The 57,671-nt window shown below is 72.4% G+C and carries 44 protein-coding genes, 3 pseudogenes and 1 riboswitch (1 of these 48 running past the window's edge); of the genes and pseudogenes, 14 read left to right on the forward strand and 33 right to left on the reverse strand.

Annotated features, from left to right (window positions below; all coding sequences use genetic code 11):
• From argF to ACFY8O_RS28950, 16 genes are all read right to left on the reverse strand, one after another.
• A protein-coding gene (gene argF, locus ACFY8O_RS28875) for an ornithine carbamoyltransferase (protein ID WP_145808464.1) crosses the window boundary here: on the reverse strand, nt 1-574 show its 5' portion. It extends 443 nt beyond the left edge of the window; 574 of the gene's 1,017 nt are visible here — the first part of the coding sequence; its start codon is at nt 572-574; its stop codon lies off the left edge, out of view.
• Between the two features lie 237 nt (nt 575-811).
• The gene (locus tag ACFY8O_RS28880; RefSeq protein ID WP_145808466.1) at nt 812-2,044 is read right to left on the reverse strand and encodes an arginine deiminase; all 1,233 of its coding nucleotides are present in this window, start codon (nt 2,042-2,044) and stop codon (nt 812-814) included.
• Between the two features lie 66 nt (nt 2,045-2,110).
• Complete coding sequence (locus ACFY8O_RS28885) at nt 2,111-4,654, reverse strand: polynucleotide kinase-phosphatase (RefSeq protein WP_387907442.1); 2,544 nt, start codon at nt 4,652-4,654, stop codon at nt 2,111-2,113.
• Nucleotides 4,651-6,126, reverse strand: coding sequence for a 3' terminal RNA ribose 2'-O-methyltransferase Hen1 (locus tag ACFY8O_RS28890; RefSeq protein WP_387907444.1), 1,476 nt, complete (start codon nt 6,124-6,126; stop codon nt 4,651-4,653). The genes ACFY8O_RS28885 and ACFY8O_RS28890 overlap by 4 nt, the downstream gene beginning before the upstream one ends.
• Nucleotides 6,127-6,434: 308 nt before the next feature.
• Nucleotides 6,435-7,373: a homocysteine S-methyltransferase gene (gene mmuM, locus ACFY8O_RS28895; RefSeq protein ID WP_387907447.1), complete on the reverse strand. Its 939-nt coding sequence runs from the start codon at nt 7,371-7,373 to the stop codon at nt 6,435-6,437.
• 338 nt (nt 7,374-7,711) lie between these two features.
• Nucleotides 7,712-8,635, reverse strand: a complete 924-nt coding sequence (locus ACFY8O_RS28900; protein WP_387907449.1) for an LLM class F420-dependent oxidoreductase — start codon at nt 8,633-8,635, stop codon at nt 7,712-7,714.
• Between the two features lie 88 nt (nt 8,636-8,723).
• Nucleotides 8,724-9,248 (reverse strand): DUF6099 family protein, encoded by a 525-nt coding sequence (locus ACFY8O_RS28905; protein WP_387907802.1) that lies wholly within the window; start codon nt 9,246-9,248, stop codon nt 8,724-8,726.
• A gap of 135 nt (nt 9,249-9,383) precedes the next feature.
• Nucleotides 9,384-9,743: a nucleotide pyrophosphohydrolase gene (locus ACFY8O_RS28910; RefSeq protein WP_387907450.1), complete on the reverse strand. Its 360-nt coding sequence runs from the start codon at nt 9,741-9,743 to the stop codon at nt 9,384-9,386.
• A complete protein-coding gene (locus ACFY8O_RS28915; RefSeq protein WP_387907453.1) occupies nt 9,740-10,978 on the reverse strand; it encodes an AAA family ATPase in 1,239 nt (412 codons plus the stop codon). Before ACFY8O_RS28915 ends, ACFY8O_RS28910 begins: the two co-directional genes overlap by 4 nt.
• A 7-nt stretch (nt 10,979-10,985) precedes the next feature.
• Nucleotides 10,986-11,393 (reverse strand): cell division protein SepF, encoded by a 408-nt coding sequence (locus tag ACFY8O_RS28920; RefSeq protein WP_145808481.1) that lies wholly within the window; start codon nt 11,391-11,393, stop codon nt 10,986-10,988.
• 75 nt (nt 11,394-11,468) lie between these two features.
• The gene (locus tag ACFY8O_RS28925; RefSeq protein ID WP_387907455.1) at nt 11,469-12,776 is read right to left on the reverse strand and encodes a cytochrome P450; all 1,308 of its coding nucleotides are present in this window, start codon (nt 12,774-12,776) and stop codon (nt 11,469-11,471) included.
• Nucleotides 12,773-13,387: a GTP-binding protein gene (locus tag ACFY8O_RS28930; protein WP_387907457.1), complete on the reverse strand. Its 615-nt coding sequence runs from the start codon at nt 13,385-13,387 to the stop codon at nt 12,773-12,775. The genes ACFY8O_RS28925 and ACFY8O_RS28930 overlap by 4 nt, the downstream gene beginning before the upstream one ends.
• Nucleotides 13,365-13,718, reverse strand: coding sequence for a DUF742 domain-containing protein (locus ACFY8O_RS28935; protein WP_387907460.1), 354 nt, complete (start codon nt 13,716-13,718; stop codon nt 13,365-13,367). The genes ACFY8O_RS28930 and ACFY8O_RS28935 overlap by 23 nt, the downstream gene beginning before the upstream one ends.
• A complete protein-coding gene (locus ACFY8O_RS28940) occupies nt 13,715-14,137 on the reverse strand; it encodes a roadblock/LC7 domain-containing protein (protein ID WP_145808489.1) in 423 nt (140 codons plus the stop codon). Before ACFY8O_RS28940 ends, ACFY8O_RS28935 begins: the two co-directional genes overlap by 4 nt.
• Nucleotides 14,134-15,609, reverse strand: a complete 1,476-nt coding sequence (locus ACFY8O_RS28945) for an ATP-binding protein (RefSeq protein ID WP_387907464.1) — start codon at nt 15,607-15,609, stop codon at nt 14,134-14,136. The genes ACFY8O_RS28940 and ACFY8O_RS28945 overlap by 4 nt, the downstream gene beginning before the upstream one ends.
• A 78-nt stretch (nt 15,610-15,687) precedes the next feature.
• Complete coding sequence (locus ACFY8O_RS28950) at nt 15,688-16,680, reverse strand: MBL fold metallo-hydrolase (RefSeq protein WP_387907467.1); 993 nt, start codon at nt 16,678-16,680, stop codon at nt 15,688-15,690.
• A gap of 402 nt (nt 16,681-17,082) precedes the next feature.
• Between ACFY8O_RS28950 and ACFY8O_RS28955 the strand changes: the two genes are divergently transcribed.
• Nucleotides 17,083-17,976 (forward strand): SIS domain-containing protein, encoded by an 894-nt coding sequence (locus ACFY8O_RS28955; protein ID WP_387907469.1) that lies wholly within the window; start codon nt 17,083-17,085, stop codon nt 17,974-17,976.
• A gap of 67 nt (nt 17,977-18,043) precedes the next feature.
• Here the strand turns inward: ACFY8O_RS28955 and ACFY8O_RS28960 are convergent, their stop codons facing one another.
• Together ACFY8O_RS28960 and ACFY8O_RS28965 are read right to left on the reverse strand one after the other, a co-directional pair.
• On the reverse strand, nt 18,044-18,607 hold the full coding sequence (locus tag ACFY8O_RS28960) for a hypothetical protein (RefSeq protein WP_387907470.1): 564 nt from the start codon (nt 18,605-18,607) through the stop codon (nt 18,044-18,046).
• A gap of 218 nt (nt 18,608-18,825) precedes the next feature.
• Nucleotides 18,826-19,674 carry a transglycosylase SLT domain-containing protein gene (locus ACFY8O_RS28965; RefSeq protein ID WP_387907472.1) on the reverse strand — a complete coding sequence of 283 codons (849 nt, stop codon included), beginning with the start codon at nt 19,672-19,674 and terminating at the stop codon, nt 18,826-18,828.
• 3 nt (nt 19,675-19,677) lie between these two features.
• Nucleotides 19,678-19,837, reverse strand: a riboswitch (cyclic di-AMP (ydaO/yuaA leader).
• A gap of 385 nt (nt 19,838-20,222) precedes the next feature.
• Between ACFY8O_RS28965 and ACFY8O_RS28970 the strand changes: the two genes are divergently transcribed.
• Nucleotides 20,223-20,453 carry a hypothetical protein gene (locus ACFY8O_RS28970; protein ID WP_145808501.1) on the forward strand — a complete coding sequence of 77 codons (231 nt, stop codon included), beginning with the start codon at nt 20,223-20,225 and terminating at the stop codon, nt 20,451-20,453.
• A gap of 39 nt (nt 20,454-20,492) precedes the next feature.
• On the opposite strand, the pseudogene ACFY8O_RS28975 reads toward ACFY8O_RS28970, so the two are convergent.
• Together ACFY8O_RS28975 and ACFY8O_RS28980 are read right to left on the reverse strand one after the other, a co-directional pair.
• A pseudogene (locus tag ACFY8O_RS28975) lies at nt 20,493-20,696 on the reverse strand (oxidoreductase C-terminal domain-containing protein); the annotation flags it as partial.
• 328 nt (nt 20,697-21,024) lie between these two features.
• Nucleotides 21,025-21,672, reverse strand: coding sequence for a TetR/AcrR family transcriptional regulator (locus ACFY8O_RS28980; protein WP_387907475.1), 648 nt, complete (start codon nt 21,670-21,672; stop codon nt 21,025-21,027).
• A 439-nt stretch (nt 21,673-22,111) separates the two neighbouring features.
• On the opposite strand from ACFY8O_RS28980, the gene ACFY8O_RS28985 reads away from it, so the two are divergent.
• The 3 genes from ACFY8O_RS28985 to ACFY8O_RS28995 all read left to right on the forward strand — a co-directional run bounded on the left by ACFY8O_RS28985 (nt 22,112) and on the right by ACFY8O_RS28995 (nt 25,324).
• The gene (locus ACFY8O_RS28985) at nt 22,112-22,507 is read left to right on the forward strand and encodes a TOBE domain-containing protein (protein WP_387907477.1); all 396 of its coding nucleotides are present in this window, start codon (nt 22,112-22,114) and stop codon (nt 22,505-22,507) included.
• Nucleotides 22,508-22,573: 66 nt separating this feature from the next.
• Nucleotides 22,574-23,353 (forward strand): molybdate ABC transporter substrate-binding protein, encoded by a 780-nt coding sequence (gene modA, locus ACFY8O_RS28990; RefSeq protein WP_387907479.1) that lies wholly within the window; start codon nt 22,574-22,576, stop codon nt 23,351-23,353.
• Nucleotides 23,354-23,377: 24 nt separating this feature from the next.
• Nucleotides 23,378-25,324 (forward strand): ABC transporter permease, encoded by a 1,947-nt coding sequence (locus ACFY8O_RS28995; RefSeq protein WP_387907482.1) that lies wholly within the window; start codon nt 23,378-23,380, stop codon nt 25,322-25,324.
• 30 nt (nt 25,325-25,354) lie between these two features.
• Here ACFY8O_RS28995 and ACFY8O_RS29000 read toward each other — a convergent pair whose 3' ends face one another.
• Nucleotides 25,355-25,807: a flavodoxin family protein gene (locus ACFY8O_RS29000; RefSeq protein WP_145808511.1), complete on the reverse strand. Its 453-nt coding sequence runs from the start codon at nt 25,805-25,807 to the stop codon at nt 25,355-25,357.
• A gap of 74 nt (nt 25,808-25,881) precedes the next feature.
• Nucleotides 25,882-28,140: a heavy metal translocating P-type ATPase gene (locus ACFY8O_RS29005; protein ID WP_387907485.1), complete on the reverse strand. Its 2,259-nt coding sequence runs from the start codon at nt 28,138-28,140 to the stop codon at nt 25,882-25,884.
• Between the two features lie 183 nt (nt 28,141-28,323).
• On the opposite strand from ACFY8O_RS29005, the gene ACFY8O_RS29010 reads away from it, so the two are divergent.
• A complete protein-coding gene (locus ACFY8O_RS29010) occupies nt 28,324-29,313 on the forward strand; it encodes a hypothetical protein (protein WP_387907487.1) in 990 nt (329 codons plus the stop codon).
• 80 nt (nt 29,314-29,393) lie between these two features.
• Here the strand turns inward: ACFY8O_RS29010 and ACFY8O_RS29015 are convergent, their stop codons facing one another.
• The 3 genes from ACFY8O_RS29015 to ACFY8O_RS29025 all read right to left on the reverse strand — a co-directional run bounded on the left by ACFY8O_RS29015 (nt 29,394) and on the right by ACFY8O_RS29025 (nt 33,183).
• Nucleotides 29,394-30,722 (reverse strand): enolase C-terminal domain-like protein, encoded by a 1,329-nt coding sequence (locus tag ACFY8O_RS29015; RefSeq protein WP_387907490.1) that lies wholly within the window; start codon nt 30,720-30,722, stop codon nt 29,394-29,396.
• Nucleotides 30,723-30,767: 45 nt separating this feature from the next.
• Nucleotides 30,768-32,105 carry a gluconate:H+ symporter gene (locus ACFY8O_RS29020; protein ID WP_387907491.1) on the reverse strand — a complete coding sequence of 446 codons (1,338 nt, stop codon included), beginning with the start codon at nt 32,103-32,105 and terminating at the stop codon, nt 30,768-30,770.
• Between the two features lie 115 nt (nt 32,106-32,220).
• A complete protein-coding gene (locus ACFY8O_RS29025) occupies nt 32,221-33,183 on the reverse strand; it encodes a 5-dehydro-4-deoxyglucarate dehydratase (protein ID WP_387907493.1) in 963 nt (320 codons plus the stop codon).
• 128 nt (nt 33,184-33,311) lie between these two features.
• On the opposite strand from ACFY8O_RS29025, the gene ACFY8O_RS29030 reads away from it, so the two are divergent.
• Entirely contained in the window at nt 33,312-34,100 is a 789-nt protein-coding gene (locus ACFY8O_RS29030; protein WP_387907495.1) for an IclR family transcriptional regulator, read from the forward strand.
• 520 nt (nt 34,101-34,620) lie between these two features.
• Here ACFY8O_RS29030 and ACFY8O_RS29035 read toward each other — a convergent pair.
• Complete coding sequence (locus tag ACFY8O_RS29035; protein ID WP_145808527.1) at nt 34,621-36,180, reverse strand: pectate lyase family protein; 1,560 nt, start codon at nt 36,178-36,180, stop codon at nt 34,621-34,623.
• A gap of 500 nt (nt 36,181-36,680) precedes the next feature.
• A complete protein-coding gene (locus tag ACFY8O_RS29040; protein ID WP_387907497.1) occupies nt 36,681-37,193 on the reverse strand; it encodes an acyl-CoA dehydrogenase family protein in 513 nt (170 codons plus the stop codon).
• A 364-nt stretch (nt 37,194-37,557) separates the two neighbouring features.
• Between ACFY8O_RS29040 and ACFY8O_RS29045 the strand changes: the two genes are divergently transcribed.
• Entirely contained in the window at nt 37,558-38,628 is a 1,071-nt protein-coding gene (locus tag ACFY8O_RS29045; RefSeq protein ID WP_387907499.1) for a glycoside hydrolase family 43 protein, read from the forward strand.
• A gap of 80 nt (nt 38,629-38,708) precedes the next feature.
• Here the strand turns inward: ACFY8O_RS29045 and helR are convergent, their stop codons facing one another.
• The 3 genes from helR to ACFY8O_RS29060 all read right to left on the reverse strand — a co-directional run bounded on the left by helR (nt 38,709) and on the right by ACFY8O_RS29060 (nt 43,323).
• Nucleotides 38,709-40,886: an RNA polymerase recycling motor ATPase HelR gene (gene helR, locus ACFY8O_RS29050; protein WP_387907501.1), complete on the reverse strand. Its 2,178-nt coding sequence runs from the start codon at nt 40,884-40,886 to the stop codon at nt 38,709-38,711.
• A 245-nt stretch (nt 40,887-41,131) separates the two neighbouring features.
• Nucleotides 41,132-42,379, reverse strand: a complete 1,248-nt coding sequence (locus ACFY8O_RS29055; RefSeq protein ID WP_387907504.1) for a glycosyltransferase — start codon at nt 42,377-42,379, stop codon at nt 41,132-41,134.
• A gap of 206 nt (nt 42,380-42,585) precedes the next feature.
• On the reverse strand, nt 42,586-43,323 hold the full coding sequence (locus tag ACFY8O_RS29060) for an SDR family oxidoreductase (protein ID WP_387907507.1): 738 nt from the start codon (nt 43,321-43,323) through the stop codon (nt 42,586-42,588).
• A gap of 325 nt (nt 43,324-43,648) precedes the next feature.
• On the opposite strand from ACFY8O_RS29060, the gene ACFY8O_RS29065 reads away from it, so the two are divergent.
• The 3 genes from ACFY8O_RS29065 (at nt 43,649) to ACFY8O_RS29075 (ending at nt 47,894) form a co-directional block, all read left to right on the forward strand.
• A complete protein-coding gene (locus ACFY8O_RS29065) occupies nt 43,649-45,073 on the forward strand; it encodes a hypothetical protein (protein WP_387907510.1) in 1,425 nt (474 codons plus the stop codon).
• A 128-nt stretch (nt 45,074-45,201) separates the two neighbouring features.
• The gene (locus tag ACFY8O_RS29070; protein WP_387907513.1) at nt 45,202-46,569 is read left to right on the forward strand and encodes an AAA family ATPase; all 1,368 of its coding nucleotides are present in this window, start codon (nt 45,202-45,204) and stop codon (nt 46,567-46,569) included.
• Nucleotides 46,566-47,894 (forward strand): vWA domain-containing protein, encoded by a 1,329-nt coding sequence (locus ACFY8O_RS29075; RefSeq protein WP_387907516.1) that lies wholly within the window; start codon nt 46,566-46,568, stop codon nt 47,892-47,894. Before ACFY8O_RS29070 ends, ACFY8O_RS29075 begins: the two co-directional genes overlap by 4 nt.
• A gap of 95 nt (nt 47,895-47,989) precedes the next feature.
• On the opposite strand, the pseudogene ACFY8O_RS29080 reads toward ACFY8O_RS29075, so the two are convergent.
• The 3 genes and pseudogenes from ACFY8O_RS29080 to ACFY8O_RS29090 all read right to left on the reverse strand — a co-directional run.
• Nucleotides 47,990-48,555, reverse strand: a pseudogene (locus ACFY8O_RS29080) (GNAT family N-acetyltransferase).
• A gap of 337 nt (nt 48,556-48,892) precedes the next feature.
• On the reverse strand, nt 48,893-49,300 hold the full coding sequence (locus ACFY8O_RS29085; RefSeq protein WP_387907518.1) for an Imm10 family immunity protein: 408 nt from the start codon (nt 49,298-49,300) through the stop codon (nt 48,893-48,895).
• A gap of 91 nt (nt 49,301-49,391) precedes the next feature.
• Nucleotides 49,392-49,517, reverse strand: a pseudogene (locus tag ACFY8O_RS29090) (IS5/IS1182 family transposase); the annotation flags it as partial.
• Nucleotides 49,518-49,807: 290 nt separating this feature from the next.
• On the opposite strand from ACFY8O_RS29090, the gene fxsT reads away from it, so the two are divergent.
• The 3 genes from fxsT to ACFY8O_RS29105 are packed head-to-tail and all read left to right on the forward strand — an operon-like array spanning nt 49,808 to nt 57,650.
• Nucleotides 49,808-55,339 (forward strand): FxSxx-COOH system tetratricopeptide repeat protein, encoded by a 5,532-nt coding sequence (gene fxsT, locus ACFY8O_RS29095; RefSeq protein WP_387907520.1) that lies wholly within the window; start codon nt 49,808-49,810, stop codon nt 55,337-55,339.
• Nucleotides 55,340-55,344: 5 nt separating this feature from the next.
• Nucleotides 55,345-56,616 carry a CHAT domain-containing protein gene (locus ACFY8O_RS29100; protein WP_387907522.1) on the forward strand — a complete coding sequence of 424 codons (1,272 nt, stop codon included), beginning with the start codon at nt 55,345-55,347 and terminating at the stop codon, nt 56,614-56,616.
• Nucleotides 56,613-57,650: a hypothetical protein gene (locus ACFY8O_RS29105; protein WP_387907525.1), complete on the forward strand. Its 1,038-nt coding sequence runs from the start codon at nt 56,613-56,615 to the stop codon at nt 57,648-57,650. The genes ACFY8O_RS29100 and ACFY8O_RS29105 overlap by 4 nt, the downstream gene beginning before the upstream one ends.
• Nucleotides 57,651-57,671 lie beyond the last annotated feature (21 nt).

The raw sequence follows: 57,671 nt of genomic DNA on the forward strand, positions 1-57,671 counted from the left end.
ACGCGGCGGGGGCGACGATCCGGACGTCCATGCCGAGCAGGGCTCCGGTGATCAGGTAGCTGTTGCCCATGTTGAAGCGGGCGTCGCCGAGGTAGGCGAACGAGATCCGCTCCAGAGGCTTCTCGCTGTGCTCGGTCATCGTCAGGACGTCGGCAAGCATCTGGGTGGGGTGCCAGTCGTCGGTGAGGCCGTTGAAGACCGGCACACCCGCGTACGCGGCCAGCTCCTCGACGGCCTGCTGGCTGTCACCCCGGTACTCGATGCCGTCGAACATCCGGCCGAGCACCCGGGCCGTGTCCTTCACCGACTCCTTGTGCCCCATCTGGGAACCGGAGGGATCGAGATACGTCGTCGAGGCACCCTGATCGGCCGCGGCGACCTCGAAGGCGCAGCGGGTGCGCGTCGACGTCTTCTCGAAGATCAGCGCGATGTTCCTGCCGCGCAGCCGCTGCACCTCCTCGCCGGCCTTCTTCGCCGCCTTGAGCTCGGCGGCCAGGGCGATCAGGCCGCGGAACTCCTCGGCCGTGAAGTCCAGCTCCTTGAGGAAAGGGCGGCCTGCGAGGTCTATGGCCATGGTGACTGCTCCTGGGACGGGCTGAGGCGTACGGAAAGACTTTCTGGAAGTCTATACGATGCCCCGTATTGCTATACAGGGCCACAGCGGCTCTGGCCCCCGCCCAACCCCGCCCGGCAGGGCCGCCGAACGCCCGCCCACCACCGGCCCCGCTCGACAGGACTTCGGCGCCCCCGGCCACCACCGACCCGCTCGACAGGACGGCGACCCACCCGGCCACCGGCCGCCCGTCCGCGGTCACACGGGGTCGCGGACCACCGGGCAGCTCATGCAGCGCGGGCCTCCACGACCCCGGCCCAGCTCGCTGCCCCGGATCTCGATGACCTCGATGCCCTGCTTGCGCAGATAGGTGTTCGTGGTCGCGTTGCGCTCGTAGGCGACGACGACCCCGGGCTCCACGGCCAGCACGTTGCAGCCGTCGTCCCACTGCTCACGCTCGGCGGCGTGCACGTCCTGGGTGGCGGTGAGCACCCGGATCGTGTCGAGGCCGAGCGCCGCGGCGATCGCCCGGTGCATGTGCTCGGGCGGATGGTCGGTGACCTTCAGTTCCCGGGGCCCGCTGCCGGGTTCGATCGTGTAGGAGCGGAGCATCCCGAGCCCGGCGTACTTGGTGAAGGTGTCTCCGTCGATCATCGTCATCACCGTGTCGAGGTGCATGAAGGCCCGGCTCTTGGGCATGTCGAGCGCCACGATCGTCCGGGCCGACCCGGCGTCGAAGAGCCCTCTGGCCAGCATCTCCACGGCCTGCGGGGTGGTCCGCTCACTCATCCCGATCAGTACGGCGCCACGGCCGATGACCAGGACGTCGCCGCCCTCGATGGTCGACGGGTAGTCGTCCTGCCCCTCCGACCAGTGGTGGAAGACACCCGCCTCGGGGCCGGTGAACAGCGGGTGATGCCGGTAGATCGCCTCGAAGTGCACGGTCTCGCGCTGCCGGGCCGGCCAGCGCATCGCGTTGATGGACACACCGTCGTAGATCCAGGCCGAGGTGTCGCGGGTGAAGAGATGGTTGGGCAACGGGCTGAGCAGGAAGTCGTCCAGATCCATGACGTGGAAGCGGACGGAGGTCGGTTCGGGGTGCCGGTCCAGGAACTCCCGCTTCGTCATCCCGCCGACCAGGGCCTCGGCCAGCTCCGCCGCGGGCAGCTCCTCGTAGACGGCGCGCAGATGCTCGGTGGCGAGCGGGCCGTACTCCTTCTCCGCGAAGACCCGGTCGAGGACGAGGCGGCGCGCCACCGGGATGTCGAGTGCCTCACGGAGCAGGTCGCCGAAGAGGTGGACCTCCACACCCCGGTCGCGCAGCACGTCGGCGAACCCGTCGTGCTCCTCCCTGGCACGGCGCACCCACAGCACGTCGTCGAACAGCAGCGCGTCCTTGTTGCTGGGGGTGAGCCGCTTCAGCTCCAGATCGGGGCGGTGCAGGATGACGCGGCGCAGCCGCCCGGCCTCGGAATCGACATGGAATCCCATGTCTCCATCCTCACCGCGCGGAGCACCCTTCACCCCGCGAACCGCCAGCCGATTACGGTCGGCGGTTCACAGCCGGGGGTCCACCGGCTCCGACTCCAGGGCCAGGATCGCGAAGACCGCCTCGTGGATCCGCCACAGCGGCTCCCCCTCGGCCAGCCGGTCGAGGGCCTCCAGACCGAGGGCGTACTCCCGCAGGGCCAGCGACCGCTTGTGGCCGAGGAACCGCGAGCGCAGCCGTTCGAGGTTCGCCGGCCGCGTGTACTCGGGGCCGTAGATGATCCGCAGGTACTCCCTCCCGCGCACCTTGATGCCGGGCTGGACCAGCTTGCCCCCCGCGTCCCGCACGAGGGCGCCGAGCGGCTTGACGACCATGCCCTCCCCGCCCCGGCCCGTCATCTCCAGCCACCAGTCGACGCCGGACCGCACGGAGGCCTCGTCCCCCGTGTCCACGACGAGGCGCCGGGTGACCTGGAGCAGGCCCGTGGGGTCGTGCTCGACGAGCCGGTCCAGCCAGGCCAGCTGCTCGTCGTGCGGTACGGAGGCGAGCGAGCGGCCCTGCACAGCGAGGATCTGGAACGGTGCGAGCCGGACCCCGTCGAGCCCTTCGGTGCTCCAGCAGTAGCGCCGGTAGGCGTCGGTGAAGGCGGCGGCGTCCACGGCCCGCTCCCGCTGACGGCCGGCCAGCTCACCTACGTCGACACCACGTGCGGTCGCCGCGGACAGCGCGTTCCCGGCCGCGGGCAGGACGGCACCGGCCGCGGCGCCCACCGAGGCGTACTGGGAGCGCAGCAGACCGGCAGCCTTGAGGGACCAGGGCATCAGCTCGGCGTCCAGCAGCACCCAGTCGGTGTCCCACTCCTCCCAGAGCCCCGCGGCGGTGAGGGCGGTGCGGAGCCTGCCGAGGACGACCTCCGTCAGCGCCGTGTCGTCGAGGAACGGGCGGCCCGTCCGGGTGTGCAGGGCGCCGGTGGGGCCGTCCGCGCCGAAGCGCTCGCGGGCGGTCGCGGCGTCACGGCAGACCAGCGCCACGGCGCGCGATCCCATGTGCTTCTCCTCGCAGACGACCTTGGCGACGCCGTCCGCGCGGTACTGCGCGAAGGCCTCGGCCGGGTGCTCGAGGAAGCCGTCCTCGTGGGACGTGGCGGTCGGCGCCATGGTCGGCGGGAGGTAGGCCAGCAGCCTCGGGTCGACGGCGAACCTGCTCATGACTTCGAGCGCCGCCGCGGCGTTCTCCTCGCGCACCGCGACCCGGCCCATGTGCCGGGTCTCCACGACACGGCGCCCCTGCACGTCGGCGAGGTCGAGCGGGCGGCCCTCACGGCCCCCGGGTGCCTCGGTGACCAGCGGCTTCGCGGGCTCGTACCAGACGCGCTCGGCGGGTACGTCGACGATCTCGCGCTCCGGCCAGCGCAGCGCCGTCATCTTCCCGCCGAAGACCGCACCGGTGTCCAGGCAGAGGGTGTTGTTCACCCAGGACGTGGTGGGCACGGGTGTGTGTCCGTAGACGACCGCGGCACGGCCCCGGTAGTCCTCCGCCCACGGGTAGCGCACGGGCAGGCCGAACTCGTCGGTCTCACCGGTGGTGTCGCCGTACAGCGCGTGCGAACGGACCCGCCCGGAGGTGCGTCCGTGGTACTTCTCGGGCAGCCCCGCGTGACAGACGACCAGTCTGCCCTCGTCCAGGACGTAGTGACTGACCAGCCCGTCGATGAACTCCGCGACCTGCGTGCGGAACTCGGGGTGCGCGGCGTCCTCCCGCTCCAGCTGCTCGATGGTCTCGGCCAGGCCGTGGGTGTGCTGGACCTTGCGGCCCTTGAGATAACGGCCGAGCTTGTTCTCGTGGTTGCCGGGGACGCACAGGGCGTTGCCCTCTGCCACCATGGACATGACGCGGCGCAGCACGCCCGGGCTGTCGGGTCCCCGGTCGACGAGGTCGCCGACGAACACGGCGGTGCGGCCCTCGGGGTGCGCCCCGTCCTTGTACCCCAGCTTGCGGAGCAGCGTGTCGAGTTCGGAGCTGCAGCCGTGGATGTCGCCGATGATGTCGAAGGGGCCGGTGAGGTGCCGCAGGTCGTTGTAACGGCGCTCCAGGACGACTTCTGCGGTGTCCGCCTCCTCCTCGGTGCGCAGGACGTGGACCTTGCGGAAGCCCTCGCGCTCCAGGCCGCGCAGGGAGCGGCGCAGCTCGCGGCGGTGGCGCTGGACGACATGGCGCGGCATGCCGGCGCGGTCGGGCCGGGCGGCGTTGCGGGCCTGGCAGAGCTCTTCCGGCATGTCCAGCACGATGGCGATCGGGAGCACGTCGTACTGCCGGGCCAGCTGGACGAGCTGCTTGCGGCTCTCGGACTGCACGTTGGTGGCGTCCACGACGGTGAGCCGGCCCGCCTCGAGGCGCTTGCCCGCGATGTAGTGGAGCACGTCGAAGGCGTCCTTGCTGACGCTCTGATCGTTCTCGTCGTCGGCGACCAGGCCGCGGCAGACGTCCGAGGAGATGACCTCGGTCGGCTTGAAGTTCTTGCGGGCGAAGGTGGACTTGCCCGATCCGCTGGCGCCGATGAGCACGACGAGCGACAGGTCGGTCACCGGCAGCGAGCGAGAGGTACTGGTCATGCGGCCTTCGCCTCCTTCGTCGTCTCCTGGGTCGTGGTCATCGTGAACACGGCCATCTGTGTGGGAGGACCCACCTCGGGGTCCTCCGGACCCACGGGCACGAACTCCACGGCGTACCCGTGACGCCGGGAGACCTGCTCCGCCCAGTCCCGGAACTCGGCCCTGGTCCACTCGAAGCGGTGGTCGCCGTGGCGTACGTGCCCGGCGGGAAGCGTCTCCCACCGGACGTTGTACTCGACGTTGGGCGTGGTCACGAGCACGGTGCGCGGTCGCGCGGAGCCGAACACGGCGTACTCCAGCGCGGGGAGCCGCGGCAGGTCGAGGTGCTCGATCACCTCGCTGAGCACGGCCGCGTCGTACCCCTTCAGCTGCTTGTCGGTGTAGGTGAGGGCGCCCTGGCGAAGGGTGACCCGCCCGGCCTGCCTCTCCCCCATGCGGTCCAGCTTCAGCCGGCGGGCGGCGACGGTGAGGGCGCGCATCGACACGTCGACGCCGACGATCTCCGTGAAGCGCACGTCCTTGAGCAGCGCCTGCACCAACTGGCCCTGGCCGCAGCCGAGGTCGAGCACCCGGTTCGCTCCGGCGGCGCGCAGCGCCTCCAGGATCGCGGCGCGGCGCCGCTCGGCCAGCGGTACCGGCTTCTCCTCCGTGTCGGTGGTCTCGTCGACGGCGTTGTCCACGCTCTCCACCTCCAGGTCGTCGGTCTCGGCGAGCCGGACCAGCTCCAGCCGCTCCATGGCCTGGCGGGTCAGCCCCCAGCGGCGGGAGAGATAGCGGCTGGTGATCAGCTTCTGCTCGGGGTGGCCGGCCAGCCAGCCCTCGCCCGCTCGCAGCAGCTTGTCCACCTCGTCGGGTGCGACCCAGTAGTGCTTGGCGTCGTCGAGCACGGGCAGCAGCACATACAGCTGGCGCAGCGCGTCCGCGAGCCTCAGCTCGCCCTCCAGCACCACCCGTACGTAGCGCGAGTCGCCCCACTCGGGGAACCGCTCGTCCAGCGGCACGGCCACGGCGTCCACCGTGGTCCAGCCGAGCGGTGCGAAGAGCTTGTCGACCAGCTCCGCACCGCCGCGCGCGGGAAGCGCGGGCACCTCGATCCGCAGCGGCAGGGGAGCTTCCGCGCGCTCGGGCATCGCGCGGCAGGCCCCGTTCAGTGCGGACTTGAACACGGTGCTCATCGCGACCGAGAGCAGGGACGAGGCCGCGTACGGCCGGTCGTTGACGTACTGTGCGAGCGCCGCGTCGGGGGCACCGCCCCGGCCCTTGCCCTTGCCGCGCCGGACCAGCGCCACGGGATCGACCTCCAGCAGGAGGGCGGCCGTGCAGCGCTCCGCGGATGCCTCGGGATAGAAGACATGGGCGGTTCCGTGCGAGGTGGAGAACGTCTGCGCCTTGTCGGGGTGCTTGTGCAGCAGAAAGCCCAGGTCGGTGGCGGGACGTTCAGGGGTGCCGGTGGTGCTGATAGTCAGGAACACCCGTCCGATTATGGGCGCCGACGCACCCGCGGCGGTAGCGGATTAGCGGGACACGGGGGCGAGCCGCACCGGGCGGGCCCGGCCGGTGCGGCTCGCCTCCGGCCCGGCTCGTCTCCGACAGTCGGATGTCGTGGGCCCTCGTGGTGACAGTCCCGGACCAGCAGCGGCCATCGGGGCCGTCGCTCATCGGTTCTGACGGGCCGTCGCTCCTTGGGCCCGACGGGCCGTCGTTCTTGGATCCGACGGGTCCTTCGGTTCGCCGGGCCATCGGCCGTCGGTCGACGTCCGTCGGGCCCGCCGATGCATGTTCACCGTCCGGGCGGTGGCGCGAGCTGGTCGGCGAGAGCCGCGATCGTGGACGGGCCGACCCGGCAGCATCCGCCGACCAGCCGGGCGCCCGCCCGCTGCCATGCGCGGACCCTGGACGGCTCGAAGCTGCCGTCGCCGGTCCAGGTGCGGCCCTCCGCGTCCCACTCCTCCCCGCTGTTGGGGTAGACGACGACCGGTTTGGCGGTCGTCGCGCTCGCCACCTCCACCGCACGGTCCGCATCGGCGGGGTCGCAGCAGTTGACCCCCACCGCGACCACCTGGTCCACGCCCGCGACCAGCCCGAAGGCCTCCGCCAGGGGCTGGCCGGCCCTGGTCAGGCCGTCGGCCACGCTGAACGACAGCCAGACGGGGACCTGGAAGTCCTCGACGGCCCGCAGCAGGGCTTCCGCCTCCTCGATGTCCGGCACCGTCTCCAGGGCCAGGACGTCAGGGCCCGCCGAGGCCAGCACCTCCACCCGGGGCCGGTGGAAACGCTCCAGCTCCCGGACCGTCGGCCCGTACCGGCCCCGGTATTCGCTGCCGTCCGCGAGCATCGCCCCGTACGGTCCGATCGAGGCCGCGACCCAGAACTCCCGCCCGGCCGCCGCGCCCGCCCGTCGTGCCGCCGCCACACTGCCGGCCATCAGCTCCGCTGCCCTCGCGCGCCCGATCCCGCGCCGCCCGAACCCCTCGAAGGTCGCCTGATAGCTGGCGGTGATGAGCACCTGCGCTCCCGCCCGCGCATAGGCCGCGTGCGCTGCCTCGATCTGCTGAGGAGCGTCGGCCAGCAGACGGGCCGACCACAGGGCGTCCGACAGGTCGCAGCCCTGGGCCTCCAACTGGTTGGAGAGACCGCCGTCCAGCAGAACGGTGCCCTCGGCGAGCGCGTCGCCGAGCGTACGGCCGGGCGGGACCTCCTGGGTACGGGCGGGGTGCACGGCTGCTCCTTGCTGCTCGGCTTCTGCTCTCGGGTTGCTGCTGACTACATGGTTACGCGGCCGTCCGCGCTCTCGGCCCGGTTCTCCGCACGGCCCCCCGCAGGCTCACGCACGGCCCCGCCTCGGCTCCGGATCCGGCTCCCTGCGTACCCCTGCCGGTCCCGGCCCCGCAGGCCAGGCCCGTACGTGAACCGTGCCCGCGCGTGAGTCGGGCCGAAAGGCGCCGTGCCCGAAGTCCTCCCCGCCCCCGGAAAGGCGCTCCGGGCCGCCCCCACCGGAAAGTGCGCACCGTGGGAGGCGGCCCGGAGCCCGGCAGGGGCACCGACGAGAGGGATCCGTCAGCTCAGCTGCGACTGCACCCGCGACGAGATCAGCTCCAGGTGCTCCAGGTCGTGGAGGTCCAGCACCTGGAGATAGATCCGGGAGGAGCCGATGGTCGCGTAGCGGCCGATCTTCTCGACGACCTCGTCGGGAGAGCCCGCGAGGCCGTTCGCCTTGATCTCCTCGACCTCGCGTCCGATGGCGGACGCGCGCCGCGCCACCTCGGCGTCGTTCTTCCCGACGCAGACCACCAGGGCATTGGAGTAGACGAGGTCGTCGGCTCCCCGCCCGGCCGCCACGGCGGCGTCCCTGACACGGCCGAACTGCTTCTCGCTGTCCTCGATCGACGCGAACGGGATGTTGAACTCGTCCGCGTAGCGCGCGGCCAGCCGCGGGGTGCGGACCGCGCCATGGCCTCCGATCAGCACCGGCACCTTGGCCTGCGCGGGCTTCGGCAGCGCAGGCGAGTCGCTGAGCTGGTAATACGTGCCGTCGTAGCTGAAGGTCTTGCCCGTCTCCGTCTCCCACAGGCCGGTGATGATCGCCAGCTGCTCCTCCAGCCTGCCGAACTTCTCCTTGGGGAACGGAATGCCGTAGGCCTTGTGCTCCTCCTCGAACCAGCCCGCCCCCAGGCCGAGTTCGACCCGGCCTCCGGACATCTGGTCGACCTGGGCCACCTGGATGGCGAGGACGCCGGGCAGACGGAAGGTGCCGGCCGTCATCAGCGTGCCGAGGCGAATCCTGTTCGTCTCCCGGGCCAGACCGGCCAGGGTGATCCATGCGTCGGTCGGCCCGGGCAGTCCGTCCCCGGAACCCATGCGCAGGTAGTGGTCGGACCGGTAGAAGGCATCGAAGCCGAGGTCCTCGGTGGCCTTGGCGACGGTGAGCAGGGTGTCGTAGCTCGCCCCTTGCTGGGGCTCGGTGAAGATTCGAAGATCCATGCATCCATCCTGCACCTTCGAAACCGTCGCACCCCGCCTGCCCCGGCCCCGCGCCGGACGTCGGGATATCCCACCCCGCCCGCCGGGCTCAGGGCTGACCGGCGACGAAGCCCGCAGGTCCACGGATCACCCCGTACGGACCGTCGCCCTCCTGGTCCCCCTCCTGCTCCCGCTCCATCTCCGCGAGCCGTCTCACCATCCCGTGGATCCGGTCCACCGACTCGTCCACGGCGTCTATCGCCTCGATGCACTGCCAGTACAGCCCCTCCTCCTCCGTGCCGCAGGCGACGCCCACGAGCGCGATGCCCGCCTCGCCCAGGAGCTGCGCGAGTGCGTCCAGAGCCCCGGGCACATCGGACACCTCCGTGAGCTGCGAGGCCCGCACAGATCCGGCCGGGACCATCGGATGGTCGAACACCGCGCTGCCCAGGGCACAGATCTCACTGAGCCCGCGCGCGTCCGTGCGTAACTCCGCCGGGCCGGACCGCGCCAGCTGTCCGCCGACCGCACGGGCGAGTGCCTGCGCCTGCCAGGCTTCCGCCATGACGGCCGGCACCCCCCTGCTGTCCGCCAGGGCGCTGCGGCCCGCCTCGATCAACCGCTCCGCTTCCATGCGCCGTCCCCCGTCGTCGAAACCGCCCTGACGAAACCTGCTCACCTCTTCATTACCCACAGTGAGGTGTGCGGCACACGAAAGCCAGAGGAAATCGGAAATCTGTGGACAGGAGTCCGGTTGTGCATAAATCGATCACTCCGAAGAGTGACGACCCATGGGCCCGTTGCTGTCGGCGGCCGGGAAACGCGCCTCGTTCCGCTCGATCTTCGCCGCGAGGGCGGCCAGGGGATCGACCCCCAGGACCTCGCAGAACTGCAGCAGATAGGCCAGGACGTCCGCCACCTCGTCCTCCACGCGGAACGCCGTGTCAGGGTCCTCCATGACCCTCGCCGACTGCTCCGGCGTCAACCACTGGAAGATCTCCAGCAGTTCGGACGCCTCGACGCTCAGCGCCGCGCAGAGGTTCTTGGGGGTGTGGTACGGCGCCCAGGCCCGGGTGGCAGCGAAGTCGGCGAGCCGCCGCTGCAGTTGCTTCACATCCAGTTCCGTCACGGTGCCAGGTCTACCACCGTGACGCCCGCCGTGCCCCGGGCGGCCAGGGCGGTCGCCTCACCGACCGTCCCGAGCAGACGCATGTGCCCGTCGGCGCAGATCGAGGCCGCCAGCGCCAGCAGTTCCGCGGTCTGCCGTCCGTCCAGGCTCCGGTCCAGCCCGTCGGCGAGCACCGTGAGCGCCTGCATGGCCGAGGGGACCTCCGCCGCCGGGTCCACGACCAGGACGTGCGGGCCGGTCAGCAGCACCAGGGCGAAGGCGAGGTACCGCAGTTCGCCGTCGCCGAGGCGGGCGAGCGGGGTGGCATCCCCCTCCCCCCGCTCCGCCAGGGCCCGTACGGTCCCGTCCTCCAGTCGCTCGGCGGTCAGGCCGGTCACCCGTCCCGCACACCCCCTGTCCGCCGCGGCGACGAGCCGGGCATGCCGCTGCGCGCACTGGCTGCGGGTGCGGTGCAGGACGTCGGCGAGGTTGTCGCAGGACGAGGTCAGCCGCCCCTCCCCGAGCGGGACCGGTACACGCATCCTGCGTGGCTGCGGATCGCACGCGAAGGCGGAGCGCAGCGCCACGACCACCTGCTCGGCGGCGGCCAGCACCCTCAGCTGGCCGTCCGTGGTCCCCGCGACCCGTAACGGCAGCAGCGCCGTGCCGAGCCGGTCGTCGGGAAAAGGAGCACGCGTCACCGCCACCGTCCCCGCCGTGTGCCACGCCGCCTGCACCACGGAGCGCCGCGGATCGAGCAGGGCCGTGCTCAGCAAGGTCTCGTCACGGTCCCGCAGCCGTTCGCCGACGATGCGCAGCGTCGGCTCGGCCTGCACGGCGACGTCCAGCCCGACGGGACCGAGAGGCCCCTCCACCGTGCAGCCGAGCCTGAACCCTCGTCGTCCCTGCGCGTCGGTGCCCGCTCCTTCCGGCACCCAGGCCACCGGGTCGGGGAAGACCTCCTCCAGCGGGTCGCCCGCCGCCAGCCGCGCCAGCGCCTCGTACCCGCGCAGGGCGGTCGACTTTCCGCTGCCGCTGCCGCCGGTGAGCAGGGTGAGCGGACCGAGGGGGATCACGGTGCGCCGGTGCGAGGCGAAGGCGTCGAGCCGGAGCTCGCCGACGAAGGGGCGGGCGGGACGGTCCGCTCCGGACGGTGAAGGAGCCGTCCTTGCCGTGGGGAGCGTGGAGAACGTGGGGGTCGCAGTCATGAGCGGACCGTACGCACACCCCCGGGCGGCGAACCGTTTTGTCCGCACGGTCTTCCTACGATTGAGGTACGCCCGCCGCGGTGACCCCCTCGACCTCCATACCGACCGGTGCGAGCAGGAAGACGTTGCGGTCCACCCGGTGCATCCCGCTGCCGAGCCCGAAGACCACGCCGCTGCTGAAGTCCAGGATCCGCTTGGCCACGTCGCTCTCGGCACCGGTCAGATCCAGCAGGACCGGGATCTGCGCCACCAGGTACTCCGCCACCTCGCGCGCGTCCGCGAACACCTGCACCCGCAGGACGACCAGCCGCCGCTGCTCGACGGACTCCTCACGGTCGGGCACCGTCCGGTGGTCCACCCGCGACGGCCACTCGTTGCGTCCCCTCAGGGGTACGACCTGGGCGAGACCCTCCCACTGTTCGTCGGTGGCGTCGTACCTGTCGTACCTGTCGTACCTGCTCACAGATCCACCCCGTCCGTGTGCCGGTTGGCTGTGCGCCGGCTGCGCTCGCTGTTCATCGGGCAATTCTCTCGCCCCTCACCCGTTCGGCGTACCACCGACACGGATCGGAACGTGATCGACAGCGTCCGGGGCGTCGGGCGCCTCGGGGTCGGGGAGCGTGTCGAGAGGGGTGAAGCGGACCGGGAGGTGCGCCGGAGCGCGGTGGAAGGGACCCGGACGCCAGATCAGCGCTTCGGGGGCGACGGCCAGTTCGAGGTCGCAGAGCTGGCTGGTGAGCTGTTCGATCGCGGTCATCGCCATCAGCAGGGCGGGCTGTCTGGCCGGGCAGCGGTGCGGGCCGGTGGACCACGCCAGATGGGCGCTGTCCCCGGAGCGCACCGTGGACTCGGAAGGGGACGGCGGTGACTGGGTGTTGGCGGCGGCGAAGGAGACCAGGACCAGTTGTCCGGCGCGGAGCGGGACCCCGTGGAACTCGGTGTCGTGGCGCGGGAAGTGCGCCCCCATGTTGGCCAGCGGCGGATCACGCCAGAGCACGTCGTTGACCGCCTCCTGAGCGGTGATCGCCCCGCCGTGCAGCGAACCCCCGTACCCCCCGTCGCTGAGCATGCGCAGCAGCGCGTTGCCGATCAGGTTGGTCATGGGGTCGTGGCCGCTGCTCATGATCAGGGTGATCTGCCGTACGGCCTCGTCGTCGTCGAGGTGGGCAGGGTGCGCGAGGAGGTACGAGGTGAGGTCGCGGCCCGGGGCGGCCCGGCGCCGGGCGACGAGGCCGGTGACGACGCCGACCAGGTCGTCGTAGGCGGCTGTCGCGTCCGCCGCGGAGTCCATCATCGCGGCGGTGCCCCTGACCACCCGCTCGGTGTCCTGCGGGGCCACCCCGAAGGCGGCGGTGAACACGTGCAGCGGGAGGCGGCGGGCGTACTGGGCGATGAGGTCGCCCGACCCGGCGGCGGAGAAGCCGGCGATGAGCCGCTGGGCGACCCGGGCGACCTCCGCGCGCAGCAGGTGGGGTTCGATCAGCGCGAGGGTGTCGTTGATGGCACCTCGGTAACGGGCGTGGACGTCCCCGTCGCTGAAGAGCGCGGTGGGCCGGTGGCCGAGTACGGGCAGGATCGGCGAGTCGGCCGGCACCCCCGCCTGCCAGGCGCGCGGGTCTTTCGTGAAGGTGTCGGTGTCCCGCAGCAGGTCGACCGCCGCGTGGTAGTCCGTCACGAGCATGGCGTCGACGTCCGGGGCGATGCGCACCCTGGCCAGCGGCCCCTGGGAGCGCAGCCTGCGGTAGTGGCCGTGGGGATCGGCGGCGAAGTCGGGGCCGTACAGGGCGAGCCGCTCGTCGGGCGGGGCGGCGATCAGGGGCGATGTGCCGGGCACGGGCGGGGTCATGGCGTTTCCTGGGAGGCGGGGAGGCAGGTCAGCGCGTGCTCGGCGAGGGCGATCAGGGCGTCGATGCTGCCCCGGCGCTCGCGGGCGTCGCACTGCACCAGGGGGGTGCGGGGGTCGAGGTCGAGGTGCTTGCGCAGGACCTCGTCCGCGTGGGCGGGTGCGTCGGGGAAGCGGTTCACGGCGACGGCGTACGGGAGTCCCTGTTCCTCCACCATGTCCATGACGGCGAAGGAGTCCTCGAGGCGGCGCGTGTCCACCATGACGAGGGCGCCGAGCGCGCCGCGCGCGATGTCCTCCCAGAGCGGGAGGAAGCGCTCCTGCCCGGGCGTGCCGAACATGTAGAGCACCAGGTCGTCCTGGACGGTCAGCCGCCCGAAGTCGACGGCCACGGTGGTCGTGGTCTTCTCCGGGAGTCCGGCGGTGTCGTCGAGTCCGGTGCTCGACTGCGTCATCGCCTCCTCGGTGTGCAGGGTCGGGATCTCCGACATCGTGCGGATCAGGGTCGTCTTGCCCACGCCGAAGGGACCCGTGACGACGAGTTTCATCAGGGTCTCGGCGGCACTCGGCAGATAGCCGATGCCGCCCCGGTCAGTGGAGGGAACGGAGTCCAACGAGCAGCCTCTCGACGAGCGACCGGTCGATCTCACCGGCGCTGGGGATCGGTGGTCGAGCGAGCAGATGTCCTGCGGCCACGAGATCCGTGGCCAGGAAGACCGTTGCGCTGACCGGGAGGTCCAGGTGGGCAGCGCACTCGACGACGGTGAGGGCTCCCGGGTCCAGGAGCTCGCACAGCCTGCGCTGCTCCGCCCCGGTCTCCGGCGGAAGGGCCGAATCGGTGCGGAGGAGCACGGCGAGCCGGTCGAGCGCGGGGCCGGTGGGCGCGAGACGGCCACCGGTGACCAGATAGGCGGGGATCAGGCGGCGCCCTGGGCCGGGGCTCATGGCTGGTCGGCGGCGTCCGGTCGGCGGGTGGGGGCGTGCATGGCACGGGTCAGCGCGGTGACCTGTACCTGCATCTGGTACGCGATGTTCCCCAGGTGCGCGTCGGGGGCCGCGAACAGGGCCAGCGTCGTGTTCCTGCCGGCGGGTACGACGATGGCGAAGCCCAGGTCGGACTCCACCACCGTCTGGGCCAGGCGTGGGGACTCCGCCTCGGTGAAGGCGGTGGTGAAGGCCCGGGCGGCGGCGTGCAGGGTGGCCGTCATCGCGGCGACCCGTTCGGCGGACGCGCGTTCCAGTCCGGGTGACGCGCCCTCGACGAGCCCGTCCCCGGTGGCGACCACGGCATGCTGCACGCCGGGCAGTTCCAGCAGTGGGGTCAGCACCCAGGCGAGATCACCGGTGGTGGGAGTGGTGCTCACTTCTCGTCGTCTCCTTGGTCGTCCGATGAGGATGCTGAGGGGGATTCCGTGGGCGCGGAGTCCGGGGTCGCCGGGGCCTTCCTGCCGCTGAGGGTGCCCTCCTGGAGAGCGGACCAGGCCGCTCCGGCCTGTTCGGGCGTGCGGGGCGCCGGTTCCTCCTCCGCCGGCCGGCGGGAGGAGGGCCGCACGTCCGGGGAGGCGGTACGGCGGCTCCTGCGCCGGCGGCTGGGCAGCCCTGCCGGGCGCTCCCCACCGTCCTCGGCGGTCGGGGCCGTTCCGGCGCGGGGAGCGGGTTCGGCAGGCACGGCGGATTCAGGGTCTCCGGCGGGATCGGCACCGGCGGACGGCTCGGGGAGCCCGGCGGGTGCGGGAGCCGTCACGGGCTCCGGGGCTACGGCGACGGCACCGGTCCCCCGTGCGTGCACGGGCTTCGGCGCGAGCACGGACAGGGTCCGGTCGTCGTCCATCACGGTCAGCAGGTGGGCCGGGATGCGCAGCATCGCGCGCATCCCTCCGTACGGGGAGGACTCGATGTGGCAGCTGAAGCCGTAGCGCGCGATCAGCCGCCCGACCACGGCGAAGCCGGTCTGCGGGGGGTCCCCCAGCTCGGTGAGCAGAACCTCGGAGGGCCCGGAGAGCAGCGTGCGGGCCCTCTTCAGCGCGTCGTCGTCCATGCCGATCCCGGCGTCGTCGACCAGGATCATGGCGCCGCGCCCCGGGGTCTGCTGCACGGTCACCGGCACCTCGGTGTCCGGGTGCGAGTACGCCGTCGCGTTGGCCAGCAGCTCGGCGAGCGCGATGGCGAGGGGCTCGGCGGCCCGGGCCACCAGCGCGAGCCGTTCCTGACGCAGGTGGTTGGCGACCTTGATGCGCTCGTAACCGGCGACCCGGGACTGGGCTCCGAGCACGACCTCGACCAGTGAGGAGTTCTGCCGGGCGAGCCCCGGCCAGGCGTCGCAGAGCACGGCGGTGGCCTGGGTCCGCCGCAGCGCGAGTTCGTTGCGGAAGTCGAGCTGCAGGATCCGCGGGTCGTCGTACTCGTGCTGGAGTTCGTGCAGCAGGTGCTGGGACTGGTTGAGCAGCGACTGGATCTTGGCCGAGGTGCCGCGCATGGCCGACCTCGCCGCGGCGTCGACGCGTCCGCGTTCCTCCAGGACCGCCGTGCGCGCGGCCTGTACGGCCTCGGTCAGCAGACGGGCGGCGTCGCCCTCCACCCCGGCGGCCTCCCGCAGTCCCGGGACGGGCGCGGAGCGGTGGGAGAGCGCCGTGGCGGCGGCGGGTATCCGCTTCTGCGCGAGCTGGCGTATCTCGTCGGTGAGGGCGAGGGTACGCGCCTCGGCCGCCTTGAACTGGCGCTCGGCCAGCTCCGCGCGGGCCGCGGCGTGGTGCGACTCGCGTCTGGCCCGGTCCATGCGGACGGCCGACCATATCGCCGCCACGACGGCTGTCAGGGCCAGGATCCATGCCACCACGGCGTCACCGCGTCTCTGTTGTCGGGGACGGCCGGTGTCCCGCGCGGCGGGAGGCCGGGCCGCCGGGCCGGCCGGCGGTCATGCCGGCTCGCCGGTACACGCCGTGCCGGTCTCGTGGGCGACGGCCGCCACGTCGGCCATCACCTGGAGCACTCCGGGCAGTTCGGAGCCGTCGAGGTGACGGTATTCGCTGCCGATGGTCACCACCAGGCGCTCCGGCAGGCCGAGCGCCGGGTGGCGGCGCTCGCGGATCACCCGCCGGGCCGCCTCCAGGGCGGGCACACCGGCGGCGTGGAGGGCGTGGGCGCGGTCGCGTACGTGTGCCAGGTAGCCGATGTGCTCGCGCACCCCGGCCGGGTCGAGCAGCGGGCCGTGGCCGGGGACGATCACCTCGGCCCCGGTGGCCAGCACCCGCTCACAGGCGTCGATCACGTTGCTCAGAGGGCCCGCCCAGTGCACCGGGTGGTCCCCCGGCTGCCGCGGGGTGGAGGCGAAGATGACGTCGCCGCTGAACACCGTGCGCCGCTCGGGCAGATGGACGATCAGATCACCCGTGGTGTGGGCCGGTGGCAGGGAGGTCACCTGGACCGTGTGCTCCCCCAGGGTCAGTTCGAGCTCACCGGTGAAGTAGGTCGTCGGCAGCCCCTGTTCGGTGGCCGACCAGTCGAAGGCCCCGAAGTGACGGGTGAGATAGGCGCCGAGGGGCGTCTCCGGGTCGCTTCCGGTCACCAACGCGTGCTGCTGCCGCGGCGTGGGGTCGTAGTGGATGTGCTCCCGGGCTTCACGGGTCGCGATGATCTCCGCGTCCGGGAGCACGCCGGCGCCCCAGAAGTGGTCCCCGTTGGCATGCGTGACGATCACACGGTCGACGCTCACCCCGGCGGGCAGCCGCTTGGTGCTCTCCGCGAGGAACTGCCCGGCCAGCAGGGGGTCGTACGGGGCGTCGATCCACAGGGCGCCGCGCCGCGACACCAGGAGCCCGCAGTTGGCCAGGCCCCAGCCCCGTTTCGGCGGCAGCCAGGCGTACAGGCCCGCGCCGAGGTCGACGATGTCCCCAACCGTGATCGGCATGGGGCGATTATGCCGACCACGATCCGGGCGCGCGTTCGAACTCGGCCAACATATGGACGCCCTGACGCATAATCGCCCTTCCGCCCGGCCGCCGAGGCCGCCCCGGTGACGGTCCGGGGTCGGCCACGAGCGTCGACGCGGATGATTTCTCCCTTATGCCCGGGAGACCACCCGCCACGACCATGGCGGGCGATCGGTACCCAGCCTGGACCGGCGGAACCGGATCGAGCCGACTACCCACCGAGCATGGCCGAAAACCGCCGTACCGTACGCCACTTCCCCCGAAGCTCTTTGCTTGTTCCTGCTCGTTTGCCCCATGTAACATGCAGAATTGAACAAAGTGGCGACGATTTCCCCCAGTCCACCCTCAGGTGCGAGCAGCAGTGGAAGCGGAGTGCGCACATGTCCCATGCGGAGAACGAGACGGCGAGCCAGCCGGAGTGCTGGCGTCGCGCCGCCGAGGTCGCGGTCGGCCGGGCGGCGGCACTGCCCGCCACCGGTGAACGCGTCGCCGTGGTCGGCTGCGGAACGTCGTATTACATGGCGCAGGCCTACGCCGCGCTCCGCGAGGCGTCCGGGCAGGGCGAGTCGGACGCGTACGCCGCCTCGGAGTTCCCCTTCGGGCGCGCCTACGAGCGGGTCGTCGCCCTGACACGGTCGGGCACGACCACGGAGGTCCTCGACCTGCTGAGCCGGCTGCGCGGCACCACGCGGACCGTCGTGGTGACCGCCGATCCGCACACCCCGGTCAAGGACGCGGCGGACGAGATGGTCCTCCTCGACTTCGCCGACGAACGGTCCGTGGTGCAGACACGGTTCGCGACCACGGCGCTGACCCTCTTCCGCGCCCATCTCGGGCTGTACACGGACCAGGCGGTGCGGGACGCGGAGACCGCGCTCGCCGAGCCACTGCCCGACGGGGTGCTGGAGTGCACCCAGTTCAGCTTCCTGGGGCGCGGCTGGACGGTCGGGCTCGCCAACGAGGCGGCGCTCAAGATGAAGGAGGCGTCCCTGTCCTGGACGGAGTCCTATCCCGCGATGGAGTACCGCCACGGGCCCATCAGCATCGCGACGGCCGGGACCGCCACGTGGATGTTCGGCGCCGCGCCGGAAGGACTCGCGGACCAGGTGCGGTCGACGGGCGCGCGGTGGGTGGAGAGCGCACTGGACCCGCTGGCCGACCTGGTGCGCGTGCAGCGGCTGGCGATCGCCCGCGCACAGGCACGCGGTCTCGATCCCGACCTGCCGCGCCATCTGACGCGGTCGGTGGTGCTCGACGGGGCGGCGGGGGCCTGAGCGCACGTCAGGGCACGCCGCGCACCGGGCCGACGGGCAGCCCGGTGCGCGGCCGTGACCGTGCGGGTCAGCCCTCTTCGAAGTGAGCGTCCAGCGCGGCGTCGAGATCCGCCGTCCACTGCTTGAGGCTGCTCCTGGCCTCCGCCTCGACCTCGGCGTTGAACCACCGGCGGCTCGACAGGTGGACCGTCACGGTGAACCGGCGTCCGAAGCGGCCGGTCTTGACCTCGACGGCGCCGATCTCGGCCCAGTCGAACTCCGCTTCCTGGTCGTCCAGCCGGAAGCGGACGCCTTCCGCGTCGACCCGGATGGACCCGCGCCGGTCGCTGACCTCGAAGACGGGACCGTCCTCGTCGCCGCCGCCGTCACGCACCGCGTCGGCTTCCGGGTCCTCCTCACCCCCGGACACCGCCTCGGCACCGCCGGGCGCCTCACCGGGGGCCGGCGCTCCGGCGTCGGCCGCGTCCTCCACCGGAACGACGACGTCCTCGGGCTCCCTGTCCTCCTCGGAAACCTCCGCCTTCTCCGCCCCCGTCCGGGCGGGGACAGGGGCCGTCAGGCCAGGGATGTACGCCGGGTCTGTCCCCGCGGCGAACTCGGGCGTCGTGTTCGAATCTATGCGCTGCTCCACGGCGGGCAGTATGGACGACGAATCTGTACGAGACCAGTCAAGCGGCTCTCTCCCGGCCTGTCGGCCCCCGTCGGCGGCCCCGGTTCACCTCCCGGCCGGGGGCGCGCACACGAACGACGGGTGGTGCGGGTTCCGCCGAACCCGCACCACCCGTCGGTGATGTCCCGCTGTTCCCGCCGTCACGCCTCGCGCGTCAGCCGCTCATGCGTCCGCGAGGCTCAGTAGGCCCCGAAGACGTTGTCGATCGAGCCGTACCGGTCGGCGGCGTAGTTGCACGCCGCGGTGATGTTGGCGACCGGGTCGTAGCTGTCCATCGACGTGCCGGGCACGTGGTAGGCCTGGAAGGTCGGGTCGATGACCTGCAGCAGACCCTTCGAGGGGATGCCGGCGGCGGCGTTCGAGTCCCAGTTGTTGATGGCCTGGGGGTTGCCCGAGGACTCACGCATGATGTTGCGGTGGATGCCCTCGTAGCTGCCGGGGATGCCGTGCTCGGCCATGATGGCGAGCGACTCCTTGATCCAGCCGTCGAGGTCGTTCGTGTACGCGACCGGCTCGACGGCCGGAGCGGCCTCGGCCGCGGCGGGCGCACCCTGGGCGGCGATCGACGTGCTCGTACGCTCCGAACGGTCGACGCGGTCCGCACTCTCGGTACGGTCGGCGGCCTTGTCGGCCTTCTTCGACGTGTCGGACGACTTCTTCTCGGCCTTGGCGCCGATGGTCAGTTCGAGGCCGGGGTGAATGAGGTCGGGGTTTTCCCCGACGGCCTTCCGGTTGTCCTCGTACAGGGCCTTCCAGCCACCGTTGACGGAATGCTCACGGGCGATCTTGGCGAGAGTGTCACCCAAGATCACGGAATAGGTGGTGGAGCCGGACTTCTGCGCGGCAATTCCCTTACCGGCAACGGAAGTCGGCGTCGCCGCCTTTTCGACGGTGGCCGTCGGGGCCGGGGCGGCGAACGCACCGGTCGCACCGACGATGGGAAGGGCGAGAGCGCCCGTGGTCACGACGAGAATGCCGCGAGTCAGCGAACTGGTCCTGGAACGACGGTGCTTACCGTTTTCGGGCATGCTGGATTTCCTCTCCGCCGCCTACGAAGTGAGCTGTCGGGTTCGGGCTGGAGATGCCCGGCCGCATACGAATGCGACTTCACCCCGAGCCGTTCCGGATACCGGATCGGCGCTTACCTGGGTCCCCCGCTCCTGCCGTACGAGATGTGGTCGGGTAACCGGACGGCGGCAGGATTAGGCGTTCCATCCGGAGTGATGGTGACCGTAGGCGAGGAATAGCGAAAGGAACAAGCCCGATCTCGTGATCACAATTCACCGGCAAGATCGATTCACGGGAATTCGTGTAATCCATCGCACACCGCTCCGGGCATTCTTCTTGGCACAGAAGGGAACCGGCCCCTCCATCAGGGCGTCCACGCCCCGGCCAGTGACGCTGGTCACGGAGTCCGATAAGGGCGTTTTGCTCTCCCTTGAAGGTCCCAGGTCACACGAAATGGCCTTTTATGGATTACGGGATCAATTCCAAGAAAGACCTCTAAATCGGGCATAAGGCTCACAACCGGCATCGCCGGGCATACCATCAGACTCCGCGTGGAATCGATCTCCGCATGACCGAGAACCCGTACGCCTCGTACCCACGGATCACCGTGCTGCCCGTCCAGCCCGGCGACCCGCCCTTCCGCATCGTGGAGATCGACGGAGAGGTGATCGGCAGGGCGACCGCCATGACGGACGTGCTGATCGCGGCCTCGACAGCCGGCATCCAGATCCACGACCTCGACGATCCGGCGGTCGTGCGGTGGGTGGGCGGCGGCAAGCTCAGCTGGCGGCCGCACTGACGGCCCGAGGGTGGCGCGTACCTCATGGCGCGACGACCGCGCGCCGATCTCCGAACGGCGCAGACGGGCCTGTCCGGGCATGTTCCAGCCGATGACGCCCGTGACCGTGCCGTCCTGGGCGCAGCGTGTGACGCAACGCCCGGCGGCGGGGTCGCCTTCGACGGCACTCCCCTGCGCGCCCGGTCCGAAGCGGCCGTGGGCCTGTATGCGGGCGTCGAACTGGTCGGTCCAGAAATACGGCACCGGTACGCAAGGGCAGGTGCCGCTCGTCGCCGAGCAGCGTCAGCCTGCCCTCGTATCCCTTGCGGCGCAGGGCCTCCGCGGTGGTCGGTCCGGCGGGCGTACGCACCGGCCACGAGGGCGTGCGAGGGGTGACGGCTCATGCGCCCGCCCGGGGTGAGCGAACGCCGTCCCCGCCTGCGGCGCGCGGGTCCGTGACGAGGCACGGGGGCGTCACGGGGCACGGAGACCTGGCGGGGTACGAGGACATGGGGCCTCAGCTCTCGGCCCGGGCCGCTGACGGACTGTCGCAGCCGGACCCGGCGGGGGATGTGGGGCAGAGTTCAGGGCGTCAGCGGCAGGAGGTGACGGGGGCCGTCCGCAGACCGACGATCGCGTCGATCAGCCCGGTCGCGGTGGCGTGCCAACTGGTGCGGGGCGTGGGGGTGTTCTCCGCGAGCGCGCGTTCACGCTCGGCGCAGGTGTGCAGGATCAGATCGCGTGCCATCGCGCCCCGTTCGACGTGGACGTCGGCCGGCAGGTCGGGCAGGCAACGGTTCAGCCCTTCCAGGGTCCGCAGCATCGGCGGCGAGGCCAGCGATTCCTCGGCCATGATGTCCCGCAGCGCCGGGTCGGTCATGACCTGCGCGCAGAACCGCGCGAACCACGTGGGACTGCCGAGATCCGCCAGGTGCTCGGTGGTGGGGCGCACCAGGCAGGCCACCCACTCCCCTGTGTCCGTACGATCGCCGACCTCCCCCAGCCGGCGCGCGCGGGCCTCCTCGATCCGGCGGGTGTGCTTCCGGGTGATCGCACGCACCAGGTCGGCCTTGGTCCCGAAGTGGTAGCCGACCGCGGCGTTGTTGCCCTGCTGCGCGGCCTCGCTCACCCGGCGGTTGGACACGGCGTGGACACCGCGCTCGGCGAAGAGCCGCTCCGCCGCGTTCAGAATCCGTTCCCGGGTCTCGCCGACCTGCTCGGCCCGCGCGGTCCGCTGCACAGCCGTCTCCTGGGTCGAGGGCGTCTCGGAGCACCAGGCAATCCGGCCGCACGGCGCCGGTCAATCAGTTGCTTCACATATGGCCGAGATGGTCACGCGCCCGCCACAGCCCACTCCGGAGGCCCCCGATCCCGGGTGCGGCCAGTCACGGCTGCCTCCCCGAAGGCGTGGATCGCGCCCGAGGGTGCGGCCGGGCCCGCCCGCGCCGGGGCGCACGGTCCCGCAGGACAACGGAGTTGGCGGAAATCCGCCGGGCCGGGGCACTCGTCCGGAGAGCGCGAGACACGTGCACGAAGGGGCGGCCCGGGAAATGCGCGCGCGGTGCGATCGGCGCGGCGCGACAACCGTCGACCGTGGCGCCCTCGGGAGCACGCATCTACCAAGGCCAATGCCTTATGAGCATTGCAGATACGAGTGGTATCCACCTATCGTGTCGCACATGCAGTCCTACACCATCGGGCAGGCCGCCCGGCTTCTCGGCGTGAGCCCGGACACCGCCCGACGCTGGGCGGACGCCGGACGCGTAGCGACCCGCCGCGACGACACCGGGCGCCGCCTCATCGACGGCCGGGACCTGGCCGCGTTCTCGATCGAGGTCGCGCAGGCGGGCCCGGGCGAGGACGAGGTTCCCTACACCTCGGCACGCAACGCCTTCCCGGGCATCGTCACCGCGGTGAAGCTCGGCGACGTCGCCGCCCAGGTGGAGATCCAGGCGGGCCCGCACCGGCTCGTCTCACTGCTGACCCGGGAAGCCGTCGAGGAACTGGGGCTCGAGGTCGGTACGCAGGCCACGGCCCGCGTGAAGTCGACCAGCGTGCACATCGACCGCACCTGACCGACCGCCGGAAGCCGTACAGATGTCCGCCGGCGAACGGCGGCTCGCACCGAGGAGTTCCCTCCGATGTCCCTCTCTCCCACCCGCCGCCGGGGCGCCGCCGCGGCGTTGGCGGCGGCGCTTCTGGTCACCCTCGCCGCGTGCGGCGGTGACGACGGGGACAAGGACTCCGCCGCCCGGAAGACCGAGCTGACCGTGCTGGCCGCGTCGTCGCTCACCGACGTCTTCACGACCGCCGGAGCCGCCTACGAGAAGGACCACCCCGGCACGGAGGTGACCTTCTCGTTCGCGGGGTCGCAGGAACTCGCCGCCCAGGTCGGGCAGGGCGCTCCCGCGGACGCGCTCGTCACCGCCGACACCAGGACGATGGACGGCCTGAAGCCGGAGACCGGCACCCCGGTCGTCATCGCGAAGAACCGTCTGGTCATCGTCACCGGTGAGGGCAACCCCGAGAAGGTCGCAGGCCTCGCGGACCTGGCCGATCCCTCGCTCAAAGTGGTCCTGGCCGCGCCCGGGGTGCCGGTCGGCCGCTACGCCGGACAGGTCCTGGACGCCCAGAAGATCGAGGTGAGGCCGGTCTCGCAGGAACCCAACGTCCGCGCCGTCCTCAGCAAGGTGGAGCTCGGCGAGGCGGACGCGGGCCTCGTCTACCGTACGGACGCGGCGACCGTCGCCGACAAGGTCGACGCCATCGAGATCCCGGACGCGCAGAACGCGATCGCGTCCTACCCGGCCGCCACACTGAAGTCGTCCGAGAACTCCGGGGCCGCAGCCGCCTTCGTCTCCTGGCTGTCCTCCCCGGAGGCACAGAAGATCCTCCGGGACGCGGGCTTCCAGAAGCCGTAGCCCAGGCAGCCCCAGGGAACCGCGATGAAACAGCTCCGCACCCGTCCGTCGGGACCCCGTACGCCGCTCACCCTGGCGGTCCCCGCGCTCCTCGCCGTCGTGTTCCTGTCGCTGCCGCTCGCCGGCATCCTGGCGCGCACGTCCTGGGGCGAGCTCGGCACCCATCTGACCGACCCCGCGACCACCCAGGCCCTGAAGCTGTCGCTGCTGGTCTCCGGCTGGGCGCTGGCGCTGTCGCTCATGCTGGGTGTGCCCCTGGCCTGGCTGCTGGCGCGCGTCGACTTCCCCGGCAAGGCTCTCGTACGCTCGCTCGTCCTTCTCCCCATGGTGCTGCCGCCGACCGTCGGCGGCGTGGCGCTGCTGCTCGCCTTCGGACGGCGTGGGCTGCTGGGGCCCTGGCTGGAGGAGACCTTCGGCGTGACGCTGCCGTTCCACACCTCGGGGGCGGTGCTCGCCGCGACCTTCGTCGCGATGCCGTTCCTCGTCATCAGCCTCGAAGGGGCGCTGGGAGGCCTTCATCCACGGTACGAGGAGACGGCGGCCTCCCTGGGCGCCTCCCCGGTACGGGTGTTCTTCACCGTGACCCTGCCCATGGTCGCCCCCGGGCTCGCCGCGGGCGCGGCACTGACGTGGGCGCGGGCGCTGGGTGAGTTCGGGGCCACCATCACCTTCGCGGGCAATCTGCCGGGCACCACGCAGACCCTGCCCCTCCAGGTGTACCTGCTGCTGCAGGAATCCCCCGCGGCGGCCACCTCCGTCTCGCTGCTGCTGCTCGCCATCGCCATGGCGGTGCTCGTCGCGCTGCGAGGCCGGTGGGCCGGGCCCCGGGCGACCGGGGCGCCGCGCCGCCCCGCCGGTGAGCCCGAACCAGGACCCGAACCCGGACCCGGGCCGGAGCCGGTGGACGAGCCGTCCACCGCAGGCGCACCCGGGGAGAGGTGGCCGCTGCGCGCCGAGGTCACGGGCTTCGACCAGCTCACGATCGAGGCGGAACCCGGCACGACGATCGCTGTCGTCGGCCCCAACGGCGCGGGCAAGACGACCCTCCTGCGCGCCCTGCTCGGTCTCACCCCCCGCGCGCACGCGGATCTGCGCCTGGGCGACACCGACACCGGCAGCCTGCCCCCACACCGTCGGGGTGTCGCGTGGGTTCCGCAGGACGGCGCGCTCTTCCCGCACCTCTCCGCGCTGGCCAACACCGCCTACGGGCTCCGCGCCCACGGCGTGCCCCGCGCCGAGGCCCGTGAGGAAGCCCGGCGCTGGCTCGTCCGGCTCGGTGTCGGGCACCTCGGCGGCCGTAAGCCGGCGCAGCTCTCGGGCGGCCAGGCCCAGCGCGTCGCGCTCGCCCGCGCGCTCGCCGCGCGTCCGCGCCTCCTGCTGCTGGACGAACCGCTCGCCGCGCTCGACCAGACGACCCGCGCTCAGGTGCGCCACACCCTGCGCACCCATCTGGCCGGCTTCGGGGGCGTCTGCCTGATCGTCACGCACGACCCCGTCGAGGCGGTGTCGCTGGCCGACCGGGTCCTCGTGCTCGACGAGGGGCGCGCCCTGCAGGACGCGCCGCCCGGGGAGGTCACCCGCCATCCGCGCTCCCCCTGGGTGGCGCGGATGCTCGGCCGCAACGCCTGGCCCGGGACGGCCACCGCCGACGGCCTCCTGCTCTCCGGCGGAGGCCGTCTCGTCGCGGCGGAACCACTGCCCGCCGGGACTCCCGCGCTCGCCGTCATCGGTCCCGAAGCCGTCTCCGTGCACCGCGACAGGCCCGGCGGCAGCCCGCGCAACGTCTGGCCCGGCACCGTACGGGAGATCACCGCCAGTGGCAGCAGACTGCGGGTCCTGGTCGGCTCGGCCGAGGCACCCGATCTCGTCGCGGAGATCACCCCGCAGGCCGCGGCCGAGCTCGGCCTGGCCGACGGGGTGCCGGTCTGGACGAGCGTCAAGGCGACCGAGGCGACGCTCGTCCCGCGGTGACCCGTGGCCCGGTGCGCCCCGGCGGCGCCCTCAGGCCGTCAGTCCCGCGGCGACCGTCGCCCCCAGCTCCCAGCACGCCTCGGTGTCGGCCTTGCCCGGTTCCCCCGTGACGGTCACCGCGTCGGCCGCACGGCGCCAGCCGAGCCCGGTGGTGAGGGACTCGATGCCCCGTACGGCGCCGGTGACGTCGTTGCCCCCGTGGACGTAGTAGCCGAAGGGGCGCCCCCGCGTCTCGTCCAGGCACGGGTAGTAGACCTGGTCGAAGAAGTGCTTCAGGGCACCGGACATGTAGCCGAGGTTCGCCGGGGTGCCGAGCAGGTAGCCGTCGGCCGCGAGCACGTCGGACGCCGTGGCGGAGAGCGCCGCGCGCCGGACGACGTGTACGCCCTCGATGTCCGGCGTCGTCGCCCCCGAGACGACGGCTTCGAACAGTGCCTGGCAGTTCGGCGAGGGCGTGTGATGCACGATCAGAAGAGTGGCCACACCCCCGAACCCTGCCGCCCCGGCCCTCCGGAAGCAAACCGGACGAGGGCGGCCGGGCCGGCCGGGATCCCGGGTCAGTCCATCGCGCGGAAACCGCGCAGCCGCAGGCTGTTGCCGACGACGAAGACCGAGGAGAGGGCCATGGCCGCCCCGGCGATCATGGGGTTGAGCAGGCCCGCCGCCGCGAGCGGCAGAGCGGCCACGTTGTAGCCGAACGCCCAGAACAGGTTGGAGCGGATGGTGCTCAGCGTCCGGCGGGAGAGCCGGATCGCGTCGGCGGCGGCCCTCAGGTCTCCGCGTACGAGCGTCAGGTCTCCGGCCTCGATCGCGGCGTCCGTGCCCGTGCCCATGGCGAGCCCCAGGTCCGCCTGGGCGAGCGCGGCGGCGTCGTTGACACCGTCGCCGACCATCGCCACGCTGCGCCCCTCCGCCTGGAGCCGCTTGACCACGTCGGCCTTGTCCTGCGGCATCACCTCGGCGACGACCTCGTCGATGCCCACCTCGGCGGCGACGGACGCGGCGACCGCGTGGTTGTCGCCGGTCAGCAGGATGGGGGTCAGCCCGAGACGGCGCAGGCGCCGGACGGCCTCGGCGCTGGTCTCCTTGACCGCGTCGGCGACCTCGATCAGCGCACGGGCCTCACCGTCCCAGGCCACCGCGATCACGGTCCTGCCGGCCTTCTCGGCCTGGTCCTTGGCGTCCTTGAGCTCCTCGGGCAGTTCCATGGCCCACTCGGTCAGGAGCTTCTCGCGCCCGACGAGCACGGCGTGGCCGTCGACGACGCCCTGGACGCCGAGTCCCGGGAGTGCGGCGAAGTCCTCGGGGGTGGGCAGCGGGCCCACCGCCGCTGCCGCGCCCGTGGCGACCGCGCGGGCGATCGGGTGCTCCGAGGCGTGCTCCAGCGCACCCGCGAGGCGCAGCACCTCGTCCTCCCGCGTCGCACCCGCCGTGCGGACTGCCAGGAGCGTCATACGGCCGGTGGTGACCGTGCCGGTCTTGTCGAGGACGATCGTGTCCACCCTGCGGGTGGTCTCCAGGACCTCGGGGCCCTTGATCAGGATGCCGAGCTGGGCACCGCGGCCCGTTCCGACCAGCAGGGCGGTGGGGGTGGCGAGCCCGAGGGCGCACGGGCAGGCGATGATGAGGACGGCGACCGCGGCCGTGAAGGCTGCGGTGAGCCCGGCGCCCGAGCCGAGCCAGAAACCGAGCGTGGCGAGCGCCAGCCCGATGACGACCGGTACGAACACGGCGGAGATCCTGTCGGCCAGCCGCTGGGCTGCGGCCTTGCCGCTCTGGGCCTCCTCGACGAGCTCGGCCATACGGGCGAGCTGGGTGTCGGCACCGACCCGTGTGGCCTCGACGACGAGGCGTCCACCGGCGTTGAGGGTCGCACCGGTGACGGAGTCCCCCGGAGAGACCTCGACGGGCACCGACTCGCCGGTGAGCATCGAGACGTCCACGGCGGAGGCGCCCTCGATCACCGTTCCGTCCGTGGCGATCTTCTCGCCGGGGCGCACCAGGAAGCGGTCCCCGACGTTCAGTGCGCTCGTCGGCAGGGTGAGTTCACGGCCCTCGCGCAGGACCGTGACTTCCTTGGCGCCGAGTTCCATGAGTGCCTTGAGCGCGGCGCCCGCCTTGCGCTTCGAGCGGGCCTCGAAGTACCGGCCGGCCAGGATGAAGGCCGTGACGCCCGCGGCGGCCTCCAGGTAGATGTTCCCCGAACCGTCGCCACGGGTGATCGTGAACGAGAACGGGTGCGTCATGCCGGGCATCCCGGCCGTTCCGAAGAACAGCGCCCACAGGGACCACAGGAAGGCGGCCGACGTGCCGACCGAGATCAGGGTGTCCATGGTGGCCGCGCCGTGCCGGGCGTTGGTCCAGGCGGCGCGGTGGAAGGGCCATGCCGCGTAGGTGACGACGGGGGCGGCGAGCGTGAGGGAGAGCCACTGCCAGTAGTCGAACTGGAGGGCCGGGACCATCGCCATCGCGATGACCGGGACGGCGAGCGCGACGGCGGTGACCAGGCGCTCGCGCAGGGACCGCAGCTCGTCACCGGCGCGGTCGTCCTCGGCCGGTCCGTCGGCCGGCGCGCCGTGCCCGGGGCGCGGGGGCGGCTGGGCGGAGTAGCCCGTCGCTTCGACGGTGGCGATCAGGTCGTCCACGGAGACGCCGTCCGCGAAGGTGACTCCGGCCTTTTCCGTGGCGTAGTTGACCGTCGCCTCGACGCCCTCCATGCGGTTGAGCTTCTTCTCGATCCGGGCCGCGCACGAGGCGCAGGTCATACCGCCTATGGCCAGCTCGACCCGGGTGGTGCCGGGGGTCGTGGGAGTCATGTCCTGCTCCTCGTCCGAACGGTGAAATTATACCCCTCCTGGGTATCTTCCCGCCTCAAGAGATATACCCCCCACCCGTATTGCGCAAGTCTCGGCGAGCCCGCTTGCGCATACCCCCCAAGGGTATACGCTCGAACGCGTCGGACCATCGCGGGCCCCTCCGCGCAGACGTCAGGAGCAGTCATGAGAACCGCCGCGAAGATGACCGCGTTCACCGCCGCGCTCGCTGCGACCTTCGGCGCGGCCTGGGGGGTGGGAGACGCCGTCGGACCCGAGCCGTCCGCACCCCCCGGCAGCGCCGCGCACACCGGGAGCGGAGACCACGCGGAGAGCGGTGCCCGGCCCTCGGGTGGGGAGGACGGCGGGGCGGGTGACGCGACCGCGCCCGAGGCCGGCGGGCTCCGGACCTCCGAGGGGGGCTACACCCTCGATCTGAAGACCCCGCGCGTGGCGGCGGACCGCGAGAGCGAGCTGCGCTTCGCCATCCGTGACCGCACGGGGGAACAGGTCACCGCGTTCCAACGCGAACACGACAAGGAACTGCACCTGATCCTCGCCTCACGCGATCTGGCCACCTATCGGCACCTGCATCCCACCCGGGCGGCCGACGGCACCTGGAGCACCCCGGTCGACCTGCCCGCGGCGGGCCCCTACCGGGTCTTCGCCGACTTCACCCCCGCCGGGAAGAAGGCCACGGGGCTCACCCTGGGGGCGGACCTCGCCGTCTCGGGCCCGTACAAGCCGGCGGAACTTCCGAAGCCCGCCCGTACGGCCACCGTCGACGGGTACACCGTCTCGCTGAACGGGACCTTGCGCCCCGGCACTCCGGAGCGCCTCACCTTCACCGTGCGCAAGGACGGCCGGCCCGTGACCGATCTCCAGCCCTACCTGGGCGCGTACGGGCACCTGGTGGCCCTGCGGGCCGGTGACCTCGCCTATCTCCACGTCCACCCCGGCGGCGAAGCCGGGGACGGCGCCACCGAGCCGGGTCCGGACGTCTCGTTCTCCGCCACGGCACCCGGCTCGGCGTCGTACCGCCTGTTCCTGGACTTCAAGCACGAGGGCACCGTCCGCACGGCGGCCTTCACGGTCCACGCGGGGGCGGCGACGCAGACCCCCGCACCGACCGGCCCGGCGGACGGGCACGAGGAGGAGGCACCCCACGGGCACTGAGGGCACCCCGAAGGCCGGGCCCGGCCTCCGGACGCGCGCCCTCCCGCCCTCGGGCCGGGCGTCTCATCGAGCGGCCCGGCCTACCGGACGAGGCAGGGCCGCTTGGCGTCGAACGTCCAGCCGGGCACCAGGTACTGCATGCCGGCCGCGTCGTCGCGGGCCCCCAACGCCTCCGTCCGGTAGAGCTCGTGAGCCGCGAGGAGACGGTCCATGTCCAGCTCGACGCCCAGGCCGGGGGCGTCGGGAACGGCGATCTCGCCGTCCCTGATCCGGGGCGGGGTGACGGTGAGGCGTTCCAGCCCCTCCTGCCAGATCCAGTGCGTGTCCAGGGCGTTGTAGTCACCGGGGGCCGCCGCGCCGCAGTGGGTGATCATCGCCAGGGAGATGTCGAAGTGGTTGTTGGAGTGACAGCCCCAGGTCAGCCCCATGGCGTTGCACAGCTGGGCCACCCGCACCGAACCCCGCATGGTCCAGAAGTGCGGATCGGCCAGCGGGATGGAGACCGACTGCAGGGCCAGGGCATGGGTCAGCTGCCGCCAGTCGGTCGCGATCATGTTGGTCGCCGTCGGAAGCCCGGTGGCGCGGCGGAACTCGGCGAGGACCTCGCGTCCCGAGTAGCCGTTCTCCGCCCCGCAGGGGTCCTCGGCGTAGGCCAGCGTGCCCACCAGCGGGGCGCACAGCTCGACCGCCTCGCTCAGCGACCAGGCACCGTTCGGGTCCAGGGTGATCCTGGCCGAGGGGAAGCGTTCCTTGAGCGCGCGCACCGCCCGGACCTCCTCCGCGCCCGCGAGTACCCCGCCCTTGAGCTTGAAGTCCCGGAAGCCGTAGAGGCCGTACGCCGCCTCCGCCTGGCGGACGATCGCCTCCGGGGTGAGGGCCTCCTCGTGACGGACGCGGTACCAGTCCACGTCCGAGCCGGGCTCACGGACGTAGTCCAGATCGGTGCGGTCGGGGTCCCCGACGTAGAAGAGATAGCCCAGGACCCTTACGGAGTCCCGCTGCTGACCGTCGCCCAGCAGGGCGGCGACCGGCACCTCCAGGTGCTGGCCGAGCAGGTCGAGCAGTGCCGACTCGACGGCGGTCACGGCGTGCACGGTGGTGCGCAGGTCGAAGGTCTGGGCGCCGCGCCCACCCGCGTCGCGGTCCGCGAAGCGGCTGCCGATCTCGCGCAGGACCCGCTGGTGGTCGCCGAGCCTGGCACCGACGACCAGCGACGCGGCGTCCCGCAGCGTGCGGGTGATCTTCTCGCCGCCGGGCACCTCCCCGAGCCCCGTACGGCCCTGCGAGTCCGTGAGGACGACGACGTTGCGGGTGAAGTACGGGCCGTGGGCGCCGGAGAGGTTGAGCTCCATGCTGTCGCGGCCCGCGACGGGGTAGACGGCGAAGTGGGTGACGGTCGGCTGGCTCATGCTGGTCGGGTTCCTTGGGTGCGAGGGGCGGGCTGGAGTCGTGGGTCAGAGGCCGAGGAGGTCGAGGGCCCGTTCGGCCGCCAGTACGCCGCCGAGGCCGAGGACGGCGAGCACCGTCGTGTAGCCGGTACGGACCTTGATCGCCTCGATGACGGAGAGGTTGAAGTACTCCTTGAACAGCCAGAATCCGGGGTCGTTGACGTGGGAGAAGGCGATCGACCCGCACGAGACGGCGAGCACCATCATCTCGGGGTGGGTCCCGCTCCCCGCGAGGAGCGGCAGCACCACGCCGGAGGCCGTGACGACGGCGACCGTCGCCGAGCCCACCGCGACACGGAGGATGGCCGCGATCAGCCACGCCAGGATGATCGGTGAGATCGGCCAGTGCTCCGTGACGTCCTTGATGTAGTCCGATATCCCGCCTTCGACCAGCACGTTCTTGAACGCACCGCCCGCGCCGATGACCAGGAGGATCATCGCCATCGCCTGGGCGGCCGAGGCGCAGGAGGCGCTGACGTCGGCCAGGCTCCGGCCGATGCGGGGCCCGAACGCCCAGACCGCCAGCAGGAGGGCCAGCAGGAGCGCGATCGGCGCCGACCCGACAAAGGCGACGACGTGCAGGAGCGGGCTGTCGCCGGAGACGGCCATGTCGGTGACGGCTGCTCCGGCGATCAGGACCACCGGGAAGAGGGCCACGAAGAGCGACCAGCCCATACCGGGCATCTCCTCGTCGGTGAACTCACGCTCACTGACCAGGCCCTTGGGTATGGAGGGGTTCATCGCCCGGACGAACGGCAGACGCGGCCACAGGAGTGCGACGAGGGCACCGGCGGGCACGGCGATGAAGAGACCGTAGAAGAGGGTGTGGCCGACGGACGCGTGGAAGGTCGTGGCCACGGCGGTGGGGCCGGGGTGCGGAGGCAGGAAGCTGTGCATCGTGGAGAGCGAAATCGACATCGGCAGTCCCACCCAGAGCAGGTTGACCCGGGTGACCCGGACCAGGGTGAAGGCGATGGGCACGATGATGATGAAGGCGACCTCGTAGAACATGGTCACGCCGATGAGCATGGACGTGACCACCATCGCCCACTGGACGCCGCGCGGCCCGAAGGCGTCGAGCAGTCTGCCCGCGATCCGCTGGGCGGCTCCGGAGTCACCCATGACCCGGCCGACCATGGCGCCGAGCCCGATGGTGAGCATCGTGTCGCCGATCTGGTCCCCGATGCCCGTGGAGAGCACGTCGGGGATCTCGACCACCGGGATGCCCTGGACGAGGGCTACGCCCACCGCCACGAGCAGGAGCGCGGCGAAGCCGTTGAGTTTCAGGCGGGTCATCAGGAGCAGCAGCACCAGAACGCTGATCCCGACCACGAGGAGCGGCATGTCAGTTCCCCTTTGAACTGTGGAACGTGTCGAGCTGTCGGAACGGCCGAGCTGTCGGACCGCCTGCCTGCTCCGGCTCCGCCCGGGAGCCGCCGGCCACGGCGGTGGGCTTCGCTCAGGCGGTACGCGGGCGCGCGGCGCCGACCAGCGCCAGCCCGGCGTCGAGGACGATTTCCAGGTCGGCGAGGTCGGCCGGGCCGAGGTCGGTGAGCGGGGCGCGTACGGGCCCGACCGGCAGCCCGCGCAGCCGGGCGGCGGCCTTGACCAGGGAGACGGCGTACCCGGGGGCCCGGTCGCGCAGCTCGACCAGCGGGACGTAGAACTCCCGCAGCAGGGTGGTCAGGGTCGCCCCGTCACCGTCACGCAGGGCGGCGAAGAAGGCGTCGGCGATCTCGGGCGCGAAGGCGTGGACGGCCGAGGAGTAGGCGGGGACACCGACGGTGGCGTACGCACGCGCCTGGATCTCGGCGGTGGCCGCGCCGTTGAAGAAGAGGAAGCCGTCGGGTGCGGCGAGGGTGAGGCGCTGGAGCCGGTCGAGATCGCCGTGCCCGTCCTTGAGGCCGATGACCCCGGGGATCTCCGCGATCCGGCGCAGGCTCTCGGCCGTGAAGGTGACCTGCCCGCGCTGGTAGGCGATCAGCGGGAGCCGGGTACCGCCCGCGATCCGGCGCAGTTGCTCCACCAGGCCGTCCTGCGGGGCGGCGACGAGGTAGTGCGGCAGGACCAGGAGGGCGTCGGCGCCGGCCTCCTCCGCGATGCGGGCGAAGCGCAGCGCCTGCGCCCAGCCGTACCCGGTGCCCGCGACGACGGGCATCCGGCCGTCGGCGACCTCGACGGTCGCCGCGACGACCGCGCGGTACTCGTCCTCGTCGAGCGCGCCGAACTCGCCCGTACCGCAGGCGGGGAACACCGCGCCGGGGGCCGTGGCCAGCTGGGCGGTCAGATACGTGCGGTACGCGGCCAGGTCGAGGCGGCCGTCGTCCCGGAAGCTCGTGAGAGGGAAGGACAGCACGCCGCCCGCCATGCCTTCGCGCAGCCGCCGGGCGGCCCCTTCTGTTTCCGCACTGAACCGCTCCACGATCTCATCTCCATATGCAGATGGCGTACATGTATGAGAACGGAGGCTAAGCGGGTGAACGCTTCGGGGTCAATGGGTGCGGCAGCACGGATTCAAGGGGCACGCCGACGCGGATCTAAGATGTGCGCATGCCGGAGAACAGTGGTGTCCGTGGCGTGAAATCGGCGTCCCGCACCGTCGCACTGCTCGAACTGCTCGCAGCGCGGGGGGACCGGCCCGCCCGCCTGGACGAACTGGCCGAGGAGCTGGGCGTTCCGCGCAGCAGCATGTACCAGTTGCTACGGACGCTCGTGGACTGCGGCTGGGTGCGCACCGACACGACGGGCTCGCTGTACGGCATCGGCATCCGCGCGCTGCACACGGGCACGAGCTACCTCGACAGCGACCCGCTCGTGCGCGCCGCCCGCCCGTATCTGGACGAGGCCTCGGACGCGCTCGGCGAGACCGTCCACCTGGCCCGGCTCGACGGCCCGAACGTCGTCTATCTCGCGACGCGTGAGTCCCACGAGTACCTGCGCACGATCAGCCGGGTCGGCCGACGTGTCCCGGCCCACGCCGGGGCGCTCGGCAAGGCACTGCTCGCCGAGCGCCAGGACGACGAACTCCCGCTGCCGGAAGGCCCCTTGGAGGCCTGTACGGAGAACACGCACACCGGGTACGCCACCCTGCTCACCGACCTGGCCGCGATACGCGAGCGCGGGTACTCCATCGACCGCGAGGAGACGGTCATCGGCATCGCGGGTTTCGGTTTCGCCCTGCGCCACGACACACCCGCCGTAGACGCGATCAGCTGCTCGGTGCCGGTGGCTCGGCTGACCGGCGAGCACGAAGCCAGGGTGGTGGCGGTGATGCGGGAGATCCGGACGAAGATCGAGGGCGCCAGGGCCCCCGCACCGGGCGCCCCCGACTGGCGCTGAGCCGGCCGGCGTCGGGCCGGCCGGCGTCGGGCCGGCCGGCATACGCCAGGCTCCGGAGCCGTGGTTCTTTTCCGCGCCGACCTACTGACGGCATGCCAGTCGCAAATCTCGGTCGGCGCCTCGATGAGCCGGTGCGTCCTCGCCGCTCGTGCAGGGCGCGAGCCTCACGCGCACACCGCCCTCGTCGCCCGGCCCGAGCCGGTGGGACGCCTCCCGCAGCGCCGGGATGGTGGCCGTCGGTGCCTGCCAGGGCGCTCCTGGGCCGGAGCGACCGCCCTGCCGTGCCACGGTGGGGCGGCCCCCGTCCAGGTCCCGGTGTCCGAGGACCCGGTGGTGCGCCGCCCCCGAACCGGGCCGCCCCGCAGGGGGATTCGGCCGCGCACCGGGCCGGGAACGGGGACGGAGGCCGTCGCGAGCGACGGCCTCCGTCTTGTGCGTGCGTACCGCCCGGAAAGGGCCTCGGCCCCGGGGCGGCGCGTTGCCGGGCGCCCTGCCCCGGGGCCTGGGCCCGGACCGTTCGCTATCCGGCGTACGTCTCGAATTCGGCGACCTTCGGGGTCCCCGTCGAGCTGGTGATCTCGAACGTGACCTTCTTCAGCGAGGTCTTCGCGAAGCTGATCGCGCCCGCCCCGCTGCCCGAGGTCAGGACGGCACCGGTGTCACCGTTGAGGACCCGCCAGGATCCGATGCTGCCGGCCGAGCCGGAGGCCTCCCGGATGTTGATCTTCGACACGGCGGTGGCGGTGCCCCACTTGATCGAGACGGAGCCGGTCGAGCCCGCCGGGGACCAGAAGGTGCTCAGATCGCCGTCCCGCACGTTGCCGTAACTCGACCCGTCGGCCTTGCTGGAGCCGTCGGCGCCGGCGCCGAGGCTGAGGTTGGTCCCGCTGGGCTGGGTCGGGTCGGGCGTCGGCGTGGTCGGAGCCGGCGTCGTGGGGGTCGGCGTGGTCGGCGTCGGGCTCGGCGTCTGCGGCGTGCAGCTGCCGTCCGAGACCTTCAGGCCCTTGCCGGCGCCCGCCGTCTGGCCCACGATCGACGGCACGCAGCTCGCGGCGTCGAGAGTGAAGGCGTACGGAATGCTGACCGTGGTGTTGGACGTCGGGTCGGGCCCGGCCGGGTTGTTCTCGCTGCCGCGGGCCGACCAGGTCACGTTGTCGAAGGTGTTGCCGCTGACCTGCCAGTATCCGGCGGCGTCCGTGTAGAACGTACCCAGGACGTCCTTGGAGTCCTTGAAGTAGTTGTTGTCCACCTTCGCGCGGGCCCCGGCCCGGGAGTTGATGCCGGACTCGTTGAGCTTCACGTAGTAGTTGTTGTACATGTGGGCGATGCCGCCCCGCAGCAGGGGCGCCCGGCTGTCGATGTTCTCGTACAGGTTGTGGTGGTAGGTGATGAAGCCGTTGGACAGCTCGGTCTCGCTGGAGCCGACCAGACCACCGCGCCCGGAGTTGCGCAGGGTGCTGTAGGAGAGGGTGACGTACTGGGTGTTGTCCTTCATGTCGAACAGGCCGTCGTAGCCCTCCGACTCACCGCCCGACGCCTCCAGGGTGGTGTGGTCGACCCAGACGTTGCGGACGTCGCTCTCCATGCCGATGGCGTCACCGCCGTTGGAGGTGGGCGAGCCGGATTTCTTGACGTTCTTGACCGTCACGTTCTGGATGATGATGTTGCTGGACTCGCGGATGTGGATGCCGAGCTGGTCGAACACGGCTCCGCTGCCCACGCCCACGATGGTGACGTTGCTGATCTGCTTGAGCTCGATCACGCCCGCGGCGGTGTTGCAGCTGCTGCCCGACACCTTGGCGGTGTTGGCGTGGTTGATCGTCCCCTCGACCTCGATGATGATCGGGGTGCTGCTGCTGGCCCGGGTGCACAGGGCCGTGTGGATCGCGGTGCCGGTGGTGGCCCGCACGGTCTGCCCGCCCGCTCCCCCGGTGGTGCCGCCGTTCTGCGTCGCGTAGCCGGTGGCGCTGCCGGTCACCGCCGCCGATGCCTCGGGCATCGTCAGAACCACACCGGTGGCTCCCGCCACGGCCATGGTGGCCATGGCCGCGAGAAGTCGCCGTGCGACTGGTCGTCTCATGTTCGTGTCCCCATTCGTCATTCGTCTTCGCATGCTGGGTGGTGCCGCGGAATGCGATCGGGGCGGCGCGTGCGCCGCTGCCCGGACGTGCGAGTCCGTCGGCATCGGCCGCGCGATGGGGGGTGTGCCATGCGGTGCGCGGCGAGTCGACGTCCTGGGTGAAGCCCTGATCCGGGCCGGTGGCGGCTCATGCGCATCCGTCACGGGAGCCGCCGCTACGGACGCTTCCACCGGACGGGATCCAGAAGGGGAAAGCGCTTTCTGTCCGCGACAATAGAGCGGCTCCGGGCGAGCTGACAAGGTTCATGACACGGAAGAAATGACGGCCCGTCGCGTTCCGCCAGACCGGCGCGACGGGCCGGGAACGAGCGAATTCCGGTTCAGAAGCACGCACAACCACCCTCGCGAAAAGGGCAGTTGACCCAGATGCGCGGGTGGGGTCGCGCGTGGTGCACCGCCGGGGCCACGACGGCCTGATCCCGAGGTCACCGCACGCGCGCTCAGGCGTCGAGCCCGCTCGTTCGACCGGTTGCCTCGCGATGACGTCGCGCGGTTCCCGAAGGACTCGCGCTCCCGCGCGGAGGCGAGCGAGTCCTCCGGCGCGGCCCGGCGGACGCCGAACGCGGGCCGCGACCTGGAGGCGGCCGACCTCCAGGCCCTTCACCATCTGGCCGAAACCCTGCCCCTCGGCTGCGCCGAGCACCGCGTACACCGGCACCCGGTAGCCCTCGGAGGACAGCTCGCGGCTCTCCACGCTGTTGCCGCCCGGTTCGGGCAGATCCCGGGAGAGCATCAGCCCGGATCCGTGTTCCACGAGCAGGATGGAGATCCCCTGGCGCACGGGGGAGACCTGCGGGCGGGACCTGTCGGAGCAGCGCGATCAGCTGCGAGCGGCGGGAGTTGGTGATCCAGGCCTTCGCCCCGTCGACGACAGACTCCTCACCGCCCCGGCGCGCGACGGTGCGCATGACCCGGAGGCCGGAGCCGCCGCCCGGTTCGGTGAGGGCCGTCATGGGCCTGACCTCACCCGTGGCCACCTGAGCAGACAGTGCCGGGCGGCCTCATTGCCGCGGGCCTGCCCGGGTGCCGGTTGGCCGGAAAGCGCCGGTGCGCCGACGACGCCCCCGGCTCACACGGCGCCGATCCGGCCCCGGACGGCGTGACGACCGCCGTACTCGACCCCGCCCGCGTGGTCGACAGGGCGGTCCTGGACCACTCCCGGCGGATTCCGGCGCAGGCCCCGGGGGCCGTCAGTGCGGGCGAGCCGGGCGGCAGGACCGGGGAAGGGGCCCGAGCGTTGACATGCTCAGGTCGAGTCGTGATGCTGTGAGAGCGCTCTTTTCATCGATGTGGAACCGGCCCCTACGGAGCGGGACGATGAAGCTTTCTCGTTACCTGTCCGGTATCGCAGCCTTCGCCCTGTCCGCCGTCCTCGCCGCGGCGATGTCCCTCTTCTCCGCAGGTCCGGCGCTCGCCGGGCAGACAGGTCTGCGCGCCGCGGATCCCAGTGTGCTCCGCGTCGGCGGCACCTACGTCTCGGTGCAGTCGACCGGGGGCGGCATCGCCGTCCGGCAGGCCGCGTCCACGGCGGGCCTGGCCTCGGCGCCCGCCCGGCAGGTGTGGTCGGACGCCCGTGGCCTCGGCGAGGTGTGGGCCCCCGAGATCGTGCGGGACAGCGGTCGCTACTACGTCTACTTCTCGGCCGGCCGCGGCGCGGCGCACCGGATGTACGTCATCAGCTCCGCCTCCCCCGACAGCGGATACACCGCCGAGACGAAGCTCGCCCTGGCGGACGACAGGTGGGCCATCGACGGCACCCTGTTCACCTTCGGGGGGCAGCGCTGGTTCGTGTGGTCCGGCTGGGCGGGGGACACGAACGTCGAGCAGAACCTCTACATCTCCCGGATGAGCAGCCCGACGACGCCCGTCGGCGCACGGTACGTCATCTCCCAGCCCCGGGAGAGCTGGGAGAGGGTGGTGGGCAACCCGTACATCAACGAGGCCCCCGAGGCGATCAAGGACCCGAACGGGCAGCTGCACCTCGTGTACTCCGCCAACGGCAGCTGGAGCGACCGTTACTGCCTGGCCGACCTCCGCCTCCGCGCGGGCGGCGATCCGACGTACGTCTGGGACTGGTACAAGTCGAACGGCTGCCTGTTCGGATCCAGCGGCGCGACGATGATGGCCGGCTGGGACCCGACGCTGTACGTGGACGGCCCCGGTCACCACAGCTTCGTCCTCCTCGACGGTGACATCGCCACGAGCCCACCCGCCGGCCCCCGGTTCCCCCTGATGTTCCACGCCGTCCCGAAGGGGACGCCGTACACGTGGGAGAACCGCTACTGGTACACCGGCACGTTCGCCTGGTGGGGCGGCACCACCTACCGCCGCGCCGACGTCCCGGGGCCGAACACGGACACCGGCTGGAGCCTCAAGTTCTTCGAGTGAGCCGCGCGGGCTTCCGGTACCGCCTGCCCGGAAGCCCGCGCCTCGGGAGTCCGTGCGTCAGGACCCGTAGCACCCGTACCTCAGGAGCTCCTGAGGATCACGAGCCGCTGGGTCGCCCGGGTCATCGCGACGTAGCGGTCGACCGCCCCTTCGACCCCCTGGCCGAAGCCCTCCGGGTCGACGAGCACGACCAGGTCGAATTCGAGCCCCTTCGAGAGCGCGGGGGTGAGCGACCGGACGCGCGCGGTCCCCCGGAATCCGGTAGCGCCGATCACACAGGCGGTGCCCTCCGTGTGTCCGGCGAGCCAGTCGTCGAGCACGGCGGACAGCTCCGATGCGGAGCCGTGGGTGACCGGGAGGCCCGTGCTGCGGACCGAGGACGGCACGTTGGCGTCCGGCAGCGCGGCCCTGATGACCGGCTCCGCCTCCGCCATGATCTCCTTCGGCGTCCGGTAGTTGATGCCGAGGGACGTCAGCGTGATCCGGTCCAGACCCACCCGCTCCAGCCGTTCCTTCCACGACTCGGTGAAGCCACGCCGCGCCTGCGCACGGTCCCCGACGATCGTGAAGCTCCGGGACGGGCAGCGGATCAGCAGCATCTGCCATTCCGCGTCGGTCAGTTCCTGTGCCTCGTCCACGACGACGTGCGCGAACGGCCCCGCGAGCAGGTCACGTTCGCTCCCGCCGACTCCGGCCGTGTCGACGAGGGCATCCTTCAGGTCCCGGCCGTGCAGCATCGCCACGGCGCCCTCGCTGTCGGCATCGGCGTCGGCGAGGGTGTCGACGGCGAGGAGGGAGTCGATGACCTCGGCCATCTGCGCGCGCTCGGCGGCCACCGCCGCGCTGTGCCGGTCCTTGCGCCGCGACGCCTCGGGGTCCCCGAGCCGCTGCCGTGCGGCGTCCAGGAACGGCAGGTCGCACACGGTCCAGGCCCGGGGGTCGGTCCGTTGCAGCCGGGCCACCTCGTCGCGGCCGAGCCACGGGGCGCACAGGCGAAGGTAGGCAGGGACCGTCCACAGGTCCCCGACGAGATCGGCCGCGTCGAGCAGCGGCCACGCGCGGTCGAAGATCGCGCGAAGGTTCGTGTTCCGCCGCAGCGACGTGCGGAGCGCCTCCTCGGGGGCGTCGCCGTCGTGCTTGTCCACGAGGATCGTGAGCAGTTCCTCCCAGATCTGGTCGCGGGCCTCGTTGTGCGCGGCACCGGGGTCGGCCGCGTCGAAGGCGGCGGCCCAGTCGGCGGCGCTCAGCCGGATGTCGGACCAGTGGGTCTCGACGGTCAGGCCCTTGTCCGGCGGTGTCTCGTAGAACCTGACGGCCGCCTCGACCGCCCTGACCAGATCGGCGGAGGACTTGAGGCGAGCCACCTCCGGGTCGGGCTCGGGCCCGGCCCCTGCCCCCTCGGCCACCAGGTCGCGCAGGGTGCAGGTCTGCACGCCCTCCTCCCCGAGGCTGGGCAGCACGTCGGCGACGTAGCCCAGGTAGGGCTGGTGGGGCCCGACGAACAGCACACCGCCCCGGCGCCCGCCCAGGTGCGGGTCGGAGTGGAGGAGGTAGGCGGAACGGTGCAGGGCGACGACGGTCTTGCCCGTGCCCGGACCGCCGTCGACGACGAGGGCGCCCTTGGACCCCGCGCGGATGACGGCGTCCTGGTCGGCCTGGATGGTTCCGAGCACGTCGCGCATGCGGGACGACCGGTTGCTGCCCAGACTGGCGATGAAGGCGGACTGGTCGTCGAGCGCGGCGTGTCCTGCGAAGCCCTCCGGCGTGAACACCTCGTCCCAGTAGTCGCTGATCCGGCCGTGGTTCCAGCGGTACCTGCGGCGGCTCGCCAGACCCATGGGGTGGGCGTGCGTGGCCCCGAAGAACGGCTCGGCCGCCGGGGAACGCCAGTCGATCAGCAGCCGGCGGCCCGAGCTGTCCGTGAGGCCCAGACGGCCGACGTAGACGGGGTCGGAGCCGTCGTCGCCGGCCATGTGCCCGAGGCACAGGTCGAGGCCGAAACGGCGGAGTGTGCGCAGCCGGGTCGTCAGGCGGTGGATCTCGGCGTCCCGCTCCATGGCCTGCCGGCCCACGCCGCCCGGCGCCCTTCGCTCGGCGTCGAGGCGGTCGGAGAGGTCGGCGATCGACTCCTCCAGGCACTGCGCCACGGCGGCGAAGTGCTGCTCGTCGCGGGCGATGAGCGCCGCGTCGGCCTTGGAGGAAAGACGCTCGGGAAGGTCGAACGCACTGGTGGTCAGGGGGTCGGTGAGGGGGTTCACAACATCAGCTCCGTACGGGGCCGGCCACGCCAGGGGCGTGGACGGCCCGCTGGGGTGACCGGCGGGAGGTTCGGGCGGCCGTGCGGGAAGGCGCCGGTGACCGGCGAGGGCCGAAAGGGTGGCGCGGCGTGGGTGATCGGCCTGGCGGGCGGGTGGGTGGCACGGCGTGGGTAACCGGCCGGGTGGGCGGGCGGCGCGGCGCCGTGGGTGATCGGCCTGGAGGCCGGGTGGCGCCGGGAAGGCGGTCAGGCGGTGACCGGCGGGCGTTCCCCGCCGGTCACCCGGGCCAGCAGATGGGCGGCGACGCTCGTCCCGTCCGTACGGATGGTCCGAGCCACGTCGGCCGCCCGCGCACGGGTCTGCGGGGTCAGGGCCGTGCGGAGCGCGGTGGAGAGCGAGTCCAGGGTGGGAGCAGGCCCGTCGTGGCCCACGCCGATGCCCAGGGCGGCCACCCGCTGCGCCCAGTACGGCTGGTCCGCGATCTGCGGCACCACCGCCTGGGTTGCTCCGGCCCGCGCGGCCGTCGTCGTCGTACCGGCGCCGCCGTGGTGGACGACGGCCGCCACTCTGCGGAACAGCGCCTTCTGGTCCACCTCGCCCACGACCAGGCAGTCCTCCCCGTCGTCGACGAGGGCAAGGTCCGCCCAGCCACGCGCGAGCAGGACCCGGCGGCCCTGTGCGCGGACCGCTTCGACGGTCACCCGGGCGAGTCGCTCCGGCTCCCCCATGGGCATGCTGCCGAAGCCCACGTACACCGGCGGGGTCCCGGCACCGAGGAACTCCTCCACGTCCTCAGGCAGCGGGAGTTCCCCGGCCCGGAACCACGCTCCCGTCTGCACCACGTCGAAGCCCGGGGACCGCGCCCACGGGGCCAGCACCGGGTCCGCCGCCAGCCACGGCCGGCGGGTGAAGACGTGGTCGCGTACGTCGTCCACCGGGGGCAGGCCCACCGAGGCCCTGTGGCTGTTGACGCCCTCGCCGAACAGCGCGTTCATGGTCCCGGCATCCAGGTCCCACAGGTCCAGGTTGCCGGTCACCTCCGGCGGGAACGGCCGGCCCGCCCAGGCGAACGGCGGGTGGTGCGGGGAGGGCAGGTAGGTCGGGAAGTAGGCCACCCACACATAGGGGATGCCCAGCTTCTCCGCCACCGCCCGCGCACCCGCCCCGGCGGGGATCAGCCCGGTCGCCAGCACCACGTCGCACCCGTCCGCAACGGAGAGGACCGACTCGTACGTCGAGGCGGTGAGCGCCGCCGCCCGCCGGGGCAGGTCCGCCTGCGGGAGGGGATTCGCCCCCGTGACCTCCCCCTCCACCATCGGGCGCAACGGCCGGCCGAGCGGCGCGAACGGGAGGCCGGCTCCCTCCAGCAGATGCGCGAAGTCCGGGGGCGCGCACACCTGTGCCTCCCACCCGAGATCCCGCAGGCGCAGGGCGAGACCGACCATCGGCTCGATGTCCCCGCGTGACCCGTACGCCACCAGCAGCACACGCAATTCGTGACCCTCGATTCCTTCGGTTCCGGGTTCGGCCGCCGATTCTGCGCCACGGAGGGGGCCTTGCCGCAAGGCCCCCTGTGCGCTATACCTTGAGCATGGAAAGGAGTGGGTCCTCCTCCTTCCGCTCCCCCTCGCCCTTCGGACGGGCCACCCCCACGCGCGGTGACGCGCGTCGCGTACGGCGTCGGCTGCCCGCCTCCCGGTCAGGCGTTCTCGAGCCAGTCCGTGTAGCGGGTGGCGGCGATACGGGCCCCTCGTCCGGCGGTGAGGACGCTGCCGGGGACGGCCGCGAACATACCGGCGGTGTCGTCGGTGGTCACCGACCGCCCGTCCCCCCTGAAGGTGAGGGTGAGCCGCCCGAGTTCGTCCAGGGGATAGACGTCCGGACCCGCGACATCGAGGATGCCGCCCAGCGGGGGCCCGGCCGCGACGTCGGCGACGGCGGCGGCGACGTCCGCCGCGGCGATCGGCTGGATCGGCGTGCGGGGCAGCCGGACCGTCGTGGCGTCGGCCGTCCAGGACAGGACGGCGTCCATGAACTCCATGAACTGGGTCGCGCGGACGATGGAGTACGGAACGGCGCCCTGTTCCAGCAGGTTCTCCTGGAGCGTCTTCGCCCGGTAGTAGTCGAGTTCGGGCACCTGGTCGACGCCGACGATGGACAAGATGACGAAGTGCCCGACCCCCGCCCGCTCGGCCGCAGCGATGAGGTTCTCCATCGAGGTGCGGAAGAAGGCCGGGGAGTCGTCGTCGAACGTGGGCGAGTTGGTCAGGTTGACGACCACGTCGGCCCCCGCGAGCGCCGCGTCCAGTCCCTGACCGCTGAGGACGTCGACCCCCGTGGAGAGCGAGTGCGGCACCGCCTCGTGCCCGGCCTCGGCCAGCTTCCGGACCACTCGTGAGCCGATCAGCCCGGTACCCCCCACAACTGCGAACTTCATCTCGCGCCCTGCCTTTCCTCGCCGCCGGCCGGACCTCGCGTCCGCCCTGGAGCCCATGCCAGCCTGTGGGGTCCGGTGACTCCGGCAGGAACACGCGGGTGCGCCCCGGACGGCCGAAAGGCACGCACACGCTTCGGCGGAGCGCGGAGTGCGGATTGCGGATTGCGGAGTGGGGGGATACGGAGTGCGGCGGGGCGCGGGGCGCCGCGCAGGAGCACCGCGAAAAATGATGTGGTCCCTGGAGCGGCTTCGGACTACGCTCCCGCTCGATGACTACTCGATGTGTTCAGAGATGGGGGGTCCCTACCGCGCAAGGTGAGTGCTGATGCTCACCGATACCGCGTTCGGGGATTCCCGCCTTTCCTTCTGGCTGCGCGTGCGTGACGTCGCCGTGCCGCCCTCCATGATCGAGACCGCGACGGCCCGGCGTACCGCCGGCGACTGGGCGGGAGCGTGCGCTGCTGCCGGTTTCGACGTCGATCTCGATCTGCGTACCGTGACACGGCTCCACGGCAGCGGTACGACCGCCCGCGTCCGGGCCGATCTGCGCCGGCTGGCGCCGGATCTGCTGCGGTGGCACATGCCCAGAACCGCGCCCGTCGGCTTTCTGAGACCGGGGACGACCCTCACCCTCGCCCGGTACGACGTGCCCGGGCGCGTGCGCCCGGTACATCTCGTGGTGCGCACCGCTCCCGCCTGGGCGGACGCCGGCCAGCGGATCAGCCTGGCCGTCCTGGACGGCCACGAGCCGGCCGGCCGCGGCGGGAGCCCGGACGGCTACCGCGCACCCGACCGCCGGTTCCGTCTGGATCTGCACCGGCACCTGTGGGACGCGAGCCGCAGCGCCGAACTGCGCGTCCGTGCGGGGGCCGAGGGGCCGCCGGGCGACGGCGGACCTCCGGCGCCCGCACCGCCGTGGGCCTCGTCGGTGCCCGGCCCCGAGCGGTTCGCGCTCGGCCGGTGGGCCGACGAGGCGGCCCTGTTGCTGGCCGCCGAGGGTCGTCCCGGAGGTGGCCCGGTCTCCGTACGCCTCGGAGCCCGGCGCCGGCTCCTGCTGGACGTACGCCTCGCCCCCGGCAGTGGTGGGGCACCCGGAACGCCCGAGGTGCGGTCGGCCGAGGTGATCCGGGCGAGCGCGCCGGCGGGGCTTCCGGTCCTTCCGGACGCCGCCACCTGGGTGCTGCCCGACCTCGCGCTGCTGCGCGGCGGCCTCGCGGGGGCCGACCGGCTGCATCCGCTGGTCGCGGCGGCGCTGGCGCCGGGCGGACGACGGGGCGCAAGTGACGGCGCGGAGGCGGACGGCCTCGCGGCCTCGCGGGTCGTGGACTGCCGCGGCGCCCGTCACCGGATCGCTCTCGTAGGCGGGGAACTGGTCGCGCTGGACCACGATCCCGCCGAGGTGCGGCGCGAGGAACTGCTGGCCGCGCTGACCGGCACCCCGCTCCCCTGCCTCCAGGCCATCGACACGGCGCACCGCCGGCCGCACGGCCTCGCCGACATCCGTGACCGGCTGGACCACGGGGACACGGCCGGCGCGCTCTCCAGGATCGAGGACCTGCTCGGCACCGGGGCGCGTCTGCGGGACGGCGACCTGCGCGACCTGTTGCGGGAAGCCGCCGAACAGCGCGTGACGCACGGCCTGTTCAGGGCCGGTCTAGCCGATCCGCGGCCGAAGGAGGACCGGCGCGAGCGGGACCGCTTCCGCGCCGGCATCCACCGCTCCCGTCCCCGGCAGGCTTCCTCCCGCTGACATGGGCGGCGGTTCCGCCTCGCGCGCCCGCCGGCCCGTCCCCCCGACCCACGACGTGACGTACGACCCCCTCGCGCGCCCGCGCTCCGGGCCGCGACCGCCTTCGACGACCCCTCAGGTGATGCCTCATGACCACGTACACTCCGCCGTCCTCCGCAACGCCGCCTGCCGCTCCCGGCGGGACCCGGTCCGACGCCCCGCCCGCGGCCGTCCCTGAACTCCCCTCCCCCCGCACCGCCGGGGCCGGGGACCCGTCGGGGACGCCGGGGACCCCTCCCGTGGCGGCGGCCTCCCGGCTGGAGGTGTCCGGCGCGCTGCTGGCCCTGCTGCGCGACACGGCCACCGCTCCGCACCAGGACCCGCAGCTGGAGGCGCTGACCCTCGCGGTGTCGGCCGATCTGCCGGTGCTGCTGTGGGGCGAGCCGGGCATCGGCAAGACGGCTGCTCTCACCCAGCTGGCCACGACGCTGGACCTGCCGCTGACCACGGTGATCGCCAGCGTGCACGAACCCTCGGACTTCTCCGGTCTGCCCGTCCTCGGGGACGATCCCGCGACCGGCGGTGTCCCCATGGCCCCGCCGGACTGGGCGGTGCGGCTGGTGCGGGCGGGCCGCGGACTCCTCTTCCTCGACGAACTGTCCACCGCCCCTCCGGCGGTGCAGGCGGCGCTGCTGCGGCTGGTGCTGGAACGCCGGGTCGGCGCCCTGGCACTGCCGCCGGGTGTACGGATCGTGGCCGCCGCGAACCCCCGGTCCTCGGCGGCCGACGGCTGGGAGCTGAGCCCGCCGCTGGCCAACCGGTTCGTCCATCTCACGTGGACGCACGACCCGGACGTCGTGGTGCGCGGCCTGGGCGGCACTTGGCCCCGGGCCGTGCTGCCGGCGCTCGACGGCGACGTACTCCCGGAGGCGGTCGCCTTCGCCCGCCGCGCCGTGTGCGGACTGCTCGGCGCGCGCCCTGCCCTCGTGCATCAGCTGCCCTCCACCGAGGCCCGGCGCGGCGGGGCGTGGCCGTCGCCGCGCAGCTGGGACATGGCACTGTGCCTGACGGCCTTCGCGACCGCCGCCGGGGTCTCCCGCGACGTGCTGTCCCTGCTGGTCAGGGGGACGGTGGGCGACGGGCCCGGGCTGGAGCTGCTGTCCTACCTGGACCGGATGGACCTGCCGGACCCGGAGGATCTGCTGGCCGACCCCGCACACACTGAGCTCCCGGAGCGCGGGGACCTGCGACAGGCGGCGCTGGACGCGGTGGTCGCCGCGGTCCGCGCGCACCCCGGGCGGGAGCGGTGGGACGCGGCCTGGACGCTTCTGGCACGGGCGGCGAGCACCGGCGCGCCGGACCTGCTGGTGGTCCCCGCGACGACGCTGGCCACCCTGCGCCGTGACGACTGGGAGGTGCCGGAGTCGATCGAGCAGCTCGCCGGGGCGGTGGCGGTGTCCCGGCGCGCCGACCGGGCGAAGGCGCGCGCCTTCACGATGACCGGGCCGGGCCGATGAGCGCCCTGCCCTCGGGCGCGTCGGCCGCGCCCCCGCCGCGGCTCCCCCGCGACCGGCACGGCAGGCACCCTGCGGGGGTCTCCCCCGACTCCCCCGGGGGCACCCTGGACACGGCGAAGCTCTTCGCCGCCCGGTTGCAGGCGGCGAGGGTGCGGCCGTACCTGGCGACGGCGCTGTTCGCTCTGCACCCGGTGGAGTCCCGGCAGGTGCCGACGATGGCCGTCGACGCGCACTGGCGGTGCTACGTGTCTCCCGGCTTCGTGGACCGCACCTCCGTGGAGAGGCTGGCGGGCGCGTGGGTGCACGAGGTCTCGCATCTGCTGCGCGACCACCACGGGCGCAGCGACCGGTACGCGCACCGGCACGAACTGACGGGCGCGGCGGAGCGGTTGCGGATGAACATCGCGGCGGACTGCGAGATCAACGACGACATCTTCGGGAAGGGGCTGGTGGCGCCCGAGGGAGCCGTCCGCCCAGCGTCCCTGGGGCTCCGGGACGGCGAGCTGATGGAGGACTACCTCCGCCAGTTCCGGCTCGGGCCGCACACCGCCCACCTCGCGTGGCTGGAGTGCGGCAGCGGGGCGGACGGTCTGCGCCGGCCCTGGGACCTGGGGCCGGACGGTGCGGACGGGATGAGCGCTCAGGAGCGCGACGCGGTGCGCTTCAGGGTGGCGCAGGGGATCGTCGGCCACCCGGGGAACGCGCCCCGGGGCTGGCGCCGGTGGGCGGAGGAGGCGTTCCACCCGCCACAGCAGTGGCGGGAGCTGCTGGGGTCGGCGGTCCGGGCGGCGGCGTCCGCCCCGGGCACGGGCGAGGACTACGTCTACGGCAGGCCCGCGCGGCGCTCCGCGGCGGTGCCCGGCGCCGTCCTGCCGAGTCTGCGGCGCAGACCTGCCCGGGTCGTCGTGGTGATCGACACCTCGGGCTCGGTCAGCGACGCCGAACTGGGCAGCGCGCTCCTGGAGGTGGCGGCGATCTCCCGGGCCCTGGGCGGGCGCCGTGACCTGGTGGGCGTGCTTCCCTGCGACGCCGCGGCGGGCCGCGTCCGCACCCTGTGCGGGGACGCCGCGGGGGTCGAGTTGCTCGGCGGGGGCGGGACGGACCTGCGCGCGGGGTTCGCCCGCGCGCTGGAGTCCCGCCCCCGCCCGGACGTCGTGGTCCTGCTGACCGACGGCCAGACCCCCTGGCCGTCCCGGCGCCCGGGGTGCCGGACGGTGGTGGGCCTGTTCGACCGGCCCCACCGGCGTTCGTCCTACGACGAGTCCGACGCGGAGTACGTCCCGGACGGGCCGCCCTCCTGGGCCCGGGTGGTGACCATCGGTTAGGTGTCCGCGCCCGGGCCTCGACGATCCGCCCGGGGCGCGGTGGTGCGTACCTTCTTCCGCCGTACCGCGAGGAGATGCGGCCCACCCGCCGGGGGTCAGCGCAACGAGGGGCGCGGGTGGGTGGCCCAGTGCTCGTCCGCGGTGATGCCGAACAGCACGACGTCGTGGTGGGCGCCGGCGAAGACTCGTGCTGGCGCAGCCGCCCCTCCTCGACGAAGCCGAGCCTTCGGTACAGGGCGAGGGAGGCGTCGTTGAAGGCGTAGACCTCCACCTCGCACTTGTGGTGGCGCTGTTCGGCGAACATGTAGGTGAGGACGAGCCGGGTCGCCTCGGCCGCGTAGCCCCTGCGGCGGTGCTCACGGCTGATCTCGATGCCCGTCCTGAAACGTCCCGCACGGCTGTCGATCTCACCGACGGTCACGGCCCCGGCGAACGCGTGCCCGTCCAGCACCTCGACGACCAGCCGGAAGGCGTCACCGCCCGGGGGACGCCCGGCACGGTCGGCGGTCCAGGCACGGAAGCCCTCGTCGGAGCGCGGGGGCTCGATCAGGTCGGCGTTGCGGGCGTCCAGCGTGTTCCGTGCCAGATCGCGAAAGTCCTCCCAGTCCCCGGGCTCGACGCCCCGCAGGCGAATCCTCTCCCCGGTCCACATGCCTGCCATAGCTGCCCCCACCTCCGTGTCGGTCGCGGGCGCCGGTGGCCGGGCCCTTCACGCCGGGCACGCCTGTACGCCGTGCGTCCGCCCACGGGTCACCGCACCGCGCGGGTCCCGGCGCGGTCCGCGGCGAGCCCGTCGGGCACGCTACCCGAACGGGCGGGTCCGGCCCGCCCCCGGACACCGGCCGCCTCCACGCGTACCGCGGGGTGGTCGAGAGAGCGGCGTCCTGGCTTGCGGGCTGCCGCCGACTCCACCCTCACTCCGCACGCACGGCCGAGCAGTTCCCCGCCTTCGTCGGCGTCACGGCGCTCCTGACCGTATCGACGTCTCGACAAGCGGATCAGACCGAGAAACCGGTGAGCCGAGGCCGGGCTTCCTCACGTCCGAAGGTCAGCACCTTCACCAGCACGTCGCGCATCTCGTCCATGCTCTCGGCCGGCACGTCGAGCACCGCCTCGATCTTCGCGTCCTCCAGCTCCAGATCGTCCAGGCAGTCGGGGTCCAGCGACACCGTGAGCAAGGTCCCTGCCAGATCCACCTCGCGGACACAGCCATAAGCCGTGCACTGGTCCGGGGTCATCACGCAGTACGTGTCCAGCCCGAGCGAGATGTCCTGTGCAGACGGCTCATCGACAGCGCTCGTGAACAGGAGGAAGAAGCCCTCGTCCTCCTCCGCGACGCCGGCCTGCATCTCGCCGTCGACGTCGACCTCGGCCGCAACCGCACGGGCGGTGAACCTGTATGTCATATGCCGGTTCTACCAGCACCCACGAAGTGCTCGGATGGCGGCGGTGCAGGCATCGGCTTCCGACAAGCCCTCTCCGGCCGCCCGGACACAGGACCGGGTCGATCGCGCACCGCGACCGGTCCAGCTCGCCCCGGGCCCCCAGTCCGTCCAGGACCACACGGTGGAGCCTGGCCCACACCCGGTCACGACTCCACCGGGAGAACCGCCGGAAGACCGTCCGCCGAGCCGGGCCGAACCCCGCCATGCACAGCTCGACGAACCATCAAGCCGTGGGAAACGGCCCCAAGGGGCCGTAGTGCCATGTGAACGCGCGTCTCCATGAGGGGAGTTGGCCGGAACTGTCCGATGGAAGCCCTCCGTGCGTGACAGTGCTCCCGCGCCTCCTTACAGTGACCTTCCCACGTCTCACGCGTTCTCGGGATTGCCCGGCGCCGACCACCCGGTGGCGGCGCATGCCGCACGGAGAAGAGAAGACGTGTACGAGGTGGTCAGCAGGCTGGGGGACCGATGATCATCACCGAGCAGTCGCGCGCCGCCACGGAAGAGGTCGTCCGGAGCGATCAGACGCTGCTGGGCCAGGAGGGCGAGAGCTCTCGTCCCGGCAGTGATCCGCACGCGGAGCAGCACACGACGGTCCTGTCCGATGAGGCCAAGACGGCCGCCGCACGGATCGTCCCCGTACAGCCCCTGGACAATCTGCCGGCCTCCTCGAAGCAGCCCTTCGTCGGCCGCACCGAAGCCCTCGCGCGGCTGGCCGCCTCCCTGGCCGACGGCGGCGGGGTCATCACCCAGAAGTCGACGACCACGGTGAGCGGTCTGGGCGGCATCGGCAAGACGGCACTGGCCCTGCACTACGCGCACGCACGCCGCGACGAGTACACCCTCGTCTGGTGGATCACCTCCGAGAGCGAGGAGCAGATCGCCTCGGGACTCGCCGATCTCGCGCTGACCCTGTACCCGGACTGGGCCCGGCGGGCCACTCCCGTGGAGCGCACCGAGTGGGCTCTGGTCTGGCTGGAGGAGCACCCCAGCTGGCTTCTCATCTACGACAACGTCGAACGCCCCGAGCACCTCACGCCGTTCCTCGGCCGGCTGCTCTCCCGTGGCCACCAGCTGGTGACCAGCAGATGCCGTACGGGCTGGCCGGAGGGCGCAGAGCTGATCAGCCTCGACGTGCTCAGCCACCAGGCGGCCGTGGACCTGCTGTGTGCACCGGCGGCGGGCCAGGACGGGGCGGGGCCCGTCCCGGCGGGGCGCACTCCGGCCGACCGCGCCCAGGCGGAACTGCTCGCGGACGACCTGGGCTATCTGCCCCTGGCCCTCGCCCAGGCGCGCGCCTATCTGCGGGAGACCAGGACCGGGTTCGCCGCGTACCGGACGAAACTGACCCACAAGGCGGAGGTCGGTCTCAGCGGTGACAGCGCGGCGGCCCGCGCGGTCGCCCGGATCTGCCGCACCAGCCTGGAGGCCATCCGGACCCGGCATCCGCTGGCGGTTTCGATGCTCCACACGCTGGCCTGGTACGCCCCCGAGGCCCTTCCGCTCGCCGTGCTCAAGCACATGGAGGGCAGCCCGAAAGAGACGGACGCGGCCCTTCAGGCGCTGAGGAACTACCACCTCGTCACCATGGGGCCCGCCGGGATCGCACTGCACCGGCTGCTCCAGCGGACGTTACGGGAGGCGGCGGCCACCCAGGTGCCGGACGCCCGGGGACGCGCGGAGCGGGCCCTGGCCGCCGCGGTGACCGCGGCGCCGGACGGCGTACGGCCCTTCCTCACCCACATCCAGGCGCTGGCGGCCACGGGAACGGCCGAGGACGCCGAGGCGGACGCCGGACTGGTCGCCATGTACCGCCAGGGCGCCGAGGAGCTCGTCGCCCGCGAGCAGCACGTGCTGGCCATCCCGCTGATGCAGAGGGTCGTCGACTGCGGTACGCGTCTGCTGGGCATCGACCGCGAGCCCATGCTCGGCCACCGCGACCGCCTCGCCGAACTCCACGCGAAGGCGGGCGACCCGGTCGCGGCCGTCAGCCTCTGCAAGGACCTCTTCCTCGACCGTACGGCGGTCTCCGGTCCCGAGGCGCCGGAGACCCTGGCCAGCCGCGAACGGCTTGCGTACGCCTACCGCAAGGCCGGTGAGGTGATGCGCGCGGTCAGGGAGCTGCAGGCGGTCGTCACCATCCGACTGCGCGTGCAGGACCCGGACCACGAGGACACGCTCCGCAGCCGCAACGACCTGGCGTACGCCCTCCAGACCGCCGGACGTCACGTGGACGCGGTCAGGGAGTTCGAGGCGGTCGTGGCCGACCGTGAACGCATCCTGAGCCCGCAGCACAAGGACACCCTCACCAGCCGCACCAACCTGGCCTACGCCTACCGGTCGGCCGGCGACCACGCGACGGCGCTGCGGCTGTACGCGCAGGCGGTGGAGGACCGGAGCTCCGTGCACGGCCCCGACCACCCCGACACCCTCACCAGCCGTGGCTGGCTGGCCAGCGCGCACCTGGCGGCGGAGAACCCGAAGGCCGCCGTCGGGATCTACACCGAGGTGGTGAGCGCCCGGACCCGCGTGCAGGGGGCGGATCACCCGGACACCCTGCGCAGCAGACAGGACCTCGCCTACGCCGTCGTGGACGCCGACGGCCCCGACGCCGCCCTGCCCTCGTTCGAGTCGCTGGCCAAGGACAGCGCGCGTGCGCAGGGCCCCGACCACCCCGCGACGCTGGACTACCGCAACGACATCGCCGTGGTGCACCGGCTCCGGGAGGACCACGCCCAGGCGACCGCCTGCTACGACGCGGTGATCTCGGACTACACCAGGGTCCGGGGGGAGTTCCATCAGGACACCCTGCGCGCCCGTGGGGCCCTCGCCTACACCCTTCAGCTGTCCGGGGACCTGCACCGCGCCCTGGAGGAGCGCCGGAAGCTCGTCGCCGACCGGACCAGGGTCCAGGGCAGGGACCATCCGGCGACCCTCACGGCGCGCGGGGGCCTGGCCAACACCCTGCGCGCGGCGACCGAGTTCAAGGACGCCATCAGGCTGCTCACGCAGGTCCTGGACGACCGGACCAAACTGCTCGGACCGGAGCACCCGCACGTCCTGGGGACCCGCGAGCTCCTCGCCTTCACCCTCCAGGACGACGGACGGCACCCCCGGGCGGTCGAGGAACTGCGGAGCCTGCTGGCCGACATGGAGGGGTTCCTGCGGCCCGACCATCCACGCATCCTCGCGGTCCGGCGCTCCCTGGCCGAGCTGTACGCGGCGGAACGCCGTCACCCCGACGCCGTGCGTGCCTACCGCGCGCTGATCGAGGACCACACGCGGGTGCACGGCCGGGACCATCCGCGGACCCTGCACATCCGCGAACGGCTCGGCGTGGCTCACCACGCGGCCTCCGAGTTCGACCAGTCGCTCGCGATGCTCGAGGACCTCGTCGCCGACCGGACCCGCGCGCAGGGCCCTCGTCATCCGCAGACCCTGGGCACCCGCGACCTGCACGCGTGGGTCCTGCGGTCCGCCGGCCGTCACGACCGGGCGATCGCGGAGTGCGAGCGGCTGGTGGAGGAGCGGACGCGGCTGCTGGGCCCGGAGGCGCCCGCGACGCTGGACACGCGCAACTGGCTGGCGCTGTCCCACCTGGGTGCGGACGATCACCGCACGGCCGTCGAGGTGTTCACCCAGCTGCTCGGCACCCGCCGCCGGCTGCTGGGGGACGAGGCGCCTGCGACCCTGCTGGTCACCGAGAACCTGGCGGACACCCATTCCGCCGCCCAGAACCACCAGCAGGCCATCCTCCTGTACGAGGAGGCGGTCGCCGCGTGGAGCCGGGCCTGGGGGCCCGGTCATCAGCGCACCCTGTCCGCCCGGCGTGACCTCGCTCTGGCCCAGCGGGCTGCCGGACGGCACGAGTCCTCCCTGTCCACCCTCATGGCCGTGCTGGAGAAGCAGGCGGAGCGCGGCGGGGACGACCACCCCGGCGCACTCGGCATCCGGCTCGACATCGTGGCCGGGCACATCGCGGCCGGAAACCACCTCCTGGCCGAGGAGCTGGCCGGTCCCCTGGTCGACGACTACGTGCGGGTGCGGGGCCGGGACCACACCGACACGCTGAACGCGCGCTCCTGGCTGCTCTACGCGTGGACGAGATCCGGCCAGGTCCGGCGTGCCGTCGACGGGCTCCGGTCCCTCCTGGAGGACCGCGTGAGGCTTCAGGGGCAGGCGCACGTCGCGGCGATCAACACGCGCGCCATGCTCGCGTTCGCCTTCGAGGCGACGGAGGACTACGAACAGGCCATCGCCCTCGGCGAGTCGGTGGTGGCGGACCGGACCCGCGTACAGGGCGCGTCGCATTCCGAGACCCTGGCCGCCCGCGCCGTCCTGGCCCGGCACCGCGAGCTCGCCGGTGACCGCGGCGGAGCCCTTCTCGTTCTGTCGCGGCTCCTCGCGGACCACGAGCGCCTCCTGGGACCGGAGCACACCGACACGCTCGAGGTGCGCGACGACCTCGTCTGGGTCCTGCTGGGCGGTTCCACGGCCCGGGAGGGCCTGCGCGCGGCCCGGCACCTGGTGACCGTGTGCTCCCGCGCGCTGGGCGCGGACCATCCGCGTACGCTCGGCGCCCGCGCCCGGCTCGCCCACACCCACACGTACGCCGGGGACCTCCGCCAGGGGCTGCGGCTCCGCGAGGATCTCGTGCGGGACTACGGCAGGGTGCTCGGCGCGGACCACGCCTCGACCCTCCTCGCACGCCTGAAGCTCGCCTCCTCCCTCCGGCAGGTGGGCGAGCGGCAGCGGGCCGTACGGCACCTGCTCGACCTGGTCGCCGACAGCGACCGGATCCGGGGCGCTGACCACGTCGCGACCGTGGCCTGCCGCTCGAACCTGGCCTTCGCCATCTGGGAGACCGGCGACCTCGCATGGGCCCTCCCCGTGCTGGAGGAACTGCTCAAGCAGTGCGAGGAGGTCCTGCCCGAGGAGCACGAGTGGACCTCCCACGTCCGGGGCAACGTGGCCTGGATACTGGCCGATTCGGGGCTGACGGACCGCGCGGTGCACCTGGCGCGACGGACGGCGGAGGAAGCCGTACGTCTCTTCGGCGCGGGTCACCGCCGTGCCTGGGGCCCGTCGGCGGTCCTGGGGCACACGCTGCTGCAGGCGGGGGAACCCGGCGAGGCCAGGAGGGTGCTGGAGAGCCTGCTCCACGACGTGAGCCGGCGGCTGCCCGGCTCCGACTGGCCGCGGGACATCGGCGAACTCGTGCGGGTGCATCAGCGGGCGGCGGACCTCGAACCCTCCGGGGATCCCGGCACCGAGGGGTTCGCCCCGGGGGCCCTGGCGTCCGGTCAGGAGCTCCTGCGGCTGCGCCTGGTGGTCGAGTTCTACGCCGAACGCCGGGGTGCCCGCCTGCCGAGCCTTCCCGTCGAACTCTCCCGGGCGCTCTCCGACCTGGAGCACCGCGCGGAGGCCGTCACCTTGTTGCGGGCCGTGCACGCGGGCCGTTCCCGGGTGCTGGGGCCCGACCATCCGGACACCCTGGAGAGCTACGCGGAACTGGTGCTCGCCCGCCTGGAGACCGACGACCCCGTCAGCCCCGGCCGGCAGGAGGACCTGCTGCGCCGCTGGGAACGGGTCTTCGGCGCGGACCACCCCGACACCGGGGAACTGCGCTGGCGGCTGCGCACGGCACGGCCGGCCTGGCAGCCGAGACTCACGCTCCTGGAGGACGCCGCGGTCGGCGTCACGTCGTCCGTCGAGGTGCGTCTGGAGCGGCAGGCGGACGTGCCGGCACCCGAGCTGGACCGCATCGAGGTGGTGGCGGACTGCCGTACGGACGCGGTGGTCCTCCCCGCCGTGGTGGAGTACACCCCCGGTGGCCCGCCCGCCGTGTTCTCCTTCACCCCACGGGAACGCGGAGCGCACAAGCTCCGTTTCACCCTGTACGACCACGCGTCCGGGCTCGCGCTCCAGGAACTGGAGACCGCGGTCCACGTGCCCGATGCCGGAGAGCGCGGCAGCGCGCGCGAGCAGGGGAGCGACTGACCCGGATGGCACAGGAACTCACCGTCGAGATAGTGCGCAACCCGTCGTCCGGGTACACGGTCCCCCCGCCCCGCGGCGAGCGGGACCCGGCCGCCAGCGGGCACCGGGACCTGCGCATCCTGCTGCGCCACGCGGAGCGCGACGGCCTGACCGTCACCGCCTTCGCCTCGTGGCTCCCTCCGCGGGAACAGTGGCGGGGCGCACGCCTGGAGACGACACCTCAGACCCTGGTCAGCAAGGCCGGTACGCTGCGCTTCGAATGGAAGCGTCTGGTCGTGGACCACATCGACGACAGTCCCGGACCGGGGATGCGGATCGGGGGGCGCCCCCTGTCGGAGCAGACCGATCTGACCGGCCACTCGGCCCTGGTCGAGACCCTGGTGAAGAATCTCGCCGAAGAGGGCTTCGACGTGCTCGACGTCATGCTCGACGGCAACGACCCCGGTCTGCGGAGCTTCCGGGCGTTCCTCCTGGACACCCTGGCGCAGGAGGAGAACCTGCGCATCAGCTTCGATTCGGACCTGCCTCTGCCCTGGCCCATGCTGGCCGTGGACCCGTCGCGCTGCGCGGATCCGTGGGACGCCTTCCTCGGTCACCGGCACCAGGTCGAACAGGCCAGTCCCGCCTACTCCTGGGTGGAGCAGATGGCGCTGGAACCGCGCCGCCGCGCGGTCACCAGCCTGAACACCGACACCACTCTCGACCGGGTCGGCCGTGCGTCGGACGTGCGGGACCTCCTGGACAGCCGTTCCCACCTCACCGTCCGCACCCGGGCGGAGGATCTGCTGGACGCCCTCAACAACGAGGTGCTGCCGGAGGACCTGATGTACTTCTGGTGCCACGGGACGTTCATGGACGAGGGCACCCCCGACCGGCGTCTGGTCATCAAGCTGTCCGACGCGGACCTGATCGACAGTGCCAAGGTGCGCCGCAGGCGCAGGCCCCTGCGGGGCAGGCCCCAGCGCTTCAAGCCCTTCGTCCTGCTCAACGCCTGCCACACCGGCCAGGCGGCGACCGGCACGCATGTCGACCATCTCGGGGCGGCCCTGATCGACCTCGGCGCGGACGGCGTCCTCGGCCCGCAGATCGAGATACCGCAGGTCTTCGCGTCGGAGTACGCCTACTCCTTCCTGGAGATGTATCTGACGGGACTGCACACCGCGGGCGAGATCAGCCAGATCCTGGTCAGGGCCTTCGCCACGAAGTTCCGCAACCCCCTCGCGCTCACCTACTCGCTGCACTGCGGCCTCCACAGCCGGCTGGACCTGGCCTCGTGACCGCCGCCGACGCGCTCCCCCGCACGGTCCCGGAACCGGTCGTGGTCGATCTGGACGAGCAGGGGCGGCTACGGACCCCGGAGGGGGTGCCCGTGCCGGTAGGCCAGGTCGCCGCCCATCTGGCGAGGCGGCTGCGGATTCCCCCCTGGGCGACGGACATCCACGTCTACGTGCACGGCTGGCGGACGCCTCCCGCGACCGCCGCGCGCAACGCGACGAAACTGCTCGGCCAGGCCGTGCGCCTGCGGGCGGACCGCCCCGGCCTCTACCCCGGGCTGGCGGACGCCTACCGGCCCTGGAGCGTCGTGGTGCGCTGGCCGTCCTCCAGCCGTCCGACCCTGGGCGGCTACCGCCTGATCCGGGACCGGGCGCACGCGATGAGCGCCGACGGCGCCGGCCACGCCCCGTACGTCATCGGGCACCTGCTCGGATACCTCGACGCCGAACGGGCCGATCCGCACGCCTCCGCCGTGCTCGCCAACCGCAACGGCCAGTACCTGCACCTGGTGGGCCATTCGTTCGGCGGCCGGTTCCTGTGCGAGGCCGTTCAGCGCGCCGCGGAGCCTCCTCCTGTCCTCTCGTGGAGCACTCCGTACGACTCCCGGCGGCCCTTCACCGTCGACAGTGCGCTGATCTTCCAGATGGCGGCGCCACGGGACGCCTTCGTCCGGCAGTTCGCCGCACTCTTCCCGTCCCCCGGACATCCCGGCGCCCCGCTCCGGGGGCCACTCGTGCTGACCCACTCGCGCTGGGACCGGGCCACCGGTTTCTGGCACCTGCGGGCCGAAGGCGAACCGGGCATCGGTCACTCGGGAGCGGGGCCCGCTCCCGTTGCGCAGTTCTCGACCAGGCTGCTCGCTCCGGAAGCGCCCTATCCCCAGGACGTCCTGGACCACCGCGTCGTCAACGTCAACGCGGACCGCGTCTACCGGGGCAGCCGCCTCACCCGCCTCTCCCCCGCGGGCGCGCACTCCGACTTCCTGCGCCCCGAGTCCGCCCACCTGCTGCTCACCCTGGCGGAGCGCTCACGCTGATCCGGCGGATGGACGCGCTCG

It is taken from the genome of Streptomyces argenteolus (assembly GCF_042902585.1).
In the GTDB taxonomy this organism is placed as follows: Bacteria; Actinomycetota; Actinomycetes; order Streptomycetales; family Streptomycetaceae; genus Streptomyces; species Streptomyces argenteolus.

What these genes read in the sequence shown, in the direction of transcription:
- ACFY8O_RS29005 (WP_387907485.1), bottom strand. Translation starts at nt 28,140, where the DNA reads ATGACTCCCACGACCCCCGGCACCACCCGGGTCGAGCTGGCCATAGGC.
- ACFY8O_RS29045 (WP_387907499.1), top strand. Translation starts at nt 37,558, where the DNA reads ATGAAGCTTTCTCGTTACCTGTCCGGTATCGCAGCCTTCGCCCTGTCC.
- ACFY8O_RS29060 (WP_387907507.1), bottom strand. Translation starts at nt 43,323, where the DNA reads ATGAAGTTCGCAGTTGTGGGGGGTACCGGGCTGATCGGCTCACGAGTG.
- ACFY8O_RS29030 (WP_387907495.1), top strand. Translation starts at nt 33,312, where the DNA reads ATGCCGGAGAACAGTGGTGTCCGTGGCGTGAAATCGGCGTCCCGCACC.
- ACFY8O_RS28995 (WP_387907482.1), top strand. Translation starts at nt 23,378, where the DNA reads ATGAAACAGCTCCGCACCCGTCCGTCGGGACCCCGTACGCCGCTCACC.
- ACFY8O_RS29070 (WP_387907513.1), top strand. Translation starts at nt 45,202, where the DNA reads ATGACCACGTACACTCCGCCGTCCTCCGCAACGCCGCCTGCCGCTCCC.
- ACFY8O_RS29020 (WP_387907491.1), bottom strand. Translation starts at nt 32,105, where the DNA reads ATGCCGCTCCTCGTGGTCGGGATCAGCGTTCTGGTGCTGCTGCTCCTG.
- ACFY8O_RS29040 (WP_387907497.1), bottom strand. Translation starts at nt 37,193, where the DNA reads ATGACGGCCCTCACCGAACCGGGCGGCGGCTCCGGCCTCCGGGTCATG.
- ACFY8O_RS29010 (WP_387907487.1), top strand. Translation starts at nt 28,324, where the DNA reads ATGAGAACCGCCGCGAAGATGACCGCGTTCACCGCCGCGCTCGCTGCG.
- ACFY8O_RS28880 (WP_145808466.1), bottom strand. Translation starts at nt 2,044, where the DNA reads ATGGGATTCCATGTCGATTCCGAGGCCGGGCGGCTGCGCCGCGTCATC.
- ACFY8O_RS29065 (WP_387907510.1), top strand. Translation starts at nt 43,649, where the DNA reads ATGCTCACCGATACCGCGTTCGGGGATTCCCGCCTTTCCTTCTGGCTG.
- ACFY8O_RS28985 (WP_387907477.1), top strand. Translation starts at nt 22,112, where the DNA reads ATGCAGTCCTACACCATCGGGCAGGCCGCCCGGCTTCTCGGCGTGAGC.
- ACFY8O_RS29035 (WP_145808527.1), bottom strand. Translation starts at nt 36,180, where the DNA reads ATGAGACGACCAGTCGCACGGCGACTTCTCGCGGCCATGGCCACCATG.
- ACFY8O_RS28965 (WP_387907472.1), bottom strand. Translation starts at nt 19,674, where the DNA reads ATGCCCGAAAACGGTAAGCACCGTCGTTCCAGGACCAGTTCGCTGACT.
- ACFY8O_RS28925 (WP_387907455.1), bottom strand. Translation starts at nt 12,776, where the DNA reads ATGACCCCGCCCGTGCCCGGCACATCGCCCCTGATCGCCGCCCCGCCC.
- ACFY8O_RS28885 (WP_387907442.1), bottom strand. Translation starts at nt 4,654, where the DNA reads ATGACCAGTACCTCTCGCTCGCTGCCGGTGACCGACCTGTCGCTCGTC.
- fxsT (WP_387907520.1), top strand. Translation starts at nt 49,808, where the DNA reads ATGATCATCACCGAGCAGTCGCGCGCCGCCACGGAAGAGGTCGTCCGG.
- ACFY8O_RS29100 (WP_387907522.1), top strand. Translation starts at nt 55,345, where the DNA reads ATGGCACAGGAACTCACCGTCGAGATAGTGCGCAACCCGTCGTCCGGG.
- modA (WP_387907479.1), top strand. Translation starts at nt 22,574, where the DNA reads ATGTCCCTCTCTCCCACCCGCCGCCGGGGCGCCGCCGCGGCGTTGGCG.
- ACFY8O_RS29075 (WP_387907516.1), top strand. Translation starts at nt 46,566, where the DNA reads ATGAGCGCCCTGCCCTCGGGCGCGTCGGCCGCGCCCCCGCCGCGGCTC.
- ACFY8O_RS28900 (WP_387907449.1), bottom strand. Translation starts at nt 8,635, where the DNA reads ATGGATCTTCGAATCTTCACCGAGCCCCAGCAAGGGGCGAGCTACGAC.
- ACFY8O_RS29015 (WP_387907490.1), bottom strand. Translation starts at nt 30,722, where the DNA reads ATGAGCCAGCCGACCGTCACCCACTTCGCCGTCTACCCCGTCGCGGGC.
- ACFY8O_RS28905 (WP_387907802.1), bottom strand. Translation starts at nt 9,248, where the DNA reads ATGGAAGCGGAGCGGTTGATCGAGGCGGGCCGCAGCGCCCTGGCGGAC.
- ACFY8O_RS29085 (WP_387907518.1), bottom strand. Translation starts at nt 49,300, where the DNA reads ATGACATACAGGTTCACCGCCCGTGCGGTTGCGGCCGAGGTCGACGTC.
- ACFY8O_RS28950 (WP_387907467.1), bottom strand. Translation starts at nt 16,680, where the DNA reads ATGCCGATCACGGTTGGGGACATCGTCGACCTCGGCGCGGGCCTGTAC.
- ACFY8O_RS28935 (WP_387907460.1), bottom strand. Translation starts at nt 13,718, where the DNA reads ATGAGCCCCGGCCCAGGGCGCCGCCTGATCCCCGCCTATCTGGTCACC.
- ACFY8O_RS28955 (WP_387907469.1), top strand. Translation starts at nt 17,083, where the DNA reads ATGTCCCATGCGGAGAACGAGACGGCGAGCCAGCCGGAGTGCTGGCGT.
- ACFY8O_RS28970 (WP_145808501.1), top strand. Translation starts at nt 20,223, where the DNA reads ATGACCGAGAACCCGTACGCCTCGTACCCACGGATCACCGTGCTGCCC.